General features: G+C 54.9%; 50 protein-coding genes (2 of these 50 only partly in view). 16 read left to right on the forward strand and 34 right to left on the reverse strand.

Features of this window, described 5'->3' with window-relative positions:
• From CFT68_RS02800 to CFT68_RS02810, 3 genes are all read left to right on the forward strand, one after another.
• Nucleotides 1-665, forward strand: the 3' portion of a protein-coding gene (locus CFT68_RS02800) for a patatin-like phospholipase family protein (protein ID WP_088841902.1). The gene continues 109 nt to the left of window position 1, outside the view; 665 of the gene's 774 nt are visible here — the last part of the coding sequence; its start codon lies off the left edge, out of view; its stop codon occupies nt 663-665.
• Nucleotides 666-750: 85 nt separating this feature from the next.
• Entirely contained in the window at nt 751-1,323 is a 573-nt protein-coding gene (locus CFT68_RS02805) for a 1-acyl-sn-glycerol-3-phosphate acyltransferase (RefSeq protein ID WP_088841903.1), read from the forward strand.
• Between the two features lie 105 nt (nt 1,324-1,428).
• Nucleotides 1,429-1,998: a hypothetical protein gene (locus CFT68_RS02810; protein WP_088841904.1), complete on the forward strand. Its 570-nt coding sequence runs from the start codon at nt 1,429-1,431 to the stop codon at nt 1,996-1,998.
• Nucleotides 1,999-2,122: 124 nt separating this feature from the next.
• On the opposite strand, the gene CFT68_RS02815 is transcribed toward CFT68_RS02810, so the two are convergent.
• Nucleotides 2,123-2,788, reverse strand: coding sequence for a DUF4159 domain-containing protein (locus CFT68_RS02815; protein ID WP_088843646.1), 666 nt, complete (start codon nt 2,786-2,788; stop codon nt 2,123-2,125).
• 68 nt (nt 2,789-2,856) lie between these two features.
• Nucleotides 2,857-3,567, reverse strand: coding sequence for a 16S rRNA (uracil(1498)-N(3))-methyltransferase (locus tag CFT68_RS02820; RefSeq protein ID WP_088841905.1), 711 nt, complete (start codon nt 3,565-3,567; stop codon nt 2,857-2,859).
• 228 nt (nt 3,568-3,795) lie between these two features.
• Between CFT68_RS02820 and CFT68_RS02825 the strand changes: the two genes are divergently transcribed.
• Nucleotides 3,796-4,833 carry an SDR family oxidoreductase gene (locus CFT68_RS02825; protein ID WP_088841906.1) on the forward strand — a complete coding sequence of 346 codons (1,038 nt, stop codon included), beginning with the start codon at nt 3,796-3,798 and terminating at the stop codon, nt 4,831-4,833.
• 82 nt (nt 4,834-4,915) lie between these two features.
• Here CFT68_RS02825 and CFT68_RS02830 read toward each other — a convergent pair whose 3' ends face one another.
• Nucleotides 4,916-5,701 carry a S1/P1 nuclease gene (locus tag CFT68_RS02830; protein WP_088841907.1) on the reverse strand — a complete coding sequence of 262 codons (786 nt, stop codon included), beginning with the start codon at nt 5,699-5,701 and terminating at the stop codon, nt 4,916-4,918.
• A 434-nt stretch (nt 5,702-6,135) separates the two neighbouring features.
• On the opposite strand from CFT68_RS02830, the gene CFT68_RS02835 reads away from it, so the two are divergent.
• On the forward strand, nt 6,136-7,869 hold the full coding sequence (locus tag CFT68_RS02835; protein WP_088841908.1) for a peptide MFS transporter: 1,734 nt from the start codon (nt 6,136-6,138) through the stop codon (nt 7,867-7,869).
• Nucleotides 7,870-8,348: 479 nt separating this feature from the next.
• On the opposite strand, the gene groL is transcribed toward CFT68_RS02835, so the two are convergent.
• The 8 genes from groL to CFT68_RS02875 form a co-directional block, all read right to left on the reverse strand.
• Nucleotides 8,349-9,992 carry a chaperonin GroEL gene (gene groL / locus CFT68_RS02840; protein ID WP_088841909.1) on the reverse strand — a complete coding sequence of 548 codons (1,644 nt, stop codon included), beginning with the start codon at nt 9,990-9,992 and terminating at the stop codon, nt 8,349-8,351.
• Nucleotides 9,993-10,034: 42 nt separating this feature from the next.
• Entirely contained in the window at nt 10,035-10,325 is a 291-nt protein-coding gene (gene groES / locus CFT68_RS02845; protein WP_045687497.1) for a co-chaperone GroES, read from the reverse strand.
• 283 nt (nt 10,326-10,608) lie between these two features.
• Nucleotides 10,609-11,022, reverse strand: a complete 414-nt coding sequence (gene secG / locus CFT68_RS02850) for a preprotein translocase subunit SecG (protein WP_088841910.1) — start codon at nt 11,020-11,022, stop codon at nt 10,609-10,611.
• Nucleotides 11,023-12,579, reverse strand: coding sequence for a hypothetical protein (locus tag CFT68_RS02855; protein ID WP_088841911.1), 1,557 nt, complete (start codon nt 12,577-12,579; stop codon nt 11,023-11,025).
• 135 nt (nt 12,580-12,714) lie between these two features.
• Complete coding sequence (locus CFT68_RS02860; RefSeq protein ID WP_088841912.1) at nt 12,715-13,257, reverse strand: LptE family protein; 543 nt, start codon at nt 13,255-13,257, stop codon at nt 12,715-12,717.
• Nucleotides 13,238-14,569 (reverse strand): sigma-54 interaction domain-containing protein, encoded by a 1,332-nt coding sequence (locus CFT68_RS02865; protein WP_088841913.1) that lies wholly within the window; start codon nt 14,567-14,569, stop codon nt 13,238-13,240. Before CFT68_RS02865 ends, CFT68_RS02860 begins: the two co-directional genes overlap by 20 nt.
• A 398-nt stretch (nt 14,570-14,967) precedes the next feature.
• Nucleotides 14,968-16,431 carry a tRNA (N6-isopentenyl adenosine(37)-C2)-methylthiotransferase MiaB gene (gene miaB, locus CFT68_RS02870; RefSeq protein WP_088841914.1) on the reverse strand — a complete coding sequence of 488 codons (1,464 nt, stop codon included), beginning with the start codon at nt 16,429-16,431 and terminating at the stop codon, nt 14,968-14,970.
• Between the two features lie 205 nt (nt 16,432-16,636).
• Nucleotides 16,637-17,332 carry an HAD family hydrolase gene (locus CFT68_RS02875; protein ID WP_088843647.1) on the reverse strand — a complete coding sequence of 232 codons (696 nt, stop codon included), beginning with the start codon at nt 17,330-17,332 and terminating at the stop codon, nt 16,637-16,639.
• 67 nt (nt 17,333-17,399) lie between these two features.
• On the opposite strand from CFT68_RS02875, the gene CFT68_RS02880 reads away from it, so the two are divergent.
• Nucleotides 17,400-18,035: a chloramphenicol acetyltransferase gene (locus CFT68_RS02880; protein ID WP_088841915.1), complete on the forward strand. Its 636-nt coding sequence runs from the start codon at nt 17,400-17,402 to the stop codon at nt 18,033-18,035.
• Between the two features lie 26 nt (nt 18,036-18,061).
• Here CFT68_RS02880 and CFT68_RS02885 read toward each other — a convergent pair whose 3' ends face one another.
• The 5 genes from CFT68_RS02885 to CFT68_RS02905 all read right to left on the reverse strand — a co-directional run bounded on the left by CFT68_RS02885 (nt 18,062) and on the right by CFT68_RS02905 (nt 23,704).
• Nucleotides 18,062-19,348: an anthranilate synthase component I family protein gene (locus CFT68_RS02885; protein WP_088841916.1), complete on the reverse strand. Its 1,287-nt coding sequence runs from the start codon at nt 19,346-19,348 to the stop codon at nt 18,062-18,064.
• Between the two features lie 91 nt (nt 19,349-19,439).
• Nucleotides 19,440-20,987 (reverse strand): tetratricopeptide repeat protein, encoded by a 1,548-nt coding sequence (locus tag CFT68_RS02890; protein ID WP_141106408.1) that lies wholly within the window; start codon nt 20,985-20,987, stop codon nt 19,440-19,442.
• Nucleotides 20,988-21,048: 61 nt separating this feature from the next.
• Nucleotides 21,049-21,798, reverse strand: a complete 750-nt coding sequence (locus tag CFT68_RS02895) for a zinc ribbon domain-containing protein (RefSeq protein ID WP_088841918.1) — start codon at nt 21,796-21,798, stop codon at nt 21,049-21,051.
• Nucleotides 21,788-22,891, reverse strand: coding sequence for a Nif3-like dinuclear metal center hexameric protein (locus tag CFT68_RS02900; RefSeq protein ID WP_088841919.1), 1,104 nt, complete (start codon nt 22,889-22,891; stop codon nt 21,788-21,790). Before CFT68_RS02900 ends, CFT68_RS02895 begins: the two co-directional genes overlap by 11 nt.
• Nucleotides 22,892-23,002: 111 nt before the next feature.
• Nucleotides 23,003-23,704, reverse strand: coding sequence for a uracil-DNA glycosylase family protein (locus tag CFT68_RS02905; protein WP_245815259.1), 702 nt, complete (start codon nt 23,702-23,704; stop codon nt 23,003-23,005).
• Between the two features lie 94 nt (nt 23,705-23,798).
• On the opposite strand from CFT68_RS02905, the gene lpxK reads away from it, so the two are divergent.
• The 3 genes from lpxK to miaE all read left to right on the forward strand — a co-directional run bounded on the left by lpxK (nt 23,799) and on the right by miaE (nt 27,552).
• The gene (gene lpxK / locus CFT68_RS02910; protein ID WP_245815260.1) at nt 23,799-24,857 is read left to right on the forward strand and encodes a tetraacyldisaccharide 4'-kinase; all 1,059 of its coding nucleotides are present in this window, start codon (nt 23,799-23,801) and stop codon (nt 24,855-24,857) included.
• On the forward strand, nt 24,850-26,856 hold the full coding sequence (locus CFT68_RS02915; RefSeq protein ID WP_141106409.1) for a putative porin: 2,007 nt from the start codon (nt 24,850-24,852) through the stop codon (nt 26,854-26,856). The genes lpxK and CFT68_RS02915 overlap by 8 nt, the downstream gene beginning before the upstream one ends.
• Before the next feature lie 87 nt (nt 26,857-26,943).
• The gene (miaE, locus tag CFT68_RS02920; RefSeq protein WP_088841922.1) at nt 26,944-27,552 is read left to right on the forward strand and encodes a tRNA-(ms[2]io[6]A)-hydroxylase; all 609 of its coding nucleotides are present in this window, start codon (nt 26,944-26,946) and stop codon (nt 27,550-27,552) included.
• A gap of 16 nt (nt 27,553-27,568) precedes the next feature.
• Here miaE and CFT68_RS02925 read toward each other — a convergent pair whose 3' ends face one another.
• Nucleotides 27,569-28,705, reverse strand: a complete 1,137-nt coding sequence (locus CFT68_RS02925) for a glycoside hydrolase family 53 protein (protein WP_088841923.1) — start codon at nt 28,703-28,705, stop codon at nt 27,569-27,571.
• Nucleotides 28,706-28,769: 64 nt separating this feature from the next.
• Nucleotides 28,770-30,632: a glycoside hydrolase family 2 protein gene (locus CFT68_RS02930; RefSeq protein WP_088841924.1), complete on the reverse strand. Its 1,863-nt coding sequence runs from the start codon at nt 30,630-30,632 to the stop codon at nt 28,770-28,772.
• 260 nt (nt 30,633-30,892) lie between these two features.
• Here CFT68_RS02930 and CFT68_RS02935 point away from each other — a divergent pair, with 260 nt between their 5' ends.
• Entirely contained in the window at nt 30,893-31,369 is a 477-nt protein-coding gene (locus tag CFT68_RS02935; RefSeq protein ID WP_141106410.1) for a hypothetical protein, read from the forward strand.
• Nucleotides 31,370-31,432: 63 nt separating this feature from the next.
• Here CFT68_RS02935 and CFT68_RS02940 read toward each other — a convergent pair whose 3' ends face one another.
• Nucleotides 31,433-32,710 carry an asparagine synthetase B gene (locus CFT68_RS02940; protein WP_088841926.1) on the reverse strand — a complete coding sequence of 426 codons (1,278 nt, stop codon included), beginning with the start codon at nt 32,708-32,710 and terminating at the stop codon, nt 31,433-31,435.
• A gap of 229 nt (nt 32,711-32,939) precedes the next feature.
• Here CFT68_RS02940 and CFT68_RS02945 point away from each other — a divergent pair, with 229 nt between their 5' ends.
• Entirely contained in the window at nt 32,940-34,178 is a 1,239-nt protein-coding gene (locus CFT68_RS02945; RefSeq protein ID WP_088841927.1) for an ABC transporter permease, read from the forward strand.
• A 1,020-nt stretch (nt 34,179-35,198) separates the two neighbouring features.
• Nucleotides 35,199-35,864, forward strand: coding sequence for a hypothetical protein (locus CFT68_RS02950; RefSeq protein ID WP_141106411.1), 666 nt, complete (start codon nt 35,199-35,201; stop codon nt 35,862-35,864).
• A 126-nt stretch (nt 35,865-35,990) separates the two neighbouring features.
• Here the strand turns inward: CFT68_RS02950 and mtaB are convergent, their stop codons facing one another.
• The 3 genes from mtaB to CFT68_RS02965 are packed head-to-tail and all read right to left on the reverse strand — an operon-like array spanning nt 35,991 to nt 39,614.
• The gene (mtaB, locus tag CFT68_RS02955) at nt 35,991-37,331 is read right to left on the reverse strand and encodes a tRNA (N(6)-L-threonylcarbamoyladenosine(37)-C(2))-methylthiotransferase MtaB (RefSeq protein ID WP_088841929.1); all 1,341 of its coding nucleotides are present in this window, start codon (nt 37,329-37,331) and stop codon (nt 35,991-35,993) included.
• A 56-nt stretch (nt 37,332-37,387) separates the two neighbouring features.
• Nucleotides 37,388-37,756 carry a hypothetical protein gene (locus CFT68_RS02960; protein ID WP_088841930.1) on the reverse strand — a complete coding sequence of 123 codons (369 nt, stop codon included), beginning with the start codon at nt 37,754-37,756 and terminating at the stop codon, nt 37,388-37,390.
• A 4-nt stretch (nt 37,757-37,760) separates the two neighbouring features.
• Nucleotides 37,761-39,614, reverse strand: a complete 1,854-nt coding sequence (locus CFT68_RS02965; RefSeq protein ID WP_141106412.1) for an LTA synthase family protein — start codon at nt 39,612-39,614, stop codon at nt 37,761-37,763.
• Nucleotides 39,615-40,012: 398 nt separating this feature from the next.
• On the opposite strand from CFT68_RS02965, the gene CFT68_RS02970 reads away from it, so the two are divergent.
• The 3 genes from CFT68_RS02970 (at nt 40,013) to CFT68_RS02980 (ending at nt 44,061) form a co-directional block, all read left to right on the forward strand.
• Nucleotides 40,013-42,202, forward strand: a complete 2,190-nt coding sequence (locus CFT68_RS02970) for a glutamine synthetase III family protein (protein ID WP_088841932.1) — start codon at nt 40,013-40,015, stop codon at nt 42,200-42,202.
• 213 nt (nt 42,203-42,415) lie between these two features.
• Nucleotides 42,416-43,810, forward strand: coding sequence for a site-specific integrase (locus CFT68_RS02975; protein WP_088841933.1), 1,395 nt, complete (start codon nt 42,416-42,418; stop codon nt 43,808-43,810).
• Between the two features lie 53 nt (nt 43,811-43,863).
• On the forward strand, nt 43,864-44,061 hold the full coding sequence (locus CFT68_RS02980) for a hypothetical protein (protein ID WP_088841934.1): 198 nt from the start codon (nt 43,864-43,866) through the stop codon (nt 44,059-44,061).
• On the opposite strand, the gene CFT68_RS21750 is transcribed toward CFT68_RS02980, so the two are convergent.
• From CFT68_RS21750 to CFT68_RS03020, 9 genes are all read right to left on the reverse strand, one after another.
• Nucleotides 44,062-44,214, reverse strand: coding sequence for a hypothetical protein (locus tag CFT68_RS21750; RefSeq protein WP_170934680.1), 153 nt, complete (start codon nt 44,212-44,214; stop codon nt 44,062-44,064).
• A complete protein-coding gene (locus CFT68_RS02985) occupies nt 44,211-44,525 on the reverse strand; it encodes a hypothetical protein (protein WP_088841935.1) in 315 nt (104 codons plus the stop codon). Before CFT68_RS02985 ends, CFT68_RS21750 begins: the two co-directional genes overlap by 4 nt.
• Nucleotides 44,526-44,900: 375 nt before the next feature.
• Nucleotides 44,901-45,458 (reverse strand): hypothetical protein, encoded by a 558-nt coding sequence (locus CFT68_RS02990; protein WP_088841936.1) that lies wholly within the window; start codon nt 45,456-45,458, stop codon nt 44,901-44,903.
• Nucleotides 45,459-45,860 carry a hypothetical protein gene (locus CFT68_RS02995; RefSeq protein ID WP_088841937.1) on the reverse strand — a complete coding sequence of 134 codons (402 nt, stop codon included), beginning with the start codon at nt 45,858-45,860 and terminating at the stop codon, nt 45,459-45,461.
• A 29-nt stretch (nt 45,861-45,889) separates the two neighbouring features.
• Entirely contained in the window at nt 45,890-46,459 is a 570-nt protein-coding gene (locus tag CFT68_RS03000; protein ID WP_245815261.1) for a glycoside hydrolase family 108 protein, read from the reverse strand.
• A 1-nt stretch (nt 46,460) separates the two neighbouring features.
• Entirely contained in the window at nt 46,461-46,880 is a 420-nt protein-coding gene (locus tag CFT68_RS03005; protein ID WP_088841939.1) for a hypothetical protein, read from the reverse strand.
• A complete protein-coding gene (locus CFT68_RS03010; protein ID WP_088841940.1) occupies nt 46,877-47,536 on the reverse strand; it encodes a DUF6549 family protein in 660 nt (219 codons plus the stop codon). Before CFT68_RS03010 ends, CFT68_RS03005 begins: the two co-directional genes overlap by 4 nt.
• Nucleotides 47,537-47,540: 4 nt before the next feature.
• Nucleotides 47,541-48,173 (reverse strand): GAF domain-containing protein, encoded by a 633-nt coding sequence (locus CFT68_RS03015; protein ID WP_141106413.1) that lies wholly within the window; start codon nt 48,171-48,173, stop codon nt 47,541-47,543.
• 219 nt (nt 48,174-48,392) lie between these two features.
• Complete coding sequence (locus CFT68_RS03020) at nt 48,393-50,567, reverse strand: hypothetical protein (RefSeq protein ID WP_088841942.1); 2,175 nt, start codon at nt 50,565-50,567, stop codon at nt 48,393-48,395.
• Between the two features lie 193 nt (nt 50,568-50,760).
• Here CFT68_RS03020 and CFT68_RS21430 point away from each other — a divergent pair, with 193 nt between their 5' ends.
• A complete protein-coding gene (locus tag CFT68_RS21430) occupies nt 50,761-50,994 on the forward strand; it encodes a GIY-YIG nuclease family protein (RefSeq protein WP_141106414.1) in 234 nt (77 codons plus the stop codon).
• 115 nt (nt 50,995-51,109) lie between these two features.
• Here CFT68_RS21430 and CFT68_RS03025 read toward each other — a convergent pair whose 3' ends face one another.
• The 3 genes from CFT68_RS03025 to CFT68_RS03040 all read right to left on the reverse strand — a co-directional run.
• Entirely contained in the window at nt 51,110-52,192 is a 1,083-nt protein-coding gene (locus CFT68_RS03025; protein ID WP_088841943.1) for an acyltransferase family protein, read from the reverse strand.
• 457 nt (nt 52,193-52,649) lie between these two features.
• Nucleotides 52,650-55,610, reverse strand: coding sequence for an SGNH/GDSL hydrolase family protein (locus CFT68_RS03035; protein WP_141106415.1), 2,961 nt, complete (start codon nt 55,608-55,610; stop codon nt 52,650-52,652).
• 3 nt (nt 55,611-55,613) lie between these two features.
• Nucleotides 55,614-57,392, reverse strand: the 3' portion of a protein-coding gene (locus tag CFT68_RS03040; protein WP_088841946.1) for a copper resistance CopC family protein. Its footprint extends 30 nt past the window's final position; 1,779 of the gene's 1,809 nt are visible here — the last part of the coding sequence; its start codon lies off the right edge, out of view — the gene reads right to left on this strand; it ends in the stop codon at nt 55,614-55,616.

The raw sequence follows: 57,392 nt of genomic DNA on the forward strand, positions 1-57,392 counted from the left end.
CATCGGGGGCCATTGCGGCTACGTTTTACGCGGCTGGGGTGCCGCCCCGTGAGATTCTGCGCCTGTTTCAGGAAGTAAACATCACCCAGATAACCCGGATAGCACTGAGCCGCTATGGCCTGTTCCGGATAGATGGCGTGGGGCCCTTACTGGAAAAGCACTTGGGAGTAGGCTGCACGTTTGAGCAACTTCGGCTGCCGCTTACCTTGGTTGCTACGGATCTGGTGGAAGGTACCTCCGTACGGTTTTCGAGTGGCCTAGTGGTGCCGCCGTTGCTGGCCTCTTCGGCCGTTCCTATTCTGTACAAGCCAGTTGAGTATATGGGGCGCCAACTCGTGGATGGTGGCCTACTCAATAATTTACCGGTGGAAGCGCTGATAGAGCACCAGCACCCTGGCCTACGCATTGTGGGCGTGCACTGCAACCCACCCAATCCGGACGCGCAATTCAACAACCTGCGCGGCGTGATTGAACGGACGCTGAATCTGGCCATTGGGGGAAATACCGTTATCAGCAAGCAACAATGTGAGATACTACTGGAGCCTACGGAACTGCGCCGATTTCGCACCATGAGCTACCGCCGGGCACCCGAGCTGTTCGAAATAGGCTACCGCTACACCCTAAGCCGGGCCGATGATCTGGCCAAGCTGCTGCAGGCTAGCTAAAAAGCCTCATAGATGAGCATCCGCAACATTTCTCTAGCTTTGACCTTACGTAGCGCTCTTTAACCGGCTACCGTATTTCTTTTTCATGGCTGCACGCAAAACTTCTACCTTCTGGTACCTCTTCTCCAAATTCTGGTTCTGGATAACGGGCTGGCACCTGGGCTCCGCAGTGCCCCCCAACATTAAGAAAAGCATGATGATTGCGGCTCCTCACACCAGCAATTGGGACTTTATGTTCGCCCGGGCCGCTTTCTTTCTAATGGATATCGACGTAAAGCTGACCATTAAGAAGGAGTGGACCACCCTTCCGGTGCTGGGAGCCCTGGTGCGGTCGTTGGGTGGCCTAGCCGTGGATAGGAGCAAGAACAACAGCTTGGTAGATGCCATGGTCCAGATGTTCAATGAGCGCGACGAACTGGTGATTCTTATAACACCCGAAGGCACGCGCTCCTACCAACCCAAATGGCGTAAAGGCTTCTACCATGCCGCCATGGGTGCCGGCGTACCTATTCTGTTCGGCTACCTCGATTACAAAAACAAAGAAGCAGGTGTAGCCGGCCCTTTCTGGCCTACCGGCGACTACGAGAAAGATCTGGAGGAAATCAAGGCTTTCTACCGCACCAAGCAGGCTCGTTTCCCTGAAAAAGGCGTACGTTAGACAAAGATGGAGTTGTGAGAAGTGAAGTAGTGAATCCTGGTTCCACTGGAGTTATTGCACAACCCCACCTCTTAACGTCGCCTTTCACAAGTTCACTCTCGCTGTATGGAAAAGCTACAAACGCTGGCCTGGATTCTGATTGGATTGGCCATTTTCATTTGGCGAATGGTGCAGAAGGCCCGCGCTACCACCCAGCGCGAGCAGCAGGAACGCCGCTTCTCCAAGCCCGACAGCACGGGGCGTCCGCGACCGGTAGCGCCGCTGCCAGCAACCTCGTTTGAGGAATTGCTGAAGCAGATGCAGGCCCAAAACCAACCTGCAAAGCCCGCCTCTGCACCAAACCCGGCTTCGGAGGAGAAAACTCCAGGCGGTAGGCCACTTCCTCGGGAGGCCGCCCGCAGCCAGGAAAAAACGGAGGTGACGGCCCGTAGCCAGGAGCGAACCGTTGTTGCCCGCTCCCTGGAAACGCCCGCCCACGATGCTCGCCGGGCTTCTACACTCCCACGCGCCGCCACGCGCGATACTCCCGCTAATGATTACTGGAAGCAGGATGAAGCCCGCCGCCATGAAACCCGCCGGCCGGAGCTTAATCGGAACATCAGGGACTTGCTCAAAACGCCCGCCGACTTACGCAATGCGTTTATTTTGAGTGAAATCCTGCAACGTAAGTTCTAAGTGGGCCAGTTAAACAGTTTGCACTGGCCTAGGACTTATTGCTAAAAGGGCACTGAGTACAAAAGCCCTACCAGAACGCTGTAATACGTTTTGGTAGGGCTTTTCTGGTAAAAAGCATTCGGTGCTAATCCTGCGTGAGGGCGTAGGCCACCAGGTTAGCACCCATCTTGAGGGCAGCTTCGTGCGTGGCGGGTGTGTCTTCGGGATAGGTGCCGAGGTCTTCCCAACCATTGCCTAAGTCGCACTCAAAGGTGTAATAGCACACCAACCGGCCTTTATAGAGCAACCCGAAGCCCTGGGGGCGTTTGCCATCGTGCTCGTGCACTTTCGGCAGGCCCCGCGGGAAAGCAAACTTTTGGTGATAGATGGGATGCGTGAAGGGCAACTCCACAAATTCCAGCTCCGGAAATACCTTCTTCATCTCGGGGCGGATAAACTTATCGAGCCCGTAGTTATCATCAATGTGCAGGAAACCGCCGCCCATCAGGTAGCGGCGCAGGTTGCGGGCTTCAGCATCCGTAAACGTCACGTTGCCGTGGCCGGTCATGTGGATGAAAGGGTAGGTGAGCAACTCCGGCGAATCCAGCTCTACGGTAGCTTCCTCGGGGTCTATGTTCGTCTTCAGCGACTGGTTGCAGTAGCGGATGAGGTTGGGCAGGGAAGTCTTGTTGGCATACCAGTCGCCGCCCCCGCCGTAGTGCAGCTTGGCAATCCGGAAGCTAGAAGCTACCGGGAAAGCGGCCATTAGGAGTAGCGGCAGCAACAGGAGCAAAAGCAGGTTTTTACGCATCATACTAATCAAATGGAGTTTCTCCGCAGAGAGTAACATGGCGCCATACTGAAGTTGTTCCAGGTGGCCTAGTGCGCCAATTCCCGGGCTATATGCACCGTATGCACGGCGGCCAGCGCGGCCGTTTCGGTGCGGAGGCGGGAGTGGCCTAGCGTAACGGGGCGAATGCCCCGTGCGAAGGCCGCCTCAATCTCCTGCGGGGTAAAGTCGCCTTCCGGCCCGATCAGGATGCAGCAGGAGTGGCCTAGAGCCGCTATGTGCGAGAGTGGGGTTCGCTCACCGTCTTCCAGATGGGCAATAAAAGTGGTTTCAGGGGCTACCGTGGGCAGAAAAGCGGTAAAATCCGTCAGCTCTGCCAGCTCCGGCAGCCACGCCTGCCCCGATTGCTTCAGGGCACTTACGGCTATTTTCTGGAGGCGCTCCAGCTTTAGCTCCCGTCGCTCGGAACGGGCACAGCGCAAAAAAGAGAGTCGGTCTATTCCTATTTCGGTAGCCTTTTCTACCAGCCATTCCATGCGGTCGAGGTTTTTGGTGGGTGCTACCGCTATGTGCACCTCATAAGTCCGGCGCGGCACTTGCTGCTCCTGCACTACACGCAGGCGGCAGCGCTTGGCATCGGCGGTTTCTACCTCTGCCTTATACACACCGCCCCGACCATCTACCAGCTCTACGGCGTCGCCGGTGCTGAGGCGCAACACGCGCACGGCATGTTTGCTCTCATCTTCTGGGAGCGTGTAGAGGGGCGTAGTCAGATCGGGGGCGAAAAAGGTATGCGGCATGGCGTAAAGCTACAGGGAAACCGCCTAGCACCGCACGCTGGCGTCGGGGGGCTAGGTCACTTCACCCGCCCCGCAGTATGTTTCGCTAGGCCTGTGTACTCGGTTGAAATCAGGAAAATGCTACAAAATATTGCTATTAGATAGTCTGGTGACGCTTTCGTGCGTATTATTTTATGGCTACGGCATAGGAGCCAACTACTCTTCTTTCTATACTAACCACTACGTCTAATGAAACTCAAACTCAAGAAACTCAAAGATCAGGTGCTTGTCATTACCGGTGCCTCGTCGGGTATCGGGCTGGTAACGGCCCGGATGGCCGCCAAAGAAGGAGCGAAGCTGGTACTGGCTTCGCGCAGCGAAAGTGCTCTGCGTCAGCTATCTGATGAAATCAACCGCGGCGGTGGCCAAGCTACATACGTGGTGGCCGATGTCAGCAAGCAGGAAGAGGTACAGGCCATTGCGCGCAAAGCGCAGGAGCGGTTCGGCGGCTTCGATACGTGGATCAATAATGCCGGCGTTTCTATCTACGGCAAGGTAGAAGAGGTGCCGATTGAGGACATGCGCAAGCTCTTCGAAACCAACTTCTGGGGGTTGATCTACGGCTCTCTGGAAGCAGCGAAGCACCTGAAAAGCAAGGGTGGCGCTATCATCAACCTGGGCAGTATCCTGTCTGATGTTACCGCTATTCTGCAAACCATATATTCTGCCAGCAAGCATGCCGTAAAAGGCTTCACCGATGGCCTGCGGATGGAGCTGGAGATGGAAGGCGCCCCTATTTCTGTTACCCTGATTCAGCCAGCGGCTATTGATACGCCGTATCCGCTGCACGCCAAGAACTTTATGGAGCGCGAAGCCAAGCACGCACCACCGGCCTACGCCCCCGAGACGGTGGCCCGCGCTATTCTGCACAGCTGCACCACGCCGGAGCGTTCGGTAGTGGTGGGCGGTGGTGGGCGCGCCTTCATCGGGATGGAGCACTGGACGCCCGCGCTACTCGATAAGTTTATGGAGAAGTCCTTTGTGAAGCAGGAAAAAGCCGATTACGCGCCGCGGCCCCTAGGCCACAATGGCTTAGATAAAGCCCTAGGCCAGCTAGAAGAGCGCGGCAATTACCCCGGCCACACCCGCGAAAATAGCTACTACACCCAGGCTGTCACGGCTGGCAGCCCGGCCCTGCGCACAGCTTTATTAGCTGGCGCCGGAGTAGCCCTAGCCGCCTGGATCAGCCGCAAGAAAGCCAGCAACGGACACGCACACAAAGACTAGAAAAGTTGCTCTAGTCCTGAGCCTGTAAACCCAAAAGGCCCGCAGCTACTGTAGCTGCGGGCCTTTTGGGTTTTATAAAAGCCTATTTCAGGGCCTCATTGAGCACGTAGGCCAGTCGGACGCCGGCTTCTACAATACGCTGGCGCATGAGCTCGGCGTGCTGCGGGTAGTAGGTGTAGTTGAGGTCGGCACCCGTTGGCGTTTCGCTGTACAGCCGCTCACAGGCCTGATACGACTCCCAGAGCCACTGCTCCGGTGCCGCTTTTTGCAACTTCTTGACTTCTTTACGGCGCAGGTTGCGGTCGTACTGCGTAGCCATTTCGGTGTACGTGAGGCCTTGGTAGTCAATCAGGCCGCTGTCCCAGAGGCTGTGCAGGTTGGTGTCTTTGCCGCGGTACTTCACCTTAATGTCGTTGCCGCCTTTGTCTTCGGCGTGGCCGGCGTGCAGGGGCTGGTGTACATCACCTACCAAGTGCACCACAAACTTCAGGGCTGCGGCTCGCTCGGCTTGGGTTTTGGTGGGGTCCTTCAGCTCCTTGAGCTTCACGGCCAGCATGTTATAGGCATTCGGCTCCGTCTGGGCGTTGAGCTGCTGCAAGTATTGGTCGTGGTTGAGGCCGGAGGGGGTATTCACGTAGTGCCAGGGGCCGGTTTCCTTGAACTCGGGGTAGAACCGGATTTCATCGGGCCAGGTGCTTACCAGCGTCAGCGTTTCGGTGCCCAGAATGCGCTGCACCTGCTGGCGGGCGTGGCGGGAAAGGTGTTGTTCAGCAATTTTACCTACTGCCCGATGGCCATCAACACCCCAGGCCCAGAGGGTAACAGGGGAGAGCAGCAACAGGAACAGAGGAAGAAGACGCTTGCGCATAAAGAAAATGAGTAGGGAGTAAGTCCGCAAAAGTAGTGGTTTGCGTGATGTGGACAGCCGCCCGCCAAACCAGGATGCTTACCAGTGGCCTAGGCCTATGGAGAAACGCATAAAACGGTTTTTCCAGCAGCAATAAGCCATCCTAGCAATACACCCGCAAAGAGGTTGAACCGCTTCAAAAGTTGCTTTTGCTAAAGGATTCTGTTTGTAAAGAGTTCTGGACCAGTGAGCGAGCTGTTTTTGGCAAGCGAGAATCAAGAGGGGTTAATAGTGGCCTAGCGAACAAGTCGCAATGAGCAGGGACTCGCAGGAGATGATGTGGCGTACAAAAAGCCCGGTATAACAGGCTAACGAAACTTTTGTAGCTTTACCAACCTACCCTGCAGTTGCAGCTGCCGGTTTCTCTATTCCCAATCACTCTCAGTTCACCTTTCATGCAAACGACCTCTGCTGTGCAGAATCAGCCAGCGCAGGCTGCCCAAGCCAGCCACCCGAAGGGCCTTTATGTGCTCTTTGCCACCGAAATGTGGGAGCGGTTCAGCTACTACGGCATGCGTGCCCTGCTCTCGCTGTATATGCTCAAGGCTCTCCTTATGAACAAGGAGATGTCGTCGCTCATCTACGGCAACTATACCTCGCTCGTGTACCTGACGCCTCTGCTGGGCGGCTACATGGCCGACCGCTATTGGGGCAACCGCCGCTCTATTCTGGTAGGTGGCCTACTGATGGCTGCAGGCCAGTTTGCCTTGTTTTTCTCGGCTTCTATGTACGCCACCGGGCAAACCTCGGTGCCTTCGGCGCAGCTCTTGCTATTCTTTCTGGGCTTGGGCTGCTTGATTTTTGGCAACGGTTTCTTCAAGCCGAATATCTCCTCAATGGTAGGTTCGCTCTACCCTAAAGGTGATTCTCGCATTGATGCAGCCTACACCATTTTCTACATGGGCATCAACCTGGGCGCATTTTTCTCGCCTCTGGTGTGCGGTACGCTCGGTGATACCGGCAATCCCGCCGACTTTAAGTGGGGCTTCCTGGCCGCCGGTATTGGTATGTTGGTAGGTAGCCTGACCTTCGAGTTGCTCAAGAATAAATATGTGGTTACGGCCGAAGGTGCCCCGCTGGGTGCCAAGCCTGAGCGCACCGTAGAGCACTCCCCCGTAGTGCCCGTGCAAACTGACGGCCCTGTTCGGGCTGAAACGATTGCGCAGCCCACCAAGAGCTTCGCGAGCAAGTTGCCCATGCTCATCGGCCTGTTTGTGGTGGTGTACGCCGCTATTGCCTGGCTCATGGACCGCGACTGGATTGGCGCCCTGGTGTTCTCCGCCATGATTGTGGCCCCTGTTACTATCCTTACCGACCCGTCGCTCACGGCCCGCGAAAAGCAGAAAATCTACGTTATTTTCATTCTCAGCTTCTTCGTAATCTTCTTCTGGGGTGCCTTCGAGCAGGCCGGCGCTTCGCTCACCTTCTTCGCTGATGAGCAAACCGACCGTACGTTAGGCTCCTATGTAGTGCCTGCTTCCTACTTCCAGTCGGCCAATGCGTTGTTTATCATCGTGTTTGCGCCAGTATTCGCCGTTCTCTGGACCTGGATGGGCAAAAGAGGCACAGAGCCTTCTTCGCCCCTGAAAATGGCCCTTAGCCTTATGCTGATGGCTGTAGGCTACCTCATCATTGCTTTCGGCGTGAAGGGTGTTGATGCTTCTACCAAAGTGAGCATGTTCTGGCTCATCACCATGTACCTGATGCACACTTTCGCGGAGCTATGCTTATCGCCTATTGGCTTGGCGCTGGTAAACAAGCTGGCCCCAGCTCGTTTTGCTTCGCTGCTGATGGCTGTATGGTTCCTGGCAACTGCCGCCGGCAACAAGCTGGCCGGTGTGCTATCCGGCCTGTATCCTCCCGGTCCCGGCGAGTTTGCCAAGGCCGCCAAGGAAGGCATCAACCTCCCCGCCATCCTGAACGGCACCACCCAAACTACCGCCGACATTACGGCCAAACTGAGTGGCCTAGAGCTGACCTCGCACTGGCCTACGTTCCTAGGCTTCCAAATCACGAGCCTCTACGACTTCTTCATGATTTTCGTAGGCCTGTCAGCTGTAGCTTCAGTTATCCTGTTCCTGATCTACAAGCGCCTTTACACCATGATGGAAGAGCCCGTAACGGCTTAGATCCACCATTCTATTATTGAAAAGCCCCCGGCTGCTACTGCGGTCGGGGGCTTTTTCGTGTAATGAGGAAGCGAGAACGAATGGTATGAGAGATTCTGTCATGCTGAGCTTGTGCAGCAATTAAGGCAGTTCTTCGCTTCGTTGCCAGGTTGTAGAGACGCAATAGTTGGAGTCTCGTCGTTGAACGACTGGCCTAGAACCGCCATCTAAGTTTAGTCATCTAAACAAAGCCAGCAACGACGAGACTCCAACTATTGCGTCTCTACAGCACACGTCAGCACACCAGAGTGGCCTACTGCGACCTTAGGTTCGACTGCGCTCAGCATAGTAATTATTGTTACAACGTCAGCACACAAGATGCTTCAGCGCTGTCTCATTATGACAAGCCTCACCTGGCCTAGACAACAAAAAGCCCCGCCGGACGAATCCCAGCGGGGCTTTTATTAGTCTAGGCCAGTAGTGGCGCCAGACGGCTGATCTTACATCATGCCGCCCATGCCACCGCCCATGCCGCCCATGCCACCACCGGCAGCACCACCTTTGTCTTCTTCCAGCTCATCCGAAATCACACACTCAGTGGTCAGGAGCAGACCTGCAATCGAAGCAGCATTTTCCAGAGCCAGACGCGTTACTTTGGTCGGGTCAAGGATACCAGCAGCCATCAGGTTCTCGTAGCGGTCTTCGCGGGCGTTGTAACCGAAGTCACCTTTGCCTTCGCGAACCTTCTGTACTACCACCGAGCCTTCGCCACCGGCGTTAGCTACGATCGTACGCAGGGGAGCTTCGATAGCCGTACGGATGATGTTTACACCCGTGCGCTCGTCACCGTTCAGGGTATCAACGCCTTCCAGCGACTCCAGCGCACGCACCAGCGCAACACCGCCACCGGGTACTACGCCTTCCTCAACGGCGGCGCGGGTAGCGTGCAGGGCATCGTCAACGCGGTCTTTCTTCTCTTTCATCTCTACTTCCGTAGAAGCACCGATGTAGAGGATGGCCACACCACCCGACAGCTTAGCGAGACGCTCTTGCAGCTTCTCTTTGTCGTAGTCGGAAGTAGTAGTGCCAATCTGCGACTTGATTTCGTTGATACGGCCCGAAATCGTGTCTTTCTCACCACGGCCGTTTACAATCGTGGTGTTGTCTTTGTCGATGATAACCTTCTCAGCCTGACCCAAGTACTCCAGCGTAGCGCTGTCGAGCTTGTAGCCACGCTCTTCCGAAATCACGGTACCACCGGTCAGGACAGCAATGTCTTCCAGCATCGCCTTACGACGGTCGCCGAAGCCAGGAGCCTTCACGGCAGCAATTTTCAGCGAGCCGCGCAGCTTGTTTACTACCAAGGTAGCAAGAGCTTCACCGTCAACATCTTCCGAGATGATAACCAAAGGCTTACCAGTCTGAACTACCTGCTCCAGTACGGGCAGCAGCTCCTTCATAGTGCTCACTTTCTTATCGTAGATCAGGATGTAGGGGTTGTCGAACTCCGCCTCCATTTTCTCCGGGTTGGTCACGAAGTAAGGAGAGAGGTAGCCACGGTCGAACTGCATGCCTTCCACCGTTTTTACTTCGGTTTCCGTGCCGCGAGCTTCTTCTACCGTGATAACGCCTTCTTTACCCACTTTATCCATGGCATCAGCAATCATTTTGCCGATTTCCATGTCGTTGTTGGCCGAAATAGCACCTACCTGCGCAATTTCCGAAGAGTTTTCAATCTTCTTGGACTGCTGCTTCAGGTTCTCCACAACGGCTTTCACCGCCTTGTCGATACCACGCTTCAGGTCCATGGGGTTTGCACCGGCAGCTACGTTCTTCGAGCCAGCAGCATAGATAGCCTGGGCCAGTACGGTTGCCGTCGTGGTGCCGTCACCGGCTTGGTCAGCAGTTTTGGAAGCAACTTCCTTCACTAGCTGGGCGCCCATGTTTTCAACCGGGTCGCTCAGTTCAATTTCTTTGGCTACCGTCACACCGTCTTTGGTGATGGTGGGAGCGCCGAATTTCTTGTCGATAACCACGTTGCGGCCTTTAGGGCCCAGGGTTACCTTCACAGCGTTTGCTAGTTTATCTACACCGCGCTTCAGCTTGTCGCGGCCGTCGGTATCAAATTGGATGTTCTTAGCCATCTTAATTTCGGATGAGGTTAATCAGAGAGAGGGGAAGGAGGCCTACAGTACGGCGAAGATGTCCGACTCCTTCATGATGAGGTAGTCCTGACCATCTACCGTAATTTCAGTACCTGCGTACTTACCATACAGCACTTGGTCGCCGGCTTTCACCTGCGGCTTGATGGTGGTACCGTTGTCGGCCACTTTGCCTTCACCTACGGCTACTACTTCGCCACGCTGGGGTTTTTCCTTGGCCGTGTCGGGGATGATGATGCCCGATTTGGTTTTCTCCTCGGCGGCGGCCGGCGCGATGATAACGCGGTCAGCCAGCGGTTTGATGCTAAGCGACATATTGTACGTTTTGGTTGAAAGGTTTACTTGTACTAAGAGGGTGACGTCCGTTCCGCACTTCCTGTGCCAGCCTACTGAAACCTGACAGAATAGACACTTTCAGGAACTTTTCGGTCAGGATTTCCTCCAGAGCCTGTCAGAGATGTCAGACTACAGGCCTATATCACTGAAAACAGGCAGCGGCCCGCTTTACGCCCCCTACGCCGTAGAGTTAGAAAATGACAAAAAAATGGTGGCCCCTAGGAAGGAGCCACCATAAAATCTGAAGCAAGAAAACTCTAGATTAGTTGGCCGGAGCCGTGGCAGGCTGCTGAACGGGAGCCGTGGCCGGAGCCGACTGAGGAGCAGCAGGACCAGGAGCAGCAGCGCCCGGGGCACCGGGAGTAGCTGGGCCAGAAGGAGCCGGCGTAGCCGGAATACGAGTTTCCAGCGCTTTCTGCTGGTTTATGCTGCGAACCTGACCGCTTTGGTTGCCACCAATTACGTGAGTACCGAGGCTCAGTACAATTAGGGCAATGGCGAGGCCCCAGGTGAGGCGCTCCAGCAGGTCGCCGGTACGCTTAACGCCCATCAGCTGTGCGGCACCACCTGCGCCAAACTGGCTGGAAATTCCGCCGCCTTTGGGGTTCTGGGCCAATACGACTAGGCCTAGCAACAGGCAAACAAAAAGAATCAGGACAATAAGAGCGGTGTACATCTACGCTGAAGGTTGTTTCAGTTGTTGAATTTGATCGGCAAAGTACGCCTTTTTTTCTGGCTGGCGCGTCATCAGACGCTCATATATTTCAATGGCTTTGTCGATTTTGCCCTGTTTGACCATGATTTTGGCCAGGCTCTCCGACGCCAAAGCCGGCGCCGCCTGAATGCTGCGCACCGATAAATCGGCCTGCTCTTCTACTGGCTTGGCATCCACGGCAGCCGTCTTTATCCGGGGCTTGGTCTTTAGGAACCGGTTGATAAGGTCCAGGGAAGAAGTGCTGAGCTTCGGACGGTGCGCCGCAATATGGGCCAGCAGAAGGGCGTCGGGCTCGAAGAAAGCATCCAGCGGCAGATCCAGCGTAAAGCCATCGTGCGGCTGGAGGTCGTAGCCTAGCCGGCTGCTGGCTCCGAGCGCATAGCCCAGATCTTCATCGGCATGGAAGGCAGGAGCGGTACGCTGGAGTATACCCGACAGGATGGGTTCCTCCGCTACTTCTTCCTCCAGGTCTGGCAGTAGGTAGCTAGATGGCTCCGGCAGAGCAGGCTCCACCAAGTCAAACTCAAACCGCGAGATACCAGCCTCTGCCGGTGGCCGGATGGGAGGCGCGGTAGCCGGTAGCAAGTCGTTTACCTCCGTTTCATTGTCCAATACCGCACTTAGCGTATTGCTTTCAGTAGTAAGAGGAGCTACTTCTTGCTCTGGGCCAGTATTGGATATATGCTCGCCAGAATCTTCTTCCGCAACTGAAGCTGAAGTTTCATCTACAGTAGGAATCTCGTGAGTAGGTTCTACCGCAACCTCAGCAATTTTCGTTGGTTGCTCAATCTCCTCAATAGATACCGGAGCAACTTCTGCCGTTGTGGCTACTTTTTCTGGTTCCGTAAATGCCGTTAGTTCAGCCTCTGGCGTTTCGGTAGACTCAGCACGTTCTCCTGTAGTTACTTGAACATCATTAAGTTGTGTCTCTAGGCCAGGTGTGGGTACTGACTCAGCGACAGCCTCTGAGACCAAAGCACCATCCTGGTCAGCTTCCAAAACTATAAAGGGAGCTTCGGCAGTTGACGGGGATTCTTCCGCGAAATCACCTGCTAGAGTAGAAGCCGAATTGGTTGAGTTTTCGAACGCCGTTTCGGCCTTTTCTTCAGCCTCCTCTACAGTACTCGTCGCTGCTGCCAACTCTGAACTATTGGCAATGGTCTCGTCTTCAATGAATAGCGCAGAGACGGTGCTGTCGGCTTCCGCTGTCGGTGCTTCATCGGCTGCTGGGGCGGCCGGAACAATGGCTAGGCCAGGCTCAGCTACAGTAGCTGCAGCCACGGGAGCAGGTTGCTCCAATAAGTGGCGCAGCAGGTCGCGGTTGGCGGCATAGGTGGCAGCACGGCGCAGGCGCTGGCTGGCCAGCATGCTGCCGCGGTCGTGGGCCGTTTTTGCCAGTAGGATGTGGGCCGTCTGGCAATAGGGGAAGGCGGCCGCCAACTGTTCCAGCTCCCGAATTTCGGCGTCCGAAATCTCGCTCACATGGTCCAGAATATGAAGAAGCGACGCGCGGGTCATGCAATACGGAGCTAAATAGGTGACAAAGCTGCTAGGCCAATCAGCTGCATGTTGCGGCAAACAAGCCAACAGCTACAGAATGCGGACTGGCCTAGGGGCGGCAAAAGTGCATCAATTTATTCAGAGAACCGCTATTTACCAGTTCGCCACCGACTTATTAAACGTATCGGTAATGATGTTGCGAAAAACCTCACGCAGGGCCGCTGGATCATTATTAATGCTGGAAATATCCCGACTGGCCGGAAAGTCGCGGGTGCTTTGGAAGGTCTGCTCAAAGTCCTGCTTGGGGTCTTTAGTATTCGTGTACTTCACCCGCACCTGAATGGTTAGGCGGTTGACACCGGCAATGTCCTGGTTGTTCTGCTGTTGAATAGCTGCGGGCGCAAAATCAAACGCAATGATCTGGCCCTCAAACTGTAAATCGCCGTCGCGGGCCTGTTGTTTGAGCGTAGTGTTGCGCTGGAAATAGTCCTTGAAATCTTCCGTAAAGCGCTGGGCCAAAAACGACGGGCCGTTATTGGCGTTGTTCTGGAAGGTGGAGATGGAAATCGTTTGTATTTCCGGCGAAATATTGGTGCCGCTAAAGGAGTACACGCTGCAGCCACTCAATGACAGCAGAAGCAGAAAGCAGGCAACCAGCCAGGAGGGAAGCCCGGCGTTACGCTTGTTCGAGGTCATATTGCTTGAGTTTGCGGTAGAGCGTGCGCTCCGAAATGCCCAAGTCATGGGCGGCATACTTGCGCTTGTTGTGATGCTTTTTCAGCGCCTTGATAATCATCTCCTTCTCTTTGGCCTCCAGAGAAAGAGTTTCTTCTTCAGTTTCGTGGGTGATGTCCTCTACGCGGTGTGCATCATCCTCATAATCAGCCGCGTCTTCCACGTCCAAGTCGCGGGAGTTGAGAATATACTCGCTCGAAGAGCCATCCGGCGAAGGCTGCCGAAGTGGCCTAGCCGCTTGCCCATTTTCATAGGGGGCCACGCTTAGGTTATTGAACAGATGGCTGTTCTGGCGCAGCAGCTCCTGAGTTTCGTGGGGGCGCTGACCTGTGGCCATATCCAGCACCAGCTTCTTCAGGTCCGTCATGTCACGGCGCATATCGAAGAGCACTTTGTACAGCAAGTCGCGCTCGGAGTAGGTGTTGCCGGCGCCATCGGTGGCGCTGCCGGCGGCGTGCACCAGCATGGGCAGGCGGCTGCTCTGGTCGGCGGGCAGGTACTGCCGTAGGCGGCGCGCGTCTACCTCGCGGTCCGTTTCCAGCACTGACATCTGCTCGGCCACGTTCTTGAGTTGGCGGATATTGCCGGGGAACCGGAAGCGCTGCAATTCCTGCACTGCTTCGGGCGTCAGCGACACCGGCTTTACCCGATAACGGTCGGCAAAATCCGTCGCGAACTTTCTAAACAGTAAGTAGATGTCATCGTCTCGTTCACGTAACGGTGGAACTGTGATGGGCACCGTGTTGAGGCGGTAATATAGGTCTTCGCGGAAGCGGCCTTCACGCACGGCATCCAGCAGATTTACGTTGGTAGCGGCTACTACGCGTACGTCGGTCTTCTGCACTTTAGAAGAACCTACCCGGATAAACTCGCCGTTTTCCAGCACGCGGAGCAGGCGGGCCTGGGTGCCGAGCGGCATCTCGCCAATCTCATCCAGGAAAATGGTGCCGCCGTTGGTCACTTCGAAGTAACCCTTGCGGGCTTCCTGGGCACCAGTAAACGAACCTTTCTCGTGACCGAACAGCTCCGAGTCGATGGTGCCTTCCGGAATGGCGCCGCAGTTGATGGCAATGAACTGGCCGTGCTTGCGCGGCGAAAGCGCATGAATGATCTTGGAAAACGACTCCTTGCCGGAGCCACTCTCGCCGGTGATAAGCACCGTCATGTCGGTAGGCGCCACCTGGGCCGCTACCTGAATGGCGTAATTCAGCGACGGTGCATTGCCAATGATGCCAAAGCGCTGCTTGATAGATTGTATTTCGGAAGGAGTCAAGGTCGGTAGTGGATTTTCGTGTGGAAGACGAAAAGCAGCGGAAAATATTTTACTCGTCAGGCAAAACAGGTAATCTAAACCCAATTGCTGCGCTGCAAAACAGAGCCGGGCCAAGCGTCGAGGGTGGCACAGAAGAGGCGGTGGTGCTCCGCTGACCCCGTTATATGGAGGTCAAACTCTTCGGGAAGCCAGTGGTCGGTATATCCAGTAATTCGTAAAGGGCCTGACGGAGTTTCCTGATCGAAGAAAGAATAAACTGTTACTCCGGCTGGGTTTATGAGTCCTTCTTCCCACGAAAGCACAATTCCTAACGCCTTTTCCAGATCAAGTAGTAGCTGTGAGAAGTGGCCACTGAATACGATGATGCAAGTAGCCATTCCTGCGCTCTAGCCGGGCTGTTACTCTACGGCGTCGCCGAGCAACGAGCCGCCGGTGCCTGTGTGCACAAACACGTTCACGTAGTCGCCCTTTTTGTAGTGCTTTTTGGGGAAGATGACGACCTGGTTCTGGCTATTGCGGCCGCTGAGGTGCTCAGCGCTGCGCTTAGAGAAATTCTCGACCAAAACCTGGTGCACCTTGCCCACCGCTAGCTGATTGCGGGCCGCGCTGCTTTTCTGCTGTAAATCAATGATTTCCTGCAGGCGGCGCTTCTTTACGTCCAGCGGAATATCGTCTTCCAGCTTGCGCGCAGCCAGCGTACCGGGACGCTCCGAGTAGAAGAACATGTAGGCCATATCATACTGTACCCAGTCGATAAGACTAAGCGTATCCTGGTGTTCTTCCTCGGTTTCGGAGCAGAAGCCCGCAATCATGTCGGTGCTAATGGCGCACCCGGGGCCGAGGATGCGACGGATAGCTTGCACACGCTCCTCGTACCAAGGGCGGTCGTAGGTGCGGTTCATCAGCTTGAGTACCCGCGAGTTACCGCTTTGGGCAGGCAGATGGATGTACTTGCAGATATTGTCGTAGCGCGCCATGGTGTGGAGCACTTCATCGGTGATGTCCTTGGGGTGCGAGGTAGAGAAGCGTACCCGCAGCTCCGGGCTCACGAGGGCTACGCTTTCCAAGAGCTGGGCAAAGTTAACTTGCTCCAGGCCATCTTCTGAAGCCCACTTATAAGAGTCGACGTTCTGGCCTAGGAGCGTGACTTCCTTGTAGCCCTGGGCCACCAGGTCGCGGGCTTCCTGCACAATGCTGTGGGCGTCGCGGCTGCGCTCCCGGCCGCGGGTGAAGGGCACCACGCAGAAAGAGCACATGTTGTCGCAGCCGCGCATGATGCTGATAAAGGCCGTAATACCGTTCGAGTTCAGGCGCACCGGCGTGATGTCGGCGTATGTTTCCTCGCGGCTCAGCAGCACGTTTACGGCTTTTTGGCCGCTGTCAACCTGCTGAATCAGTTGGGGAAGGTCGCGGTAAGCATCGGGGCCAACCACTAAGTCTACCAGCTTTTCTTCTTCCAGAAACTTGCTTTTCAGGCGCTCCGCCATGCAGCCCAGCACCCCTACCAGTAGGCCAGGGTTGCGCTTCTTGTGGCTGTTGATCTGCGACAAGCGCATGCGCACGGTCTGCTCGGCCTTTTCCCGAATGGAGCAGGTGTTAAGTAGCACCAGGTCAGCATCTTCCAGTTGTTCCGTCGTATCGAAGCCCTGCTCGAAGAGGATGCTTGACACGATTTCAGAGTCGGAGAAATTCATCTGACAGCCGTAGCTTTCAATATAGAGCTTGCGCTTGCGGCCGGTTTCGGTGGCCGGGCTCACGCGCACTTCACCCGAAGGCGTCTGCTCATGTGTGGTAGCTTCCACCGAAGGAGTAGGTATAGTAGCGGTATCGAGAAAATCGAGGGTAATCAGCGGTTGGGACATAGGAAAGGCGTCGCAGGCGTCAGCTTCACGGTTCAAAGAGGGGCAAAGGTAACCCTTTTAGGCCGAAAATGACAGAATGGCAGGTAGGGGAAGGTGAAATTGTGAAGTGGTGAAAGGGTGAGTTGGACGTGCTGCTTGCGCGAAATGCACAAGTGGTCTGGTCTAGGCCAGTCGAACGTCCAACTCACCCTTTCACTACTTCACCTCAAGGCAGATAGGTAAGCACCTCGCGCAAATCACTTACTTGATGGAACTCTAGTCCAGTCAGCTGCTCGGGCTCCACGCGTTCGAAAATCCAGGTGGCGTGGTAGGGCACGTGCACGGCCCGAAATCCCAATCGGGCAATCGGCATAATATCGGATTTCAGCGAATTGCCGATCATACAAAAGGTCTCGGGCTGAGCGCTGTAGCGCGTAAGTAAACGCTGGTAGGTAGCCTCGTCCTTCTCGCTGACAATCTCTACGTGGTCGAAAAACTCTCCTAGCCCGGAGCGGGCAATTTTGCTTTCCTGATCGAACAGGTCGCCTTTGGTAAGCACCATCAGCTGATGGCCACGCTGGCGCAACTCGGTTAGGACTTCCTGTACGCCGGGTAGCGGCTCAATGGGGTAGCGCAGCAAGTCTTTGCCCATATCCAGAATGTGCTGAATGTCTGAACCGGTTATGGCACCGTCGGTGAGCTGGAGGGCAGTTTCGATCATGGAGAGCATGAAAGACTTGGCCCCATAGCCGAAGAGTTTCATGTTTTCCCGCTGCACCGCATTAAGCTGCCGGCTGATGCGGTCAGGATCGCCACAATGGGCCATGATGTTGAAGAGCCGGGCTTCTACCTGATCGAAATGCGGTTGGTTTGACCACAGTGTATCGTCGGCATCGAAGGCAATAAGATGGGGAGTAAACATAGCCGCAGAACTAGGAAAACTGCGTGAGAAGGCGCGCAGGGCAGCAAAGTTACCGAACTTAGCGCCCATGAAACAGCCTATTAACCTGGCCACCTGGAACCGCCGCGAGCATTTTGCCTTCTTCTCTGCGTTTGAAGAACCTTTCTTCGGCTTAGTCGCGCCCGTGGAATGCACAGGCGCTCAGGCGGAAGCCAAGCGGCTGGGCGTGTCGTTTTTCCTGTACTACCTCTACCACGCCGTGCAGGCCGCCAACGAGATACCAGAGTTTCGCACGCGCATTGAGAATGGCCAGGTGTATCTATATGATCGGGTGCATGCCTCAGCCACGCTGGGCCGCGAAGACCATACGTTTGCCTTTTCCTTTATTGAGCAGCACGATGAGTTGGCAGGTTTCGTGGCTTCCGCTACTGCTGAAATGGAGGCCGTACGCACCAGCACTGGCCTACGCCTGAGCGAAACCACTGCCCGCCCCGATGTGCTGCATTGCTCGGCCCTGCCGTGGGTGCGCTTCAGCGGGCTCACCCATGCCCGCAGCTTCAGCCACCCGGATAGCTGCCCCAAAGTCTCCTTCGGCCAGCTCTATCAGGAGAACGGTGCCACCTGGATGCCCGTGTCTGTGAATATTCACCATGGCCTAGCCGATGCGTATCATGTAGGCCTATTCCTGGCGGCCTTTGAGCGCCGACTGAAACAGGGAAGCTAAACAGGGAACTTGGTGCAGATACTGGCCTACAGATGCTGAACGCCCAAAACGTCCAGTATGGCCCGGGCTTTCAGGAGGCATTCTTCGTATTCGCGCTCAGGCACAGAGTCATAGGTGATGGCGGAGCCGACCTGGAAGCTGAGGTAGCCGGTATCTTGGCGGTACTGCAGGCTGCGGATGACCACGTTGAAATCGAAGTCGCCATTTGGCAGTACGTAGCCGATGCTGCCGCTGTACAGGCCCCGACGGGCACGCTCGTAGTGCTCAATAAGCTGCATGGCCCTGATTTTCGGGGCACCCGTCATGGAGCCCATTGGGAAGGCGGCCCGTAGTGAATCAACCAGGCCTAGGCCTGGTTGGGCGGTGGCCTGCACGGTGGAAATCATCTGCCACACATGGCGGAAAGGGTAGAGGCCGAATAACTCCGGCACGTGCACCGTACCGGTTTCGGCTACGCGCGCCAGATCGTTGCGCACCAGATCCACAATCATCAGGTTTTCGGCACGCTCTTTCTCGTCGTGCAGCAACGTCAGGCGCTGCTGTTCATCGGTTTCCGGGGTGGCACCGCGCCGGATGGTGCCTTTGATTGGTTGCGACAGCAGCGTGGAGCCCTGGCGACGCAGAAACCTTTCTGGAGAGGCGCAGAGTAAGTACCGGTCGTGCCAGCGGTAAAACCCGGCGAAAGGTGTAGGCGAAACCTCCTGCAAGCGCAGAAAGACCGCAACGGGGTCAAGCACCACGTTTTCGGCGTAGAATTCCTGACACAGGTTCAACTCGTACACTTCCCCGTTGAGAATGTCTTCCCGGATGTTCTCGACGGCCGCCAGATATTCCGCTTTTGGCATGCGGGCCTCAAAGGAAAGAGGAGCAGAAACAGGCGGCGTAAGTGGCGTAGTGGCCAGAATTTGCGCCAGTATATCGGTTGGGGAAGCAGAGGCGGACGAGATGGTGTGGATTTCCAGAGTGTCCGTTTGCCATTCCAACCAGATTTCCGGCTCGAAAAAATGAAGTGTAGGCCACTCCAGCCCATCGGGGTGGCGGCTGTGCAGCACTTCCACTTCGTTTTTAAGATCGTAGGTGAGCAGTCCACACCGGGGCGCCTCGCTGGCCTGGCCTAGCCATTGTTCCAACTCCGCTAATGTGCCGGGAGAAGGAGCCAGTGAGCCCCGTACTGCTAACCGCCGCTGGAAGGAGCCGTGCGGATAGGCTACATTATTTGGCTCAAAATAGGCGCATAAAGGAAACCCAGAGGCCCACTCTAGAGCACGGGCGCGGAAGTCGGGCGGGAGGTCGGGTAGGCGAACAGAGTACACGGTGCAAAGGTAACCGCCGGGTGCGAGGTAGCGAGACGCCGTTCGGTTGCCTGTTGCTAATACAACGCCTGGGTCAGCCAGAGGAACAGGGCTACTCTAACTCCTTCAGTGCCAGTTTTGCTTTGGTGTCGGTACTGTTTTTATACTCGTGTTTGGGGTAGCTCAGGGCCTTTTTAAAGTAGACACGGGCGGTATTCTTCTGTCCTTCCAGCTGGTATAAGTAGCCTAGCTGCAAAGCCGATTGGGGGGCAAAGTAATAAGGTGCGCTGCCCGCTAACGCAATTGTGCGGGCGTAAAGAAGCCGGGCCGAATCGGGGTGGCCTAGGAGGTGGTAGGCGCGGGCCCGCCGGTACGGTTCTTCTAGCCGGTCGCGCAAAGGTGTGGTGCGCACGGCCCGAAAGCTGTTTAGGGTGCGTAAGGCATCGTGGTAGTAGCCGCCGTCTATTTGCAGGCGGGCCCGCGTGAGCGTGCGGTTAAGCGGGAGCTTTTCCTCGAAAAACCGCTGCGCATAGTTGTCTTCCTCCAGCACTGTACGGCCGCCCATATCAATCTGTCGGCGGTATTTTTCGGCGGAAGTGGCATCTCCGGCAAGCCAGGCTGCGAGATAGAGCTTGAAGGCGGCATCTTTGCGATAGTGCTGCCCGCTGTAATTCGTAAGGAATTGTTGGTTTTCCCGCGCTGAAGCGGCGTACTGGCCCTGGTAGAGCAACAGGTCGGCTGCCATGTGGTGCAGGTAGGGCAGGGCTAGGTAGGTTGGGCCGCTGGGGCAGGCCCGGTAAGCGGCCAAAGCCGCATCGGTGTGGTGCTGCTTTTTATGCAAGCTCACCCGTAGATACCCCAGCAACAAATTGTCAGGCTGTTGATGATGAAGCGTTTCCACCAGCTGCAGGGCGGCTTCGGGCTTTTTGTAGTACGTTTCTTCCAGTAGGGCCAGAATCAGGCGGGCTTCCAGTTGGAAGTCGTTGGGCTGGCTGGCAGCTAAGCGCATGTTCTGTAGGCCAGTCTCCACGCTGCCCGGCAGGCCTAGCAGCTTCAGGAACCAGCGGTAGTTTTCAGGCAAAGAGCCGATGAAGAACTGCATCATCCCCAGCGTTTTGCGGGCCGGCAGGTATTGCGGAAAGCGCTGCACGACGGCCTGCATCTGGAGGAAGCTCTGGCGTAAGCTCCAGGCGCCCTGCACCTCATGCCCAAACACCACCTGTGCGGCCGCCTGGTGCAAACGGATTTCGGCCCGCGCATACGCCCGCAAAGCTCCGGCTTCCCCAGACTTCTCCAGCGTGCTTAGGCGCTGATCCTGGGCGTCGATGGTGGCCTGATACCCTGTGGCATCCTGACTTATAAGTAGTTCTGTGATTTGCAGGCAATCGGCCACCAGCAAGGGTCCGGCGGCAGTAGGCGTGCGGGCTAGCTCCGGGCGTAGCAGGGAACGTGCCGCCGCGGGCCGCATCTTGAGTACTTCGGCGTAGGCGCGGGCGAGCTGTTTATTGAGGGTTGGCTGCTGGCTGGCTGCGGCTACCTCTGCCTCCTGGAGTGGGCCACTGAAGCTGGTATCTATACCCCATACGAAGCATGTCAGCCAGAGACACAGCCGTCGTAGGCCTCTGCCAAATCCTGCGCGCATCGGGGTGGGGAGCATCATAGGGCAAAAAAAGAACGGCCCCGTAAAAGGCCGTTCTTTTGCAAGTCAATAAGCAGTAAGCCTACGCAACGCGAGCTTCTACGTCAGCCAAAACGCGGCCGCAGTGCTCACACACGATGATTTTCTTGTGGGCAATGATGTCTGCCTGGCGCTGCGGGGGCACCGTGTTGAAGCAGCCACCGCATGCATCGCGCTTTACCGTTACCACGGCCAGGCCGTTACGTACGTTACCGCGGATACGGGTGTAGGCCATCAGCAAACGATCCTCAACGGGCTTCACGGCTTCGCCGCGCTCGTCCATGAGTTTCTTCTCGTCGGCTTCGCTTTCACCTACAATCACATCGAGTTCACCTTTCTTGTTGGTAAGGTCTTTCTTCCGCTCTTCAAGGCGCTGCTTGGTGCCAGCGATATCGGTGTTCTTCAGCTCAATCTGGTACTGAGCTTCTTTGATTTTCTTCTCAGAAATCTGGATTTCCAGCTTCTGGAGTTCAATTTCCTTGGCAATAGCCTCGTACTCGCGGTTGTTGCGGACGTTCTGCTGCTGGTCTTCGTAGCGCTTAATGAGGCCGTCGGCATCTTTGGCGTTCTGCTTGCGCTGCTTGATCTGCTCGTTGAGTCCGGCGATTTCCTCGTCGAACTTGCTCACGCGCACCTCATAGCCGGCAATTTCGTCCTCCAGGTCACGAACCTCTTCTGGCAAGTCGCCACGCACGCGCCGGATTTCGTCGAGCTGCGAGTCGATACGCTGCAGATTCAGAAGGGCTTCCAGCTTGCTGGCAACGGGATTCTCCGCGGAGGGATTAGAAATCATAACGGACGGGGTTGGTAAGGGTCTCAGCAGTTAAGAGCGCAAAAGTACTCCCAAAGTTGTCGGTAAGCAAATCCCGGAATATTTCGCCCGTGAATTGCTCGCTCTCAAAGTGGCCTACGTCGCAGAGCATCAGGCGGCCTTCGGCGCCAAAATATTCGTGATACTTCAGGTCGCCGGTTACATAGGCCTGGGCGCCAGCGGCGCGGGCCTTCCCGATAAGGAAGCTGCCCGCGCCACCGCACAAGGCCACCCGCCGGATGGGCTGGTCAAAATCAGTATGTTTCACGACGGGCACGCCCAGCGCCTCGCGCAAATGCCGCCGGAATTCCTGGGGGCTCATCTCCTCGGTCAGGTCACCGACCATACCGGAGCCCACATCCTGGTGCACGTTTTCCAGCCTGATAAGCTCGTAGGCCACTTCTTCATACGGATGCGCCTGTTGCAACGCCCGCAGCACGGCGCCCTGCAGATGCAGTGGCAGCAGCACCTCCACGCGCTCCTCGCGTGTGCTTTCGGGCTGAAGCGGGGTGCCGGTATGGGGGTTAGTGCCCGCGCCCGGCGTGAACGTGCCGGTGCCTTCCATGCGGAAGCTGCAGTTGGAATACTGGCCTATCTGGCCCGCGCCGGCCTGATAGAGCGCCTGCAGCACTACCTCAGTATGCGCAGGAGGCACGTACGTTACGAGTTTGCCCAGCGTCCCCGATTTGGGATCGAGGATCTGCAGATTCTGCAGGCCCAGTTTCTCGGCCAGCTTCCGGTTGACGCCGTGCAGCACATTATCCAGGTTGGTATGCGCTGCATAGATGGCTATGTCGTTTTTAATAGCCTTGATGATGGTTTGCTCTACTTCATTGGCCCCGGTAAGGCGTTTGAGCGGCTTGAACACCACCGGATGGTGGGCTACCACTACGTTGCAGCCGCGGCGCAGAGCTTCGTCTAGTATGGCCGGGGTGCAGTCTAGGGCAATGAGCACGCCGCGCACTTCCATCTGTGGGTTGCCGCACTGCAGGCCAGCATTGTCGTAGGATTCCTGGTAGGCCAGGGGAGCAGCGCGCTCCAGCACGCGGGCCAGTTCTTGAACGGTTACGGGCATATAAGTACGGTGTTGAGAAGTCAGGAGCAAAGAAGATGCAGGCCTGGAAGTGGCCTAGAAGCAGCAGTAGGCCACTAAAGTAGCGGCAAGTTGCAACAGGAGCGTCAAGACTTAACGCTTCACTGATTCCAGCACCTGCACGTAGTGGGCAACATTGTCGGCTAGAGCGCGGCGTTTGTACTGCATGAGGTAGCGCGGATGGTCCAGCACATGAATGTGGTCGAATAGCTGTAGCTCATCATTCAGCTTCTGGAAATACTTGCCGTTGCGCTGACCCAGGCAAATGGCGGCGTGCCGCGCCAACCCCACCTCCTGCACCTGTTGCTGCATTCCCGACCTGATTCTTGGCCATAGCGCGGCCGTCACGGCCGGCGAATCGTAGAAGTTATAGTTCAGGCCGTTGCGCAGGAGCACCAACGGATACAGGGAACCTAGGAAAAAGTGTTCGTAAAATGCGGCTGGCCCGCCCATTGCCACTATTACAGCCTGCACAAACTCACTGGAAGGTTCCCGCCGCTGCGGCAACTCGTTCTCAATTCCCCAGGCCGCCAGCGCCACCGGATCGGTGAAGGCTACGCCCGTCCGACCATTGCCCAGGCGGCCCGGATTGATGCCCAGCAGAGCCACACGCGGCTGGTTGCCGGTGTAGTAGCGCTGCGCAAATTGCGTGAACAACTCACGCGGCGTCGGGTCCTGATAGGGGCTGTAGGCCACTACCTCCTCCGGCAGAGTCTGGGGAACAGGAAATTCCGTGAGAAAGCGAAGCAGACGGTTGGCAAACATAGGTGCGTCATCAGAAGGATGGTAGGCCACGTATACGCAGGAAAAAGAGGAGTTACGGTACTTCCGCACGGATAACAGCCCGCAACCCGCTATTTTTGCGCCTCTCCCTGCTATACCTGCGCCCGTGCCATCCTTGCTCACTCTGCTGTTATTGCCCCTGAGCTTGCTCTACGCCGGCGTGATGGCCGTGCGCAACCTGCTGTACCATACGGGGCTAAACCCATCGGTGAGCTTCCCGGAGGTGCCGGTGCTAAACGTGGGCAATTTGCGGGTAGGAGGCACTGGCAAAACGCCCCATGTAGCCTTTCTACTCGCGCTGCTTCAGCAGCTAGGCCAGCATCCGGCCATGCTAAGCCGCGGCTATGGTCGGCAGACGCGCGGTTACCGCTTGGCCACTTTAACTGACACGGCGGCTACGATCGGCGACGAACCACTGCAACAGTTTAGGCATTTTGCGGGAGGCATTCCGGTGGCGGTGTGCGAAGACCGGGTAGCCGGAATCCGACAGCTGCTGCTTGATGCGCCTATCACTTCCGCCATCGTGCTGGATGATGCCTACCAACACCGCCGCGTGCAGCCGGCCATCAATATCCTGCTGACGGAACAGGAGAGGCCCTTTACGGAAGACTTTGTGCTGCCCGCCGGCCGGTTGCGCGAAAGCAGGGTCGGAGCCGTGCGCGCCGACCTCATCATCGTAACGAAGTGCGACGAACTGCTTTCCGATGCCCGCCGGCAGGAGTTTACCCGCGACATCCGGCGCTACGCCCGGCCTACGGTGCCGGTGCTGTTCTCAACCTACGTGTACGGGGAGCCGGTTGCGGTAGGGGCCGCCGCTAGGCCACTTGGGCCGGAGGTGGTGCTGCTCACGGGCATTGCCCGGCCTGAGCCGCTGGTGCAGTACCTCACATCGGCCGGCTACCACGTAGTGCACCACACTCGCTTTGCCGACCACCATGCCTTCACGGAAGCCGAAATAGCTGCCATTGCTGCGCAATTACAACCCCAGCAAAGCGTTTTCACTACGCAGAAAGACGCGGCCCGCCTGCTTGATCCGGCATTGGCACCCGTTGTCGCGCAATTGCCCGTATTTTACCTCCCCATTGAGGTGAGGTTCCTCGCCGATGGCCAAGCCCGCCTGCAGGAACTCCTGATGCCCTACTTTCAGCCCCACGCTGTTGTCTGATTTACCTTTGACTCCGCACTTCCGGGCCGTTGCGCCCGCCTACTGGTCGCCGCTGGTGCGTCCGTTGCTGCTGCTTGTACTGCTGCTAGGCCTCTGGCCCGCGGCCCAGGCCCAGATCGTCGACGACTCCACGAAAAACCGCTACGGCGCGCACACCACGTTTATTCTGCGCGAGTCTAACCTGATGCGGGGCGATACGGTAGGCCAGATCATCGACAGTACTCTCACGCGGCTGCCCCAAAACCGCTATTGGGTGCATGATAGCGCCTTTTATCAGGACCTGGGCAACTTCGGTACCGCCTCCCGGCACTTGCTTTGGGAGCCAAACGGGCAGCTAGGTGCCCGCCTGGGCCGCAATGCGTTTGACCGCTATGCGCGCGATGCCTCCAATATTCCCTACTACGATACCCGCTCGCCCTACACATTCTTCCGCTTCAACCAGGGAAACCCTTACGAGCAGATTTTTGAGCTGTCGTATGCCCGCAGCATCAAGAAAGCAGTTAACGTAGGCTTTGCTTTTGAGCGATTTGGCTCGAACAAAATTCTGGCCGTCAGCAATCCGCGTGCTGGTCAGGTAGAGCATACCAACTTCCTGCTGTTTCTGCGCTACCAGAACAAGAACGACCGGTATCATCTGATGACCAACTTCTCCACGGCCCGCCACCGCGCCGCTGAGCAAGGCGGAATTGTGGTGCAGCCTGAAGATATTCGGGATGATGGGAGTGTTAATCTGAAGCAATCATTTGATTACGGAGATGAAGAAGTACGGCTGGTAGGTGCCATCAACCGCGATGATCGGGACCGTTTCCGGCTGGCCCATACCTACCGTCTGATCGGGCGCGGCCTCACGGCCTACCATGTAGCCGACTGGAGTCGCCAGCAGAACAAGTACACCGATGATCAGCTGCTGAACACCAGCACTGGCCTACCGCGCTACGACCTTCGCAAGCACAGCACTACCATTACGGACGACCGTGCCGATTACCGGCAATTTGAGAACACGGTAGGCGTGATGGGGAATACTCCTTCAGTGGCCTACCGTCTCTACGGAAAAGTCCGAAACTATAAACTGGAGTCCCGAGTTCGGAAAGACGATACAGATCTTGGCTTTACACGGGAGGAGTTGCAATACACCCAGAACGATGGCCCTCAGCTTTTCCTGGGCGGAACGGCAGCGTTCCGCTACAAGCAGTTTGCCATCGAGGCAGCTGGCGAAGTGAAAGTGCCAGGTAAGTTCAAAGAAATCATACAGATAGATCAGACAGAATACCGGTTTACAGGATTGGCCCGCTTAGGCCCTCTGTCCGGTGAACTGCTCTTCACCGGCTACTCGCCGACCCTTACTCAGCAGCGCCTCGAGGGAAACCATTTTAGCTGGGACAATACCACCAGCGCTACAGAATTTAGCAATACCCAAGTTCAGCAGGCACGTGTACTGATAAACCAGAAACTAGGTAATCAATACCTGCAACTAGTTGGTACAGCGGCAAATATTACCGGCCTGGTATACTACAATGAGCAAGCGGTGCCTGCCCAGCTAGATGATGAGCGCCAGGTGCTAAGTATTATGGCCCGGCATCGGTTCAACGTAGGCCACTTCTTTATGGATAATCAAGCTACCTATACTAAGGTGACGGGTGGCACCATAGGCCTGCAAATTCCAGAGCTGGTAGGAGAGTCGCGGCTATACTATCAAGGGTATGTGTTCAAGAAAGCCTTGTTAGGGCAGGTTGGCGTACAGACATACTTCCAGTCTCGCTGGCAGCCCTATGATTACAGCCCCAGCACGCAGCAGTTCTTTATTCAGGACCACTTTACTATCCGCAACACACCCATTGCCGATGCCTTCGTGAGTGCCGATATCAAGACGCTGAGCATCTTCTTCAAGATGGCCTACATCAACCAGTTCCTGCCGCAGTCGGGCTACTTTACTACGCCGTATTACACAGGCCTGCCGCGCCGGCTGCAGTTTGGTATTCGGTGGCAGTTTTTCAATTAATGCTGCGCTAGGCCACTCTAAGAAGTGAGTTGTTACGAAAGCAGTTGGCTGGCCTCCGTCGCCATTTAATAAGTCGCTTTGCCCGTCATGGAAACCGAAGGAAAAGAAAAGACCATCCTAAAGCTCAAGCTCAACACCGATCCGCGGTGGGTAGATATTGCCAGCAAGAACATCGAAGATATTCTGGTTGACCACGCTTACTGCGAGCAGAAGGCCGCCAGCACCGGAATCAGCCTCATCGTGAAATACCCCGAAAAAACCCGGCTGGTAGATGAGCTAACCATGCTGGTAGCGGAGGAGTGGGCCCACTTCGAGCGGGTGCTGCTGGAGCTGCGCAAGCGTGGCCACGAGCTGGGCCGCCCGCGCCGCGATGAGTACGTGGTGCAGCTAATGGCCCACGTACGCAAGGGCGGTGCCCGCGAGCGGCAGCTAATGGATCAGTTGCTGGTAAGTGCTTTGATAGAGGCTCGTAGCTGCGAAAGGTTCAAGCTTTTGTGGAAGCATATTCCTGACCCCGAGCTATCGAAATTCTACTACGAGTTGATGGTCTCGGAAGCGGGTCATTTCGTGAGCTACGTGGACTTGGCCAAGGAATACTGCGACCCAAAAGTGGTGGAAGTACGCCTGCAGGAGCTGCTGAAGATCGAAGGTGAAATCGTAACTAACCTGCCCGTCCGCGACGACCGGATGCATTAACCTCTGAGGAGGCTGCTCAGGGTTTGTAGGCCTCTAGGGCAGGTTGCGCCTTGTTCGTGAAATCGAACAGCGCCTGGTTTTCCCAACTGGAGCCGGTAGTACCTGATGCTGCTACCCAATCAGGAGCCCAGTAGCAAAAGCCGATACCGCGCTTATTGCGCAGGCCCGCCACGCGGCGGCGCAGCTCCAGCAGAAAGGCCCGCTGGCCCTCAGGAGTAGCCGCATAGCCGGGCATGAGCTGGCCGGCGTCGCCGATGATGTTGTTGGTGTTGTCTTTCCACTGCAGCGTGAAAGGATAGGCCGTTTCTACCACCAGCACGTCCTTATCAAACTGCACAATCAGGCTGTTGAGGCGCTGCTCCATTTCTTCGAAGGTGCGCCCGTGGTATAACGGGTAGTAGGAAATGCCTTGCACATCGTAGCGGACGTTGTACTGCTGCAGGTGCCCGAAAAAGTAAGCAGCATCGGCCGTGCCCGCGTAGTGCAGCACCGTCCGGATAGTATGCTGCGGGTCCTCATCCGCTACCGCCGAAAGGCCGCTATTGAGTAGCGCCGCGAAGGCGGGCCAGCTGGTTTCGTTGTTGAGCTTTCCCTGGGGCCAGAGCATGCCGCTGTTAATCTCATTCCCGATCTGGACCAGATCAGGGGAGGCTTGCGCTTTTTGCAATACCTGTAGCACGCGCCGCGTGTACCGATATACGCTATCCTGAAGCACGGTAGCGCTGAGGCCCTGCCAGGCCTTGGGCGTTGGTTGCTGGCTGGGGTCGGCCCAGGAGTCAGCGTAATGAATATCGAGTAGCAGTTTGGCGCCTGCCTGTTTTACGCGTTTGGCATAGGCTACTACTTCCGGTAGGCCACTGTGGCCATCGGGGGGAGTGTGCCAGAGCCGCAGACGCACCAGATTGGCACCCTGCTGCTGAAAAATAGCAAGTGTTGGAGCCGGTTGGCTGGCCGCGTCCGTGAACTTACTGCCAGCAGCTTCCAGCTGCGGCGAGAAGGAAAGGTCTACACCTCGGTAAAGGATGGGGGCCAGCGCTGGCTCCTGTACGGGCTGTGGCACAGAGGGAGAATCCTTGCCGCAGCCCATTATCAGGCCACTACTGAGCACTAGGAATGCCACAGTACGTACCTGCGCCACGAAAGAATATTGCATATTAAGCGGCCCCTGGGCCCAGAAAGGATCTGTTTTCTACCCGCAAGATAGGCAGTACAGTGGCCTAGGCTGTCGGTTTCTCCGGATTTGGTATCTGCCTGGAGTTCAGTAGGCCAGCCGGTACGCTTAGCTCGCCGGTATGAAAATCGAGGAGGCCGTTGCGCTCATCCTCAATATTGGTGGCCTGGGTGTACACGTCGCCGGCAATATCGCGCTGGCGGAGCTCCTGCTTGAAGGCCCGGATGTTGTTGGCACGGGATTCCGCATCCTGCGGTCCGCCATAGTCGGGGAAGCCGAAGCCGCCCCATTCGCTCACCAGCAATGGCACCTGGCGGCGGTAGAAGAATGGGTCGCCCACGACCAATGGAAAGGCTGCGGTGCCTTCCATTTCACCGTGCGTCAGGCGGTCAAGTAGTTCCTTCCAGCGGTTTAGGTCGGGGGTGTACAGGTGAGCCGTGAGCAGGTCTGATTTCAGGCGACCTTCCCAGGAAATGTGATGCCAGCCATCGTTATCAACCACCAGAAACTGCGGATACTTGATCTGCATGTAGTGGTACATATCCACTATGTACTGGCGCGTTTCCTTGTTGGTGGCAATGTCCTGGGCGCCCCAGTCCTCATTATAGAGGCTCCAGATAACCACGGAAGGGTGCGTTTCAATCAGCTCGACCATGCGCAGCAGCTCGGCGCGGTGGTTGGCGCGGCTGCGGGCGGTGGAGCTGTGCGGACTCGGTACCTCTACCCAGAGCAATAGGCCTAGCTCATCGGCCAGGTTATAGATACGCGGGTCTACGCCGGCAATATGCACGCGCACCAGGTTGCAACCCAGCTCTTTCATGGCGTACATGTGCCGCTGGGTTTCCTCAAACGTAGCCGTACCGGGCTGATACAGAATGCCATCCAAATAGGTAGGCTCGTTGTTTAGATACACGAAACGGCCCCGGGCTTCAATCTTGCGCAAGCCAAAATGGGCTTCTATTTTCGCTTCGTAGCCGTTGGCGTCGATTAGGCTGGCATCGAGGCGGTACAGATTGGGAGCATCCGGCGACCATAGCTGGGCCCCTGGCACTTCCAGCACCACGCGCTGACGACTTTGCCCGACGGGAAGCTGTAGCGGAAAATCGGATGTAGCAATGGGCGCCGAAGAGGCCGGCGCTGAGCGTTCAAACACCCGAATGCGCACCGTGTACGCCCCGGCGTCATGAATGCGCATGGTTAGGTTGAAGCGCACGAGTTGGTCTTCCACAATGCTGACCACGCCCACGCGCGAGCGGAGTCGGTTGCGCTCCACCATTTCCAGCCACACACTCCGGACGGCGCCCGTGTAGGTCTGGTACCAGATGCCGCCGCGCTTGTACACGTGCGACTCCTGTTTGCCGCGGGGCGTTTCGGCATCCATCGTGTCGGCAATCCGGACGGTGAGGCGGTTAGTGGGCTTCAGTAGCTCTTCCGGTAGCTCATAAGTGAAGGAGGTGTACTCTCCATAATGCACCTCTTCGCCTTCAATAGTGCTGAGCTGAATGCCGTTCAGCCACACGCGGGTTTCGTAGCCGCATGCGCCAAACGTAATCTGGAGCATAGAGCCGGTTTCTTTTTCGTCGCGGGCCGGAAGCGTAAACTCCCGCTCGTACCAGGCTACCACCTTGTCATTCCAAAGAGAAGGCCCACTGAACCCTTTTGCCTCGGCCATGTGCTCTTCCACGGAACCGGGCCATTGGGCCGTTTGCTCGTAGGAGTAGCCTAGCGCCCAGTTTTGCGCAATACCTACATCTTCCAGATCAAGCGCAAACCGCCATTCGCCGTCCAGCAGCAGGTAGTTGTTCATGCGCAAGACAGCGCGCGGCAGTGGGTTGGAGATAGGCTCAGCAGGTTGCACGATTTCGGTCGTGCTGGTAGAGAGACTATAGTTAGGATGGTCGGCGTTCATGCAGAAACGAATGCGTAGCAGGATCAGAGAGACCGGGCAAAATGGGCCTACTGGAATAATACCAGCAGTTGAAGTGCCCGATAGGCCAAGTAAAGCTACTAACGTAGGTGCGGCGCAATTGGATAACCCGCGAGTTGAATTCCCCACATACTCAGGGACGCCCAGAGTATAATCGGTGGACGATAGGAATATTTTATTGTAAAAAATTATAAACCACCTAGCCATTCTTATATTAGCTTTCCTGCTTTACACCGCTCCACATGAAAAGACTCCTACTGCAACAAGTTTTACTCGCAAGCTTTCTGGTTGCACCGCTACTGGCTGTAGGCCAGGCAGCTACACCCGTCAACACCGTTAACTTCTGCGGAGTCGACTTGTCGGCGCCGAACACCTGTACTTCGGAGTCAAAGTATCAGGTGAACTGCCAGGGCTACCGCCTGACGTGGATGTACCTGGATTATAAGATGATGCAGGACTTTCCAGAGCAGTTTGTGCGCCAGATTGAGAAGAAGCATAAGCACACGGAGCGCCAGCCCCTGGAGTGCTTTATCATGGATCAGCCTGCTAAAGGCTTCCGGGTGAGCTACCCCACAGAATCGGGCATGGCCTACGAACTGATAGCGTACGGCATTGCCAAAGGCCAGCCCGTTATGCTGCAGCTGACTATGGAAACCGACCCCGATAAAACCGCCCAGCTGCCGGAGCTGCCCCGCCAGATCCTGCGGCTTCCGAAATAACAAAAAGGCCCGGCTGTCTGCAGTCGGGCCTTTTTTGTGAAGCTTCTAGGCCACTTGAGTGGCCTAGGTTTTCTGCTTTTTCTTTTTGGCCGCCGGGAACAGGATGTTGTTCAGGATGAGGCGGTAACCAGGGGAGTTGGGGTGCAGCGCCAGGTCGGTGGGCTCTTCCTCTACAAGGTGCTGGTAGTCCTCGGGGTCGTGGCCGCCATAGAAGGTCCAGGTGCCTTTGCCCAGCGTGCCGTGCATGTAGCGCACTTCGCCCGAGGCCTTATTCTCGCCCATAATTACCACATCGGGCTTTATCAATGGCTTGCGGAAGGCCGTGGTCTGGCCCATGAAGCCCTTGATGGTCCGCTCGTGGTTCTGGGTGAGCATGGTAGGTACGGGGTCGTACTTGGCCGAAAAGTTGAAGAGCTGGAAGTAATCGTTGTCTTCGTACACGCCGCGCTCGGCGGGCTGCATGTCAATATTGGAGTACTCGTACTCCAGCGGGTCGCGCTCCAGCTGGAAGTTCTGGAAAGCCAGGGTCCGGTTGAAGTTGAGCTTCTGCTGGGCCTGGGGGTCGGCGGGGTCGCCGTCGTACATTTCCGCCACCATATCTACGCCTAGGCCTGCCAGGGCAATATCGTAGGAGTCGGTGGCCGAGCACATGGCAAACATGAAGCCGCCGCCCGCAATAAACTCCTGCATTTTCACCGTCACGGCTCCTTTCATCTGGCTCACTTTCCCGAAGCCGTTGCGCTTGGCTGTAGCTTCGGCGTCGCGCTGCTGCTGCTGGTACCAGGGGCGGTAGCGGTAGTTGCGAAAAAACTTGCCGTACTCTCCCGTGAAATCTTCGTGGTGGAGGTGCAGCCAGTCGTATTTAGGCAGGTCGCCGCGCAGCACTTCGTCGTCATAAATCTGGGTATAGGGAATTTCGGCGTAGGCCAGTACCATGGTCACGGCGTCGTCCCAGGGCTGCTTGCCTTTAGGCGTGTATACCGCAATCTTTGGCACTTTCTCCAGCTTCATCACATCCATGTTGGCGTTGGCATCGGCTATTTCGGAGAGGATGCCCGTGTACTGGGCTTCGCTGATCACTTGGTACGTGATGCCGCGTACGGCCAGCTCATTTTCAGCGCCTTGCACCACATTGCAGGCAAAGGAGCCTCCTTTGTAGTTCAGCAGCCAATCCACTTCCACCTGCTTGCCCAGCAGCCAGTAGGCCACTCCGTAAGCTTTCAGATGTTCCTTCTGGCTCCCATCCATCGGGATGAGAATATGATTGGCCCAGGCGGCTGCCGGTTGCCCGAAAATGCTGGCCAGCAGCAGAAACAGAGCAAAAAGACGAGATATAGACATACGGAATGAGGGTGAGCAGTAGGGGTAGCCGCGTTGCGCAGAGCGGGGGCGCCACCAAATAAAGCGGGGCTATAAAGAGGAAAGCCACACCTTAATTTAAAGGTAACGAAACGGGCTGGGAGTTTAGCGCAAACCGGCTACCTTGCGGGACTAGCCCTTGCTGCCCTACGGCTCCGCCGAACTGGTTGTGCCGGGTCGAATTTGGTTTCATTTGCTTGTTGCCGTCGCTATGCATTTGCTGGAAAACATCAAAGAAGCGTTTCGTTCCATAAACAGCAATCTGCTGCGTACCGTCCTGACCGCCCTTATCGTGAGCATCGGCATCATGTCGCTGGTGGGTATCCTCACGGCTATTGATGCCATCAAAGCTTCGCTGAACCAGACATTTGCCAGCCTCGGGGCCAACTCCTTTGAAATCAAGGCCAAGGGCTATAACAACCGCTCCCGGCGCGGTGGTGTACAGCAGAAAACCTATCCGCCGCTTACCTATCTGCAGGCCAAGCAGTACAAGCAACAGGTAGCCAATGAGGCCAAGGTGGGCGTCTCCACCTTCATTGCGGGTGCCGTAGAAGTGAAGGCGGGCGGCGAAAAAACCAATCCCAATATGCAAGTGGTGGCCGGCGACGAAAACTACCTGCTTATCCAGAGCTATAACTTGGGCGCGGGTCGTTCTTTTTCGGCCGCAGAGCTGGAGAATGGCACCAACGTCGCCATTGTCGGCAGCGAAATCAAAGACAAGCTTTTTCCTAAGCAAAGCCCGCTCGATAAGTATATCTATATGCTGGGCCGCCGCTTTTTGGTGGTAGGCCAGTTGGAAAAAAGCGGCAGCACGATGGGCGGCGGCGGTGCCGACCGGCTCGTACTTATTCCGCTGGAAACCGGCAACCAGATGCCCCGCCAGCGCGCCCTCACCTACGATATCAAAACGGCCACGCTCGACCCAGCCATGTTGAACTACATCACGGGCGAGGCTACCGGTATCATGCGCTCCGTGCGGCACGATGCCCTAGGCCAGGAGGATAGCTTCGAGGTAGAGCGCAGCGACTCGTTGGCGGGCAAGCTCGACTCTCTTTCCGGCAACCTGAAAATGGGTGGTTTTCTGGTGGGCTTCATCACGCTGCTGGGCGCCAGCATTGCCCTCATGAACATCATGATGGTGTCGGTTACGGAGCGCACCCGCGAGATAGGTATCCGGAAAGCGCTTGGCGCCACGTCGCTCCAAATCCGGCAGCAGTTCCTGATTGAGGCCATTGTGATTTGCATGATGGGGGGCACACTGGGCATTGTGCTGGGCGTAGGCATGGGCAATGGCGTGTCGGCGCTGGTAGGCAGCGGTGCCTTCATTGTGCCGTGGCTCTGGATGATTATTGGCCTGGTTATTTGCGTCACGGTAGGCCTGATTTCCGGCTATTACCCCGCCAGCAAAGCTGCCGGCCTCGACCCCATCGAGTCGTTGCGCTACGAGTAGTGGCCTAGGCCAGACTACCCATTGGCCACCTAGGCTTCCGCGATTCGCCAAGGATAAGGGGCTTCGTTTAGGCCCTTCGCTGAAAAGAATACAAAGGAGCTGTTTGGTTTAAATACCAGGCAGCTCCTCTCTTTTGCCGCCGTCGTAGCCATTTAAAACTTGTCGCCACTTCGCTAACGGCAACGCGGATGGCGTGAGCGTTACACGGCCGAAATATGCACAGCGATAAATAGACGAAGGCAGCAAAAGTAGCCTGCCTGGTTGAGGTGAATTCTCAAGTTAAGTGAACACAAAGTTGATCCAGTAACGTCTTCTCATTGGGCACCGTAAGGCCTCCAGGACCAAATGTGGCTAGGCCTATTTATGCCTTTCGAGTAGTGTTTCTACTTGTCGAAAAAGCTTCAAAGCAATGGCCTGGATAGCCAAAAGCAGGGGAGGGGTACGGAAGCGTCTGGCGTATAGTAGAAGAGAATGCTAGGTAAGAAGCCTGTCAGATAGATGTCAAAAACGCGCTGCGAAACACTTAGTGTCATCCCATCTGAAACCGCATGCAAGCCTATTGCCCCTGACAATACGGACTCTACTGCTCCTTTTTTACTCTACTGTGAAGGAACACCAGTTTTAATCTATGCAGATCTGAAAACAGCATGTTACACCTGCTGGCGTCAAGATCTACCAAAGAGTTGGCAACTGACTGAATTGAGCTGTGGTATTACATGCGCTACAGATGCAGACGTATATCCTGATATAAGTTGACTGCTGGTGCAAGATTATCAACCTAAGCCCCAGGAAAACCCAAGTGAATACGGATAGTCCTGTACTAGCGTAGTTGAATCGCTAGCAGTACTATAGCTCAGAGATGCTTTTTTATTTTCCCTGATGACACCACGCAAGTCAAGCAGTTGGCAAGGGAAGAAGTAGAGCGCTATTTCTTCTCTACAAATGGCGCTTACAAAGAATTAGAGTTGTTTGACCATTTGGGTGTATATTGCAATGCATTCGACTAATAACCATTTGGGCATGGACCATACTGAGACAGTAGGGCAGAGGTTTTTAAAGTTAATTTCTCATTTGGGCATATCGAAAAATGCCTTCGCGGCTTCTCTTGATAAAACCGCCACGGTCATCCAACATCTTGTCGATGAGAGGAATAAGCCGGGATTTGACCTTTTGTGCAAGGTTTTTGATGTATATCCAAATGTATCTAAAGATTGGTTGTTGCAGGGTATAGGTCCTATGCTAACGGACGACGTGAGTGACTCGCCTGAATCTGAAAAAGAGACTCGGGCAACTGCCGCTGCCGTAGCCCAAGCAGGAAATGTAACCGAAAATACTCCTACGCCTCAACTGAATACGCCGGCAGATAGGACTTCCTCAGAACCCATAGTTGCAGCAGCAGAAGTACCTAGGCCTCTCCAGGAGCCAGCCGTAGCACCAGCTGTGGCGCAAATGCCAACTGCTGTTCCTGAGCCTGCGGCAGTATTGCCTACTACTGCAGTAGCAACTGGCAGCCCTATGGTAGCGCCTGTTTCAGCTCCAGCGGATTCGAGTTGGCAGGCGGCGTTGTACACGCAGCAGATGGCCCATCAACTGGCACTCGCTGAGCTACGCAATCAGCACTTGCAGGACCAGCAGCGCCTGATGCAGCAAATGATGGATCTTATGCAGCGGCAGCTTACGCGCTAAACTACTGGCCTACGAGGTCAGGGTAGATTGCTACCTGCTTCCCCAAACGACCAAGAGCAGCACGCCCCGATTCCATTATCTGGATCGGGGCGTGCTGCTCTTGGTCGTTTTCTAGGCTATTATGTCTTAGTGCTGAAATACTTCTATCCCAACTTCTTCCGCTTCCATCAGGTTTTGCGGGTTCACGGCGGTGAGGCGCAGGCGCTTCAGTTCGCCCACCAGGAGTGGGTCGTATTTGGCCGTTACCCGGATATAGTTGGGCGTGAAGCCTTCCATCTGGCCGTTGGTCACGTCGTCCTCGAACAGCACGGCTGTTTCCAGGCCTACGTGCTGCTCGTAGAAATGTCGTTTCTTCTTCTCGGAGAGGCTCCGCAACTGGGTGGTGCGCTCGTGGCGGTGGCGGTCCTGCACACGACCGGGAAGGGTAGGTGCCAGCGTGTTTTCGCGCTCCGAGTAGGGGAATACGTGGAGGTAGCTTACGTCCAGCTCATTCAGGAACTGATACGTTTCCAGGAAATCAGCCTCCGTTTCGCCGGGAAAGCCTACGATGACATCTACCCCGATGCAGGCGTGCGGCATTACTTCCTTAATGAGGCGTACGCGTTCCACATACAGCTCGCGACGGTAGCGGCGGCGCATGAGACCCAGAATCTTGTTGGAGCCCGATTGCAGCGGAATATGAAAGTGCGGCATAAAACGCTTAGAGCGCGCCACGAAGCGGATTATTTCATCCGATAACAGGTTAGGCTCACACGAGCTGATGCGGAAACGCTCAATGCCTTCTACCTCATCGAGGGCCTGTACCAGGTCATAGAAATTCTCGCGCCGCTCACGTTCCGGACCCTGCAGGCCGAAGTCGCCGAGATTTACGCCCGTCAGCACAATTTCCTTTACGCCAGTTTCGGCCAGCTTCTGCACGCGCTCTACCACGCTCTGCACGGAATCGGAGCGGCTGTTGCCGCGGGCCAGCGGTATGGTGCAAAAAGTGCAGGAGTAGTCGCAGCCATCCTGCACCTTCAGGAAAGTGCGGGTTCGGTCGCCGTAGCTATGGGCCGCATGGAACTCCGTAGCCTCTGAAATAGGCGAGGCAAACACCCGGCCCGGCTGCCCGGCGGCCGGTTTCTGGAAGCCCGCCAAGGTTTCTACCAGCTGAAATTTCTCGGCCGCTCCCAGCACGGCGTGCACCCCTGGTATTTCGGCAATTTCCTGCGGCTTCAGCTGGGCATAGCAGCCCACAATGGCCACGAAAGCCTCTGGATTATGCTTCAGCGCTTCCTTCACCACCTTACGGCACTTGCGGTCGGCGTGGTCCGTGACGGAGCACGTATTGATAACGTAAATATCGGCGGCATCTTCAAAGGCCGCTTTCTCGAAGCCGTGCTCCTCAAACTGCCGGCCAATGGCCGAGGTTTCGGAGAAATTGAGCTTGCAGCCCAACGTATAAAAAGCAACTTTCCTGGTTTCCATAAGCAAGGCGGCAAAGATACGACAGTTACGCCGTATCGTGGCGGTGCGGGAGTGGCCTAGAGCCGGTCTGTTACCAGCTGCATAAGCTGTGGTAGCTCTCGAGCAGCCTTTAACTCTGTAGCCGTCAGGAACGGTTCCCACTCCAGGCCCCTGGCTCGGCGAAAAACAGCGGGCAGTGGCTGATTTGCCAGCTGCGGAAACTCCTCCAGCAGTTCGTTGCGGTGGCGGAAGATAGCGCGGGCCGGAAGCTCGTTGATAAACTCGCGCCACTGCGGGCGCATGGCGGTGGCCCCGTACGTGACAGCGCACAGCGAGCAGGCATAGGTGGCGGGCGAGAAGGTTTTGTGAAGCGTATCGAGCAGGCCATTTACCAGCCCGGCGTCGGCATTATACACGAAAAGCAACTCGGGCAACTCAGTCGTCATTACGCTACTTTTTCAGGAAGTCATCAAATGAAGCCTGCTCGTAGGCCTGTCCAAGCTGAAGTTGCGACTTGGGCACCCGTCGGTCTTTTTCGATGACCTGGCGCGCTACATTATCATACGTGATGCCTCCAACGGGAGTCATCACCCCAAACCCATCGGTAAAGCAGTAAAACGCAACCCCGCCAGGCCAGGCAGCGGGCGCAGGAGCCAGCAGGTCTCGGCTCCAGACAAAACCTGTCCGCGGAAGCTGGAGCTGCTGCAGAAGCGTGGCGGCCACATCGGTCTGGCTGCCGTAGTTCTCAACCACGACGCCTCGCGCCGATGGCCTTAGCGCGCCGCCGGTCAGGAGCAGCGGAATCTTGAATTTCGCCGGCGCCTCATTGGGCGTATCGCCGGGCTGATGATGGCCGTGGTCGGCTACGAGCACTACCAGCGTCTTTTGCCACCACGGCTGCAGCTTGGCCTGGGCCAAGAACTGGCCTAGCACATGATCTGTGTAGTACATGGAGTTGCGGAAACGGCTGGCTTCATCAGCACCCCGAAAGCGGGGTTTCATAGGTACATCGAAGGGCTCGTGGCTGCTAAGCGTAAAGGCCGTCACGAAAAACGGCTGCCGCTGCTGGGGTAACTCGCGCAGCATGCGGTTCAGCACCACATGATCGTGGGCGCCCCATTTGGAGTTCTGGTCGGCTGGTGCAAAGTCGGCGCGCTCCGTGAAACGCTCATAGCCGGCCGTGACGAGGTAGCTTTTCATGTTGGCAAAGGCCAGCTCGCCGCCATGATAATAGGCTGTACTATACCCCGCGCCTTTCAGCACACGCGCCAGGTGAGGAAGCTGCTCGGTTTTGCGCGGATACTTAATTATGCTGGTGGCCGGCTGATTCGGATAGCCGGAAAGCAAGGCAACCAAGCCTTTCTGGCTTCGGTCGCCGGCGGCATACAAGTGGCGGAAGCTCACATCCGTGCGGGCCAGGCTATCCAGAGTTGGCGTGACACCCTTTTCGCCGCCGAGGTGGCCTACCAGCTTGCCCGTGAAGCTTTCCAGAATGATGAACAGCACATTGGGCCGCGGCGTGCGCAGCAGCTGTGTGGTATCGGGTGCAGGTGCATACAGGCCTGCCACCAGGCGCTGGGCCGTAGAATCGGGGAGGAACTGATAGGGGTTCGGGCCATTGTTTTGCAGCAGCAGCGAATTGGTCACGTTCCAGGCTATATTCACGGCGGCGTGGTTAGCGAAAGGCTGGCTGGAAAAGTACACGTCGCTCTGGTTCACCGGAATCTGCTGAGTGCCGCCCCGCATGGGCAATAGTAGCAGCAGGATGTAGAGGAAGCCTGCCAGCGCCGCCCGGCCGCGACCGAAGCCCTCCGGTAACGCCGGCAGGTGGCCTACCAGCTTCTGATAAAGTATCCAGCCCAGCACCAACAGGCCTAACAACAGCGCCAGCAGCAACAGCACCGGCGCGCCTTCCGCAGAAGCTGCCATTTCGTTGGGCGTAGCCAGATACTGCAGGGGCGTGGCATCGAGCCGGAAGCCCCAGACGCGGTATAACTCCAGGTCGGCCACCGTGAAGCAAGCCACCACAATACCCAATACGGCCGTAAAGAAGCGAATCAGCCGGTCGAGCGGAAAGCGGGGTAGCAGGCTGCCCAGTATAAATAGAATAAAGGGAGGCAGACACAAGTAGGCAGTGGCCGAAACATCGAGCCGCAAGCCATAGCCAAAAATGCGCGGAACCGTGCCAGCTGCTAGGGCGCCTGTTTTCGCAAAATGGTAGAGTAGAAATACGGCCTTTGCGGCCACGAAATACGTCAGCCAAAACAAAAAATACCGTGGCTGAAACGCGAAGCGGGTTCTCACAAGGACAAAGGTAACGCAACCAACGAAGGGGTTGCTTCCTGTTGGAGCAGTTTAGGGGAGTTGTGTCGCGCTAGGCCAACGGCTGTAGGCCTGTTATATAATAGGAGAGGCCTGCAAAATCATCTCTTTTCTCAAAAGATGCGCCTGACAGCGCCCAGAAACCTTGCTTCTGTCCTGCAAAGGACTTACAAACGCTTGTAAGTTCTCTTGATTAGGAGGTTTCAGTAGTTAAAGACAATATTTTGATAGAAGTACCGTCGAAAATATAGTCTTTGTGGATAAAATTAGGTCGTTAATCGAAAAATGACCCTTAATAGATAGGGGTGTTTGGAAAATATGTCTGTAAGCTTCTACCTTTGCTTCAGTAATCCCAACTGACAGTTCACTTCAATCTTTGCATGGCAACCCTTCGCTTTAAAGCTTTAGAGATAGTTGATCATCGCCAGCCAGTGGCGGTGACTATTTACGGCGAACGTCGTTCTGACTCATACGGTAAAAACGTATTCAACCTCGACGCGATGCGGGCTACCATGCCCGGCGAATATTTCAAAAAGCTGCAGGCAGCTATTAAGCAAGGTTCTCCAGTTGAACGCAGTGTTGCCGATGCCGTTGCCTCGGCCATGAAAACCTGGGCCATGGCGAAAGGTGCCACGCACTACACGCACTGGTTCCAGCCCCTCACGGGTGCTACCGCTGAAAAGCACGACTCTTTCTTCGACCTGAACTCGGATGGTCGTCCGATTGAGAATTTCAAGGGTTCTGCGCTGGTGCAGCAGGAGCCGGATGCTTCGTCGTTCCCGAACGGCGGTATCCGCAACACGTTTGAGGCCCGTGGCTATACCGCCTGGGATCCTACGTCGCCCGCTTTCATCATTGAAACCGCTGGCGCCAAAACCTTGTGTATCCCGACCATCTTTGTGGCCTACACCGGCGAAGCCCTCGACTATAAAGCTCCTTTGCTGAAGTCGTTGGCCTCTCTGGAAAAGGCGGCTGTTGATGTGTGCCACTACTTCGATAAAGACGTACAGCGCGTGCATACCACGCTGGGCATCGAGCAGGAGTACTTCCTGGTTGATAAGGCCTTGTATAATGCCCGCCCAGACCTCGTGATGACGGGCCGCACGTTGTTTGGCCACGCGCCCGCCAAAGGTCAGCAACTTGAAGACCATTACTTCGGCTCGATACCGGCGCGCGTACACGCCTACATGCTGGACTACGAAGAGGAAGCCAACAAACTGGGCATTCCGCTACGTACGCGCCATAACGAGGTAGCTCCACACCAGTTCGAGTGCGCGCCTACCTTCGAAGATGCCAACCTGGCCGTTGACCACAATCAGCTCCTGATGGATATCATGGAGCGTGTGGCCGACAAGCACAACTTCAAGGTGCTGCTGCACGAGAAGCCTTTTGCCGGCGTAAACGGCTCAGGCAAGCACAACAACTGGGCAATGAGCACCGATACAGGTGTAAACCTGCTCGCGCCTGGCCGCCGCCCAAAGGAGAACCTACAGTTCCTGGCATTCTTCATCACCACTATCAAAGCCGTACACCGCTACGGCGACTTGCTGCGCGCCAGCATCGCTTCGGCCAGCAACGACCACCGTTTGGGCGCCAACGAAGCGCCGCCGGCTATCATGTCGGTGTTCGTGGGTTCGATGCTGGACTCGGTACTTGATGAGTTGGAGCGCACTGCTAAAGTGCCCCTGGACAAGGGCGACAACATTTACCTGAAGCTCGGTATTGATAAGATTCCGGCTATCCTGCTCGATAACACCGACCGGAACCGGACATCGCCGTTTGCTTTCACCGGAAACAAATTTGAATTCCGTGCGGTAGGCTCCTCGGCCAATAGCTCTTCGGCTATGACCACGCTTAACACTATTGTGGCAGAGCAGCTCATTGACTTCAAGAAGTCGGTAGATGCACTGATTGAGCAGGGCAAGAAGAAGGAAGTGGCTATTGTAGAGGTGCTGCGTGAATACGTCATCAGCTCCAAAAACATTCGCTTCGAAGGCAACGGCTATTCCGACGAGTGGAAGGATGAGGCGGCAGCCCGTGGCCTAGCCAATGTGCCTACCACGCCCCAGGCGCTGGATGCCTTAGTACAGGAAGATGCTTCGTCGCTGTTCGAGCGTCACCGCATTTTCTCGCATGTAGAGCTACACGCCCGCCACGAGATTCTGCTGGAAGACTATATCAAGAAGATTCAGATTGAGAGCCGCGTAATGGGTGACTTGGCCATCAACCACATCATCCCAACGGCAGTGGCCTACCAGACCAAACTGGTAACTAACGTACGCGGTCTGCGTGAGCTTGGCCTCGATGATGAGAACTCGCAGGTTACAGTGGATACTATTAAAGCCATTTCGCGTCACATCAGCATCATCAAAACCAACGTGGATGAGATGGTGAACAGCCGCAAAGTGGCCAACAAACTAGACGATACGCGCGAACGGGCCATTGCCTATTGCGAAACCGTCAAAACGCATTTCGACACCATTCGCCGCTCCGTGGATAAGCTGGAGCTGATGGTGGCCGATGAGGACTGGCCCCTGGTAAAGTACCGCGAACTGTTGTTCCGACACTAAGTCCAGAGTCAGAATCGCGCCGGAGTTGGGTGGGAATTTTCTCCGCGCCGCGATTTCAGAAAAGCCGTTTCCGGGTGGGGGCGGCTTTTTTTTGTGCAGTTCACAATAATCGGCCCTTGTAGCGCAATAGGCCACATTGATATTGATAGAGTAAGGTTAAGTAGGTTGTGGTTTGCTGTAAAACATACCCAAAGTGTACCCAAAACAGGATTTATGGCTCGCATACGTCAGGCCTTTTACAATAAGTTTCGTCTGCATGTGTACCTGCGGCGGCCCAACAGCGAGGGCTTCCATCAGGTGCGCATCGTCTGCTATTTCCACGGCACGGACTTCTCCGTGTCGCCGGGCCTGCTGATTTTGCCCGAACGCAAAACGGCGCGCAAAACCCATCAACTATTTGAGCCGAAGACGGGCCGGGTGCTGTCCGACCATCCGGAAGCGGATTATATTAATGAGGAGCTGGGCAAGTGGGAGAAGAAGCTACGGGACGCGTTCCGCACGCTCGCAGGCCCGCTTGGCACGACGCAGGTAACGCGGGACATGATGGAGGAAGCGGTGTTCCCTGCCACCACGCCTTCGCAAGCTCCCGCACCGGCTCCGCTGGAGCCCGGTGCTTTGACCATCAGTGCCCACTACCAGCAGTGGCAGCAGGAGAATGAGGGCCTGCATTCCGCGTCCCACCTGCGCCACTATCAGCACGTCGTTGACCAACTGGAAAAATGGAAGCCGAACCTGCTCGCGAGTCAGCTCACTGAGCAGCTGGTGCAGGAGTGGCGCCGTAAGTTAGTCGCGCGCGGCGACGCCGATGGCAGCATTGCCGAGCACTACAAGTTCTTCCGGCTGCTGGCCACACGCATCGGTCTGAACCCGAAAGCGCCGTGGCTCCGCTACAAAGCGGTGCACGCGGTTCAGCTCGACCTGACTCGTGAGGAGTTGCAGGCGCTGCTGGTGGTGCAGCTGGATGATCCACGCCTAGCAGAAGAGCGGGATCGGTGGCTGCTCCAGTGCTTTTCCGGCCGGCGTGACTCGGATATGCGCCTGCTCTCGCCTCAGCAGATCACCACGCTGCGCACGGCAGAGGGCGAAACCGTAACCGCTATTCGCCACTACCAGGGCAAGACGGCCGCCGAAGTGCTGCTGCCCTTGCCGCCTGTGGCAGTGCGAATCGGCGAGCGGTGGCAGTGGCAGCTTCCGGAGCGGGTCAACCGGCGTCGTACCGGTCAGATCAAGGAAGTGGCCAAACTGGCCGGCCTGAACCGGATGTTCAATGATGCCAAGATTTCTAATGGGCAGGTGACCGATAACTACCGGCCGGTGTGGGAAGTGATTGGCACGCACACCGCTCGACACACCGCCGGCAGCCTGCTGCTCGAATTCAGCGGAGGCGATAAGTCATTGGCAGCGTACCTGCTAGGCCATGCGCAGAACGCCACCAGCACTGATATCTACGCCAAGGATAAGGCCAAGCGGGTAGCCGGGCCGTTGCTGCAGGCCTGGGAGCAGATCCTGGGGCCGCACTACGATGCGGATCCGGCCGGGTGGGTGCACGCGGAAGATGGCGGGCCTATCCGGGCTAAGCAGTATGTGAAACGCAAAAAGACTACCTGACCAGTTGCCATGGCGTATTTATTTTCAGCACACCAGACCATATCCTATTGCTGATGCTTACCCTAGGCGAATTCAAGTATAAGCCGGGCAACTTAGTAGCCCTTGAATCCGGCTGGCCTATCCTTACTGTGGTGTGGCGCGCCAAGTTTTTGGGGCTGGATAAGCGCACCTACAACGTGTACCAGGTCAACAACGAGTACTGGGATGTGTACTTTGAAGATGAACTGTACTCGGCACTACGGGCCCGGTAACTAATTCGGATGGGCCTCCAGCCACCAACCAGCCAGCCAGTTTGCAACCGGGTACACAATGGCAGCCAGGACCAGAAAGATCATAATGATCTTAATGCCTTGCCACATACCATCTTCTTCCTCTTCTTCGGGGCTATGATAGTCTTGTCTCATAGTAGTGGTGGCAATTTTACATACTCGGTATAGTGCTCCAGCGGGCCACTGCTCACGAAGCTGCGACAGTGGTGCAGGTAGTTGACCTCGGGGTCATAGTACACCTCGGCAAAGAAACTGCCCATATGGTACAGATTGATGGTGTCGCCTTCCTCTCCAAACCGCGTGGCCAGAAAGGTGCCTTCCATCAGCGTGATAGCTAATTGATCGGTGAGGTCTAGCTGGCGGAAGGTGTAGAAAGAAGGAATAGCCATAACCCGAATATAAAAGAAGCCCTGGCCATTTGTGGTAGTCAGGGCTTTGGGGGGCATTAAAAACTTAAGATGCTGTAACTAAAAGTAGGAGATTGATATATTATTCGTATTATCCTAATCAATCTCTGAATGCTCAAAAGTTTACAGCGTTTCTGGAATATCCTAACGGACGTTTTCCACTCAGATCCCACCCCTCCTTTCCCACTCTGCTCTTGGAGCGAAATGCCAGAACAGGACTGGCCTAAAGGGTACGACCCTATCACCGATAGCTTTCCAGATGGCTATCACCGCTCAAAATAGTTAAGCCCTGACTACTGCAAATAGTCAGGGCTTCTTTGTTGCAGTAGATGTCGTATTCACACCTTTTGCGCGGTTGTGAATACGCAAATCTACTATTTCCGAAATCGATACCAACCCAGTCAGGCGCGGCGCTTAGCCTTTTGTATACAACAGGCCTAGGCCAATAAGGCAGAGCGAATATGTGAGGCAGCCACCTATCCACACCTTACCGAGTAGCGTTTTCAGCATCGGGCCGGCCACGGCCACCACACGCAGATCTTCCTGAGCAGGAGGCACTGTTTCGCCCGGGGCCCGCACCTGTAGCCAGGCCCGACGCCACACGTAGCGGTCGGGAAAGTACGCCGCCAACGGATTCCAACTGACGTGGTACTTACCCACGTAGGGCAGCTTGCGGGCTTCGTTCAGGGCCGGGTTGAAGTAGTACACCCAGTAGGCGGTGCCGAGCAGCAGCAATCCTAGGAAGCTGATACCAAAAGCCAGCCAGTTGCCCCAGACCGGTAGCGAAGCTGTGAAGGCAATGGCCAGCGTAATCAGGCAGCGCCACATCCAGCGCTGCCGGTGAAACGTGCGCAGCAGCGAGTCCTTGCTGCCATTCTCGGTGAAGCGCTTCACATCCGCCTGCAACCAGATGCGCGGGTGCAGGCGGAAAAGTTGAAACGCCACCACATGGGTAAGCAATAGCCAGAGCATCTACTGACGGGCTACTTCGCGTAGCGACTTTTTATCTACTACTTCCCAGCCGTCTGGGTCAGTTTTAAATTCCGGGGTGGGAAGCACTGCTTCCTCTGACGTATCAGGCTGCAGGGCCCGGCAGGAAAACGCGAGTAGCCCAGCTGCTACCAACACCAGGATCATCAGCAGGCCTGGGCCTACCTGATCATCTGGGCTCTTGGGCCGGCAGGTCAGGTAGACGAGGTAGCTGAAGATGATAAAGCCGACTGCACCCCACAGCCCGGTCGTGTAGTCACCGGCATCGGTGCCGAGCAACAGGGCAACAAAGAAGCCGATAAAGCCGCCCACGATAGCCTGATAGATCAGGGCGAAGGGGTAGGAGAAAACCAGAAAGCAAATAGTAAGCAGGAGCTTTTTCATATGGATAAAGGATGAAGTGAATTGGTGGATTAAGCAGCGAGTGAGACGCGGGAGAACCAGGAATTGATAAACTCTTCCTGATCATGTCGTCCCTCTGCGATATCGATGTACTTGCCCCCCTGCATCGTATTGAGGATTTTCAATATCAGTTTAGGCCGGCGGTGATTATTCATTCGAGCAATCGTAATGGGGCCGATTTTGCCATCTACCACCAAGTCTGGATAATCGACTCCGTTGCGATTTGTCAGATTCAGGGCTCGCTGCAGAAAGCGTGAGGCCACCCCAACGCCACAGTTCACCGCTGTATCGTATAGCTCGTTAGCTATATCTTGATCATTGAGCTCACCTAGTCGGTTAGCATCCCAATACCCCAGTTTATAAAAGCGCAACACGTGCTCCTGTAGCTTTGCATCTGTGGCCAAAGTGCCTGGGAAGCCTGGCGCTTTTCTATGGTAATCCACCAGAGCCCACCCCAGCCACTGTGGATTGAAGTTGCGAGCAACGCCTTTCCAGGTTTCACCACCCCGGTCTTTGGGGTTGTCGGCGTAGCCACCTTCTACAGCAGCCGTTTTGTGATAAGCGGTTTCAAAATTGGCCATCTTAGTAAGCTTTGGGTGCTGGTGGAACATTGGCTTCATCGGCTGAAGCCGAGCCATTCATTGTCATGTTTTCTGTATCGATTTTGGCATCGATCTTCCGCGCATTTACTGTGGTGGAAGGCTTCACCACGGCGGCCGCCTTCACGAAGCCGCCAATCCCGAACAGGATGAAGGAGGCTTGCAGGCATACATCCAATCCGTCATTGTCGAGCCGGCCTGCGGCGCGCATCGCCATGCCATAAATGGCCAGCACCCAAGCCAGAATCTGTCGGGCGCTGAGCACGCCATCGGTTTCGAAAATGGAGAGGAACACCCGTGGCGTGAGCTCCTTGCGGAGCCAGAACCACAACAGCAGAATACCCAGGGCCCAAAGGCCTGTATGCAGCAGGGGCTCAGAAACAGGGGGTAGGTTGACCGTCATTTCTTCTCGACTGCTACCGCCTCCAGGTTCTCTGTCCGCGTGTTGGGATTCTGGTTTTTCAAGTCCACATACACCTTGCGGCCTTTCCAGAACTGCCACCAATGCTTCGCATCGCGCTTGCTGTAGGCCCGTACATCAAACTCGTTGCGAATCGTGTATTTGACTGCTAGGCTGTCATCAGTCACCACACCCGTAAGTGTGAGCCAAGGATCCTTGTAAGTGCCAGCCTTGGCAACTTTCGTCTGAATGCCTGCAGGTGTCACCTCCCGTATTGTGGTATCCTTCAGTGCCACAGTAGGCACGCGCTGAGCAGTGCTGGTTTGCACGCGCTGGGCCGAAATGAGCTGCACGCCTAGACCTTTGAATTCCTTCTGCAGCTGGTCCCGTATTTCCGCTGCCAATCCCGACTTAACCTGCTTAAGCACAGCGGCTGAAATGATGGGCGTCACTACGCGCACCGTTTCGCGGCCCTGGGTATCGACGGCACGAGTCTCTGGCTGCTGGGAGTAGAGGTTGATGATGCTCTGCTTTTCCTCCTCTTTCTGGACATTTTCGCCATAGAGGTAGTAGATCAGGCCCGCCGCAATGGCCAGCAACAGCAGGAGCACGATAGAGCGATAGGCGTACAGGCGAGCGAGAACAGAAAGAACGGGCATGGCACTAATCAGAAAGGGTAAAGGCTAAATCACGTCGGTCGCTTTCCAGCGAGAGCAGGTCTACATCGGCTTCCGTGACATGGTCACGGCACCAGGAGAGGATCAGGATGGCCAGCGGCCGGTTCTTCTTGCCGCATATCAGCAGCGCCACACACGAATCATAGGCCCGGTCATTCATCAGCCGGCCCATTTCAAAGTCCTGCACATTATCTGGGTGCATCCAGTAGTAGGCCGCCTGCTTAAGCCCCAGCACGAGGTGCGGGTAATTGCTCATCAGCATGCTCTGACTCGCCAGCTTCCAGCGGGAAATATCCCGTCCCCCTACCGCTTCGCTTACCTGGCTCATCTTCTTGATGGAGTCATCTCCTTCGAAGTACTCGCCGTTGTGGAGTCGGTACAGGCCGACGTGGTCCGCTTTCGTCGTCAGACAGATCCGCTCTGTTGCTTGGTCTAACAGCACCTGCTTTTCCGCCAGGTAGAAGAAGTTGCTTTGCTTCTTTTTCCGGCGAGCCTCGCGCCATTCATTTAAGGTGGTGCGCAGCATATCTAGTAGCAGCAATGCTACTGCCACGGCAACCCCGGCTAGTGCGGTATAGAGTTTATCAGCGGGGGGCAGGGCGGCAAGCAACAAGGGCACAGCTAGATAGGCAAGTAGCTAAAATATTGTAGTGTAAAATACACTACAATATTCCATAACGGCAAATCATTTCGTTATGCTTCCTTTAATCACTGCTGAATAAGCACAAAAAAGCCCCGCCGGATGCGGCGGGGCTAGGGGTTATGGTTTCGCCAGTATTACGCGACAGTCAGCGGTTTTTTTCTTCCTTGCCATGAGCCAATGGTTAATTATAATCTTCTATCTCTCAAGAGATGGATATATAGGTTTAGTGCAATCGATAATCAAAGAATTTATAGTATATCCGCTTGGCTTATTAGCATCAATAACAGTGCGCATAGCACTTATTGATACATGTTTTTTAGGGTCACTGAATTTGTTGTTATCTGAATATTTAAACCATAGAAGGAGATATATTCCAAACTTTGTTTGCTGTGAATCTAAATATCTTTTCAATTGAGTTCCTGCTGCTGAATCAGCATGTTTATGATGTGCTTTTTTGATCTCACAACACACCTTTAATAATTTATTTTGACTATTTGTGTAAGTAAAAAGCATATCTATTTCTCCCTCTGAAGAAGCTGGTTCTCGAACCACACCTACACCTTTTAGTGTGCAAAGTGGTTCAATAATATTCATTAAATAAGGCTGAACTAAAGGCTCATTTTTAGGTTCTTTCTCTGATTCAGAGTCAAGCCAAAAATATTTATAACCGCTTTTGTGTGTTATTTGATTTGCGACAGTTTGATTAAATATAAATGTCACAAAGTTAAGCAAATCATGATTATTGTATATCTTATATCCTTTAAATGCTTCGACAAAATCATTGCCCAATATATTGAGCTCATTTAATTTTTCGATATAGCTTGAAGTCCTCTTGTTGTATAAATAATCACTTGTCAAAAAATATGTTCTTTCTAATATAACAACTTTATCACGACTGTTATATAATAATACTCTCAGACAAGAAAAAAGGTCTAAATTGATATCATTCTGGCTAAACGTCGGCGCAACCTCATTACCTAATAAAACCTCTCTTAGCGCCTTAACAACTCTGGATTTTGAAGGAAAATATGACGCCCCATATATAGCACGTTCCTCAGTAAAGTCTATGTCAGTGGTTTCTAATTTGCCATCTGAAAACTCTATATGAAATTCCGGATGATAACATTCATCTAGAAAAGCTTCAACAAATGTAACCTGCCCTTGCCCAGGATAAATATCTATCATATGCCCGAGAGTATTACCGCCTAAAATAGCTCTACCCTGAAGATAATATAGAGGGTGCTCTGTAAAGTGGTCAACAGTATGAAAGATAAACTTAATCCCTTCTTTGATGCTGTAAGCATTGGTAGCACTTATTTTGCTAGGCAATGTGAACTGAAAAACAGTTGTATCAATATTGTCTAATGAGTAGAAACGATCACGAGCAGGGAATTCGCTCAATGGGCTAGGGTTTATGCCAAGCATTACGCCACCTGTATTGTCATTCGTTATAGAAGGAGCTGTGATGCCAAGATTTTGTTGGCCCTTGTAGCTTGTTTGCAGATAAAGAGATTTTACTTTTATCGGATATAGCCATACTTTGATATCATAGTAATCGGTTTTATTTATTTTGTGTTTGTTAGCTACATATATATCATATATATCCTGACTTCTTATGATTGTAAATAGATCATTTACTCTTAAAAGGCATCCTAAAAAGAAATCCGCAAGATTATCTTGATCGCTATGTATATTGTTTATAAGAAAATTGCAGCAGTCTTCAAATTTTTCAAATTTAATATATCTTGCTATTATTTTATTTGCCATGTAACAAACCGCATCTTTTGTTATATCATCAAATTTCAATGTTAATTCTCTTACTTCGGGTAAAATCTGCAATTCAACATTTTTTATTAATTCTTTTTTTAAATTTTCTCTATTTGTATAAGACTCATTTGTTAGTGAAAAAGCCGCTTTATAATATGTGTCAATTACTTCGTGATCTGTCGATATTACGAGGTTAATGATCTCATTTAATTTCTGAACAAATTGGATATGATAAATTACTTTTATATAAATAGGTATGTTGAATGATAGCAAAATATTTGCTTGAATTTCAAATATTGATAAAGACCCAATGTTGGTAGAGTTAAAACATATATTAAGATTATTTAAAATATCATCAAATATAAATATAGCACCACTTGGTAAGCTTAGACTATAATTCTTGTTTCCGAGTGTTAACTCGAAAGGAAGGCTAATTATATAATTCTGCTCATTCTCATGATTATTATAAAATTCTTCTAAACATTCAACAACAGCACCGTAAGCTTCTAGAAGCTGAACTTCAGTTGTGTTAGGGTTGTGTATTGCAATGCTTTTTGCAAAATAAACTTGCACGTAATTGCGAACTATTTCAATCGAAGCCATTGGTAAATATTTATTAATAAAAAAACTGCCATGCGATTTGCTGTGATGAATATTTTATATGATTCTCATTAAAGAATCAGCGCCTACATTATATATTATTCATGATCTTATCTATTATTAGTGATATAACACACACTACTTAAGTGGTTATGGAGGTCCGAAATGCTGCCTATCTGATTATTGGCAAGAACAAGTGAAGGGGGGGGGCGCCTGTCACTTATATTCCTTTAGACTACATGGTAATAATGAAAAGTTTTATAAAATAGGCATAACCGTTAACACTGTATCACGGCGCTTTCACAATATGCGCGATATGCCCTACGAGTTTGAGGTACTGGCAATCTGTAAATCATCCGATGCTCGTCGCATCTATGAGTGGGAACAAAGTATTCTGGAGCCATTTGCTCATAATACGCTACAAGCCTAAGATTCCCTTTGCAGGAGAAACTGAATGCTTCTCTAAATGCGAGGAAATTTTGAGTGTGTTTCCTGTATAGCTGAGCCAAATGAAAAGTCCCGCCGGACAGGGCAGGGTTAGGGGGTTAGTCATTACCGAGTAGATGTTGCAATCCGTCTCGGAACTTAGGAGACATCTTTTTGTCTAACCAAAACAGAAGAGAGGCGAGTGTACCTATACCCAAGAGCAGCAGGAGCAGCAATGCATACTTATTAATCTGCTCACTAAACTGGCGAAAGACGATATAACTCAAGTTTTGGTGGATCAAGTAAAGCGGGTAGCTCAGGCCACCCAACCAAGCATACCACCTCGACTGCCCTAAAGTCAGCTTGCCCTTTATTAGGAGCAGGAAGATGAGGTAGCACAGGGTAATAATGATGAATGCCACCGCGAAAGAGAACGGCTCTTTATACATCCATTCTTTAAAGTGCATTTCCTGCTGAGAACCATACAGGCTTAACCCATAGGCAGCGGCCAACAGTAAGTAGAGCCAGCGAGACGGCTTTTGTTGCAGCAAACAGAAAACCATGCCGCCCACGAAGTACGGCGCGTATTGGGGGAAAAGCAGAAAGGTGTAAGCACCTACCGTTTTATGCCCGCTAGCTACGGCGGAAAGGAGTAAAAGCCCAGCCAGCACCCAATTGATATGCTTCAGCCAACGGCTCACAATCAGCAGAGCTATTAACAGGTACAAGCATAACTCGATGGTGAGCGACCAGAAAACCGTATCCAAATCGGGTATACCCAACAGGGAGTGGAACATAGTCATGTTCGCCAGATAGGCCTTCAATCCTGCTTCCAGCTCTGGCCTCCACGCGGGTGTGTTATAAGCAGGCCCCCCAATACGGACCACCGCAAAGCAAAAGGTACACGCTATCCAGTAGGCAGGGTACAACCGAACCACCCGAGAAATAAAAAACTGCTTTACAGATTTGTTCTGGGCCGAAAGTAGAATAACATAGCCGCTAATGAGAAAGAACAATTCTACTCCTAAATACCCATACTTAAAGATGGCCCCAAGGCCAGGATATTCTACAGGGCTTAGGCGTTGCCATTGATACACCCAGTTATATCCGTGATAAAAAAGGTGATAGAAGAGAACCGATAGGGCAGCTATAAAGCGAAGTATATCTAGCTCGTGTAAACGCGGGCGTAGGCCTTGACTCATAAACGGAGGATATCCTTTTGCTCACACACTATGCGTGATACAAGGCCCAAAGTAGGCATGAAACCCCTACTATTTGCAGTGGTAAGAGACAGAATAACAAAGCCCCGCCTATCCGGCGGGGCTGTAGCACATCAGTGGCTGAGACTGTTCTAGCCTTTTTGTAGTTTCGGGTAAATCATATGAATCGGTTACTAAACTCTCGATTACAATGCTGGAAGGTATAATGATGCTATATGCGTTTGCTGTCGCTTTTCGTGTGATTTTCTGGGTTGTTGACCGCTTTGACTTGGGCTCCGAACCAGACAATTACTTCGGCCAGATGGATTATCTACTGGAGGATGATTTGGACTGGCACTCTCTTACCCCTGAGGAGAAAGCGTACGTTCGCAAGAAACGCCCAGAATATGAAGACTGGGAGTAAAAAAAGCCCCAACCTGCACAGGTCGGGGCTTTTTGGTTAAAAGAATTCTACCACGTCACAAAACAGGTTGGACTGAGAGAAGGAGTAGGCCGATGCCTTGATGCGCACTTGCCACGTATGCACGCCCACGCCGTTCACCGCCGTGGCGGTGGCCCGTACGGCACTAGCGGTAAGTACACCATCTGGGTTGTCGCAGGTGCCTTCGGCCCGCACAACGCCATCAATTAGCACTTCAAAGGCAGCGCCGCCGCCAGCAGTAGGCGTCTTGATGCGTACCCCTTGGCCGTAAAACTGCCCCCCATTGGTGCTGCTGTAGGCAGCGTCAATGCATGTACCATTGCCAGGACTGGAGTATTTGATGGCCCCGGCGCTCCCTTGCCCGGTAGGGTATGTCAGCCAGCCGCCATCCGGGGCATTGGTAACCGTGTAGACTACGCGGGAATCAGAATCCTCGATCGATAAGGGAGCAACAATACCCGTGAAGCCGGCTGGTACGCCTGTTTCCGCGGGTGGTGTGACCGACCCTGCCCCTACTTTCAGCCGCGCAAAGTCAAAGCTGACCGGCTTGCTTTCCGCCACCATCTCAATGCGGTAGGAGGCCATGGGCAAATCACCCGAATCCAGGAAGAAATCTGAGGTGAGGCTGGTAGTCGTATTATACGCCGTGGTCGAATCCGCTTGGCTACGCGTTTGGTTGTACACAATACCCCCGTCTGAGGTGCGGCTTATGCGTAAGCGCCAAATACCCGTATTGGCCCCGCGTAACGCCCCGATTTGCACCCGGCTACACGTCTCCGTTAGCTGCCAGATAACGCCAGCCGTGTTGGTAAAGGCGCCGGCTTTGCTGCCTGCGTAGCCATCGTAGTAGGTTGTCCCAACCCCTTGGTCTCCAGCGGCACCGGTACCAGCGGGGAATTCCCACTCACCGAGGTTTTCCGACTCCACAATGCGGTAGTTCTCCTGAACGGCTACCGTAGAGTAATTCAGGTTTACAGAGCTGTCCCGCTGGCCTTCTACTATGACGTGTAAGCCATTGCGCGCCGCATCAATGGCGCCCCAGCAGATAGGTGCATCCCGTTCCCGACCCGCTTGGGTAGGGTGTACATTGTCTTGGTAGTACGTGGTGTTGCTCGTGTCTTCGAGGGTGTCAAAGGCAAAGTCGCTCTGACGGTCTGCCAGACATTCTGCCCCTAATGCCGTGCGGAAATTCAAGCGTATCCAGGCATTCATACGCTGGACCAGTTCCTGCTGACGTTGGCGCACGCTTTCAGGATAGGTTTGGCCAACAATAATCCCTACAGAAAGAGCGGTGCACGCTATAGTCTTCACGCGAGGCCCGCGCGCCCGAATGGCCTGGTGCAACGCGATGAGTTTATTCTGAATGTTAGTAAGAATTGTAGCCGTGGGCGTGGTCGTATCGGTGGCGTACTGGCCACAATCGTTCACCAGCACTTCTACTAGCCAGAAGGTATCTACCGTGCTATCATAAGCAAAGGGCGCGGCAGCCAGGGCGTCAATCTGCTGCTGAATGGTGTGCCCGTTCTGCGAATAGTTGGCAATCATGCCTTTGTACTCCGGCAAGCCCGCGTAGTGCTGCTGAATCAACGTAGGCGTGCCTGGCGTGCCGTAGTTGTTGGTCATGATGCTGTCCCCGCTAACACCTGTCTTGAAGGCGTTTCCAGTTACCGTGGCCGCATTCACGGTTATTTGCACGGTAGAGGTGCCCGTACCGCCCTTGTTATCGGTAACGGTGAGCTTGAATTGATAGGTGCCCTGAACCAGCGCACCCGCCACAATCTGCGCCTGGGTAGAAGGCAAACCCGTAGCCTGGTTGGGCCCTATAGTCTGTTCCCACAGATAGCCAGTGATGGTGCCATCGGCATCCGTGCCTGCTCCATTAAGCACAACCGAGTTGGTAGGCAACGTGATAGAGGTAGCACTCCCTGCATTTGCCACAGGCAGCACGTTGGCCGCGGGGGCGGTGACCGTGAAGTACAGGGTAGCCGTGCCCGCGTTAGTAGTAGCGGTGATGTTGCCCGAGGTTGCCCCGGCGGGCACAGGTACCACGATCTGCGTAGCTGTGATGCTTACGGGTGCTGCGGCCGTGCCATTGAAGGCGACGATGGCCCCGGTTAGGTTGGTACCTGTTAGGATTACCTGAGCACCGACCAGGCCACTGGCAGGCTGCGCCTGGGTAAGCGTAGGACCTGGCACTACCACTACAACTGGGCCAGTGAAGGCCACGAGGTTGGCCACACTCATGCCAGCTGGACGGTTGCCAGAGGCCACCACCCTGCTCCGCACAGAACCAGCGGGATGCGGGCCACTCATACCAGGGAAGTACACCTTACCATCCTGCACGTAGGCATCTGCATGCACGCTATAGCCTGCTTCTTCAGCCGACTTTTCCAATTCATAATCGGAGGGCGAAGGGAAGCCAACGACCAGATCATGGTAGAAGATGTTGGCTACATCATCGGTGCGCGGGTTACGTGGGGCTACTGGCTGCGAAACGGTCTGACCGGAAATCCGAACTTTGCCTCCGACAACGGCGATGTCAATACCTGTTCCTTGTTCCAGCAAGCCTTTCAGCGAGGTGGCGGTCAGGCCTGCATTGGTCCAGAGTGAATCAGTATCATCTGCCAGCGAGTACACGCAGGCTGATACCGTTCCATCTGCTTCCAGTCGGGCCGCAAAGGGGCTGATTTGATCTGTGTCAATGGCTTGCACGGCTATTGGCGGCCGGCCCGCGGTGCGGCCAGACACCAAATAGGTAACGCCGATCTGCAGCTTATCTTCCTGCTGCAGCGCCACCATTTCAGCGCGGGTTTTCCGCACGTAAAGAGCCGTAGAAGTAGCGGCTGCAGCGGTGGGCAGCTGGGAGGCGTCGATCCTAAATTGATTTTGTAGCGAAGCGCTACCCATCATAAAGATGGCATCCTTCGGAAGGGGCGTTCCGAGAGGCCAGGCGTCGAGTTGTTCTAAGAATTCCGCCATTGCCTAGTGTAGTTTGAGGAAGTCGCCGGTGGGGTGCAGTACCAGCAGGTTATCAGAAGAAGGAGGCAGCACGCTGCCGGCATCGTCGCCATTACCCGCGCCCAGCCATTGCAGAGGTTCCAGAGTAGCGGTGCCGCCCGATAGTGGGTAGCGCTGCACCTGGCTCCATTCGTAGTCACCGGGGCACAGCATCGGCTGGCCGTTCACACGCAGGCCATCCAGTCGCAAGACCAGATAGAGCTTCTCGTGCAGCCAGTCCGGCAGGGCAATGGTTTCCAGCAGAATACCGCGCTGGGCTGTGCTGCTAAGCAGGGTAGGCGTTCCAGAGCTGCTGCGGTGCACAGAAGAGGTGCCGCTGGGCTTGCGCTTGTAAAAGGTGCCTTCTACCCGCAAGCGCGAGATATTGCCGGTGGTGAATACCATCCCGTAAGCATTATCCCTATTGCTGTATTCCAGCAAGACCGTATTGGGATGATACTCCGCGAGCAGTACGAGCTCAGACAGCAGCACCGCATCGGGCTGGGTTGCATCGGTGCCGCGCAACTCCACCTCATATTCGCCGGCTGCTAACGTCGCCCAGTTAAGGGCCACTTCCCATACGTTGAAGGGGACGACGCTCAGTTCCCAGCGCACCTGCACATTGGCGCCGGCGCCGGTCCAGGGGCGAGAAAGTAGTAGGTAGGTGCTGCCATCACTGGCCAGTCCAGTTTGCCGCACGACGTAGGTGCCGGAAGCCCCACCCTGTAATTGTACCCGAACGGCGCGCCGCAAGGTTTCTGGCATGGGGCCCGCTGTGATCGTGAGCCGGGTAACGCCACTGGCATCTTCGGACAGAGTCACAGCCACCGGATCCGCTGTGCCAGTATAGCGCTGCTTTAGGGTGAAGGGCAGCGTAGCCACCACCGCGCCGGTAGCTGGCCGGCGCACACGAGCGGTAACGCCAGAGTAGTCGGTAAGCACCTGCAGAGTGTGCGTATCGCTGCGCTGCACCTTCTGTCGATACGTCGGCCGCACGGTTTGATCTGGCCTGGACTCGTGGCAGAACAGGGTATTATCAGGCGTCTGATAGACAGAAATGCCATCAACAGGCGCTTCTGCCACGAATCGCAACGGATTGAGCAGGGGAGCCCGGAAGGAGGGGATTCTTATGGGAGCCGTGTACTGGCAGCTGCCATCTTCAAAGCTGGCTCCCGCGTTGTAGTTCAGGGCGGCTTTATCCGTGCAGCCGCCCTGCAGGGTAGCGCTGATGGTAAAGTCCTGGCTAATCTGCTGCTGAGGCGTCGAACTATCTTTAATCAGGGCCGTGTACGACCCTGGAGGGATGCCCGTGATTTCCACCCAGCCGTTGGCGTCGACGGCCACAGGCTGAGGGGTAATGGCATTGGTGAGGAACACCGTGGCGGGCCGTGTCCCACCTGTAATCTCTATCTGCACACGGCCAGTTGCCTGGCCTGGAGCAGGAGCGAAGGGCGTGAGCCGCTTGAGCACCATCGCGCCAAAGCCGCACTCGGTGCTGTTCAGCGTGTCTTCGGAATAGAAGCCGCCCTGGCCATCATGGATGTAGGCCCGGCGCGTGGTACCTATACACTCGTGGTAGATCTCGCCCTCTACACTCTCATCCGGCGGGCGCTCCTGGCCTAAGTCAACGGTGTAAAATCCGTTCGAGAAAGAATCCCGGTACAGTACGTTCCGCTTGACCGTATCGAAATCCCAGGTTTCGATGGAGTAGTACACCGTATACACCCGGTCATCTGCCGGATCGAACTCAGTATGATGCTGAGT

Source organism: Hymenobacter gelipurpurascens (assembly GCF_900187375.1).
Taxonomy (GTDB): Bacteria; Bacteroidota; Bacteroidia; order Cytophagales; family Hymenobacteraceae; genus Hymenobacter; species Hymenobacter gelipurpurascens.

Bases quoted from the DNA above. Each gene is read 5' to 3' on its own strand.
- CFT68_RS03020 (WP_088841942.1), bottom strand. From the start codon at position 50,567: ATGGCTTCGATTGAAATAGTTCGCAATTACGTGCAAGTTTATTTTGCA.
- secG (WP_088841910.1), bottom strand. From the start codon at position 11,022: ATGTACACCGCTCTTATTGTCCTGATTCTTTTTGTTTGCCTGTTGCTA.
- CFT68_RS02945 (WP_088841927.1), top strand. From the start codon at position 32,940: ATGCATTTGCTGGAAAACATCAAAGAAGCGTTTCGTTCCATAAACAGC.
- CFT68_RS02860 (WP_088841912.1), bottom strand. From the start codon at position 13,257: ATGACCTCGAACAAGCGTAACGCCGGGCTTCCCTCCTGGCTGGTTGCC.
- CFT68_RS02825 (WP_088841906.1), top strand. From the start codon at position 3,796: ATGAAACTCAAACTCAAGAAACTCAAAGATCAGGTGCTTGTCATTACC.
- CFT68_RS02995 (WP_088841937.1), bottom strand. From the start codon at position 45,860: ATGAAAAAGCTCCTGCTTACTATTTGCTTTCTGGTTTTCTCCTACCCC.
- CFT68_RS02890 (WP_141106408.1), bottom strand. From the start codon at position 20,987: ATGATGCTCCCCACCCCGATGCGCGCAGGATTTGGCAGAGGCCTACGA.
- CFT68_RS03005 (WP_088841939.1), bottom strand. From the start codon at position 46,880: ATGACGGTCAACCTACCCCCTGTTTCTGAGCCCCTGCTGCATACAGGC.
- CFT68_RS02810 (WP_088841904.1), top strand. From the start codon at position 1,429: ATGGAAAAGCTACAAACGCTGGCCTGGATTCTGATTGGATTGGCCATT.
- miaB (WP_088841914.1), bottom strand. From the start codon at position 16,431: ATGTCCCAACCGCTGATTACCCTCGATTTTCTCGATACCGCTACTATA.
- CFT68_RS02855 (WP_088841911.1), bottom strand. From the start codon at position 12,579: ATGACCCGCGCGTCGCTTCTTCATATTCTGGACCATGTGAGCGAGATT.
- CFT68_RS03025 (WP_088841943.1), bottom strand. From the start codon at position 52,192: ATGAGTCAAGGCCTACGCCCGCGTTTACACGAGCTAGATATACTTCGC.
- CFT68_RS02830 (WP_088841907.1), bottom strand. From the start codon at position 5,701: ATGCGCAAGCGTCTTCTTCCTCTGTTCCTGTTGCTGCTCTCCCCTGTT.
- CFT68_RS03000 (WP_245815261.1), bottom strand. From the start codon at position 46,459: ATGGCCAATTTTGAAACCGCTTATCACAAAACGGCTGCTGTAGAAGGT.
- CFT68_RS02940 (WP_088841926.1), bottom strand. From the start codon at position 32,710: ATGTCTATATCTCGTCTTTTTGCTCTGTTTCTGCTGCTGGCCAGCATT.
- CFT68_RS02895 (WP_088841918.1), bottom strand. From the start codon at position 21,798: ATGATTTCTAATCCCTCCGCGGAGAATCCCGTTGCCAGCAAGCTGGAA.
- CFT68_RS02900 (WP_088841919.1), bottom strand. From the start codon at position 22,891: ATGCCCGTAACCGTTCAAGAACTGGCCCGCGTGCTGGAGCGCGCTGCT.
- CFT68_RS02820 (WP_088841905.1), bottom strand. From the start codon at position 3,567: ATGCCGCATACCTTTTTCGCCCCCGATCTGACTACGCCCCTCTACACG.
- groES (WP_045687497.1), bottom strand. From the start codon at position 10,325: ATGTCGCTTAGCATCAAACCGCTGGCTGACCGCGTTATCATCGCGCCG.
- miaE (WP_088841922.1), top strand. From the start codon at position 26,944: ATGGAAACCGAAGGAAAAGAAAAGACCATCCTAAAGCTCAAGCTCAAC.
- CFT68_RS21750 (WP_170934680.1), bottom strand. From the start codon at position 44,214: ATGAGACAAGACTATCATAGCCCCGAAGAAGAGGAAGAAGATGGTATG.
- CFT68_RS02925 (WP_088841923.1), bottom strand. From the start codon at position 28,705: ATGCAATATTCTTTCGTGGCGCAGGTACGTACTGTGGCATTCCTAGTG.
- CFT68_RS02980 (WP_088841934.1), top strand. From the start codon at position 43,864: ATGCTTACCCTAGGCGAATTCAAGTATAAGCCGGGCAACTTAGTAGCC.
- mtaB (WP_088841929.1), bottom strand. From the start codon at position 37,331: ATGGAAACCAGGAAAGTTGCTTTTTATACGTTGGGCTGCAAGCTCAAT.
- CFT68_RS03010 (WP_088841940.1), bottom strand. From the start codon at position 47,536: ATGCCCGTTCTTTCTGTTCTCGCTCGCCTGTACGCCTATCGCTCTATC.
- CFT68_RS02985 (WP_088841935.1), bottom strand. From the start codon at position 44,525: ATGCCCCCCAAAGCCCTGACTACCACAAATGGCCAGGGCTTCTTTTAT.
- CFT68_RS02815 (WP_088843646.1), bottom strand. From the start codon at position 2,788: ATGCGTAAAAACCTGCTTTTGCTCCTGTTGCTGCCGCTACTCCTAATG.
- CFT68_RS02950 (WP_141106411.1), top strand. From the start codon at position 35,199: ATGGACCATACTGAGACAGTAGGGCAGAGGTTTTTAAAGTTAATTTCT.
- CFT68_RS02960 (WP_088841930.1), bottom strand. From the start codon at position 37,756: ATGACGACTGAGTTGCCCGAGTTGCTTTTCGTGTATAATGCCGACGCC.
- CFT68_RS02875 (WP_088843647.1), bottom strand. From the start codon at position 17,332: ATGTTTACTCCCCATCTTATTGCCTTCGATGCCGACGATACACTGTGG.
- CFT68_RS02835 (WP_088841908.1), top strand. From the start codon at position 6,136: ATGCAAACGACCTCTGCTGTGCAGAATCAGCCAGCGCAGGCTGCCCAA.
- CFT68_RS02930 (WP_088841924.1), bottom strand. From the start codon at position 30,632: ATGAACGCCGACCATCCTAACTATAGTCTCTCTACCAGCACGACCGAA.
- CFT68_RS02975 (WP_088841933.1), top strand. From the start codon at position 42,416: ATGGCTCGCATACGTCAGGCCTTTTACAATAAGTTTCGTCTGCATGTG.
- CFT68_RS02805 (WP_088841903.1), top strand. From the start codon at position 751: ATGGCTGCACGCAAAACTTCTACCTTCTGGTACCTCTTCTCCAAATTC.
- CFT68_RS03035 (WP_141106415.1), bottom strand. From the start codon at position 55,610: ATGGCGGAATTCTTAGAACAACTCGACGCCTGGCCTCTCGGAACGCCC.
- CFT68_RS02880 (WP_088841915.1), top strand. From the start codon at position 17,400: ATGAAACAGCCTATTAACCTGGCCACCTGGAACCGCCGCGAGCATTTT.
- CFT68_RS02935 (WP_141106410.1), top strand. From the start codon at position 30,893: ATGAAAAGACTCCTACTGCAACAAGTTTTACTCGCAAGCTTTCTGGTT.
- groL (WP_088841909.1), bottom strand. From the start codon at position 9,992: ATGGCTAAGAACATCCAATTTGATACCGACGGCCGCGACAAGCTGAAG.
- CFT68_RS02990 (WP_088841936.1), bottom strand. From the start codon at position 45,458: ATGCTCTGGCTATTGCTTACCCATGTGGTGGCGTTTCAACTTTTCCGC.
- CFT68_RS02970 (WP_088841932.1), top strand. From the start codon at position 40,013: ATGGCAACCCTTCGCTTTAAAGCTTTAGAGATAGTTGATCATCGCCAG.